Source organism: Catellatospora coxensis, from assembly GCF_016862635.1.
In the GTDB taxonomy this organism is placed as follows: domain Bacteria; phylum Actinomycetota; class Actinomycetes; order Mycobacteriales; family Micromonosporaceae; genus Catellatospora; species Catellatospora coxensis.
The window spans coordinates 56,206-102,767 of record NZ_BONI01000028.1; the positions used below are offsets into that span (position 1 = coordinate 56,206).

The 46,562-nt window shown below is 72.6% G+C and carries 37 protein-coding genes (1 of these 37 running past the window's edge); 18 read left to right on the forward strand and 19 right to left on the reverse strand.

Annotation, left to right across the window (positions count from 1 at the left end; all coding sequences use genetic code 11):
• The 4 genes from Cco03nite_RS17900 to Cco03nite_RS17915 all read right to left on the reverse strand — a co-directional run.
• On the reverse strand, positions 1-177 hold the start of the coding sequence (locus Cco03nite_RS17900) for an MFS transporter (RefSeq protein WP_203693251.1). Its footprint begins 1,092 nt before the window's first position; only the first 177 of its 1,269 coding nucleotides appear in the window; it begins with the start codon at positions 175-177; the stop codon falls past the left edge of the window.
• Between the two features lie 59 nt (positions 178-236).
• Positions 237-998 carry an ABC transporter permease gene (locus Cco03nite_RS17905; RefSeq protein WP_203693252.1) on the reverse strand — a complete coding sequence of 254 codons (762 nt, stop codon included), beginning with the start codon at positions 996-998 and terminating at the stop codon, positions 237-239.
• A gap of 3 nt (positions 999-1,001) precedes the next feature.
• Positions 1,002-1,952, reverse strand: a complete 951-nt coding sequence (locus Cco03nite_RS17910) for an ATP-binding cassette domain-containing protein (protein WP_203693290.1) — start codon at positions 1,950-1,952, stop codon at positions 1,002-1,004.
• Between the two features lie 67 nt (positions 1,953-2,019).
• Positions 2,020-2,628: a PadR family transcriptional regulator gene (locus Cco03nite_RS17915; RefSeq protein ID WP_239167460.1), complete on the reverse strand. Its 609-nt coding sequence runs from the start codon at positions 2,626-2,628 to the stop codon at positions 2,020-2,022.
• Positions 2,629-2,797: 169 nt separating this feature from the next.
• On the opposite strand from Cco03nite_RS17915, the gene Cco03nite_RS17920 reads away from it, so the two are divergent.
• Positions 2,798-4,546 carry an acetyl/propionyl/methylcrotonyl-CoA carboxylase subunit alpha gene (locus Cco03nite_RS17920; protein WP_203693292.1) on the forward strand — a complete coding sequence of 583 codons (1,749 nt, stop codon included), beginning with the start codon at positions 2,798-2,800 and terminating at the stop codon, positions 4,544-4,546.
• A gap of 86 nt (positions 4,547-4,632) precedes the next feature.
• Here the strand turns inward: Cco03nite_RS17920 and Cco03nite_RS17925 are convergent, their stop codons facing one another.
• The 7 genes from Cco03nite_RS17925 to Cco03nite_RS17955 all read right to left on the reverse strand — a co-directional run bounded on the left by Cco03nite_RS17925 (position 4,633) and on the right by Cco03nite_RS17955 (position 13,765).
• Positions 4,633-6,072, reverse strand: a complete 1,440-nt coding sequence (locus Cco03nite_RS17925; RefSeq protein WP_203693253.1) for a GuaB1 family IMP dehydrogenase-related protein — start codon at positions 6,070-6,072, stop codon at positions 4,633-4,635.
• A gap of 57 nt (positions 6,073-6,129) precedes the next feature.
• Complete coding sequence (locus Cco03nite_RS17930; RefSeq protein ID WP_203693254.1) at positions 6,130-7,176, reverse strand: Fic family protein; 1,047 nt, start codon at positions 7,174-7,176, stop codon at positions 6,130-6,132.
• Positions 7,177-7,254: 78 nt separating this feature from the next.
• Entirely contained in the window at positions 7,255-8,103 is an 849-nt protein-coding gene (locus Cco03nite_RS17935; RefSeq protein WP_203693255.1) for a transglutaminase family protein, read from the reverse strand.
• Between the two features lie 130 nt (positions 8,104-8,233).
• The gene (locus tag Cco03nite_RS17940; protein ID WP_203693256.1) at positions 8,234-9,190 is read right to left on the reverse strand and encodes an alpha-E domain-containing protein; all 957 of its coding nucleotides are present in this window, start codon (positions 9,188-9,190) and stop codon (positions 8,234-8,236) included.
• Complete coding sequence (locus Cco03nite_RS17945; protein WP_203693257.1) at positions 9,184-10,770, reverse strand: circularly permuted type 2 ATP-grasp protein; 1,587 nt, start codon at positions 10,768-10,770, stop codon at positions 9,184-9,186. The genes Cco03nite_RS17940 and Cco03nite_RS17945 overlap by 7 nt, the downstream gene beginning before the upstream one ends.
• A gap of 64 nt (positions 10,771-10,834) precedes the next feature.
• Positions 10,835-12,304 carry an AAA family ATPase gene (locus tag Cco03nite_RS17950; RefSeq protein WP_239167461.1) on the reverse strand — a complete coding sequence of 490 codons (1,470 nt, stop codon included), beginning with the start codon at positions 12,302-12,304 and terminating at the stop codon, positions 10,835-10,837.
• 57 nt (positions 12,305-12,361) lie between these two features.
• Complete coding sequence (locus tag Cco03nite_RS17955) at positions 12,362-13,765, reverse strand: NAD(P)H-quinone dehydrogenase (protein WP_203693258.1); 1,404 nt, start codon at positions 13,763-13,765, stop codon at positions 12,362-12,364.
• A 146-nt stretch (positions 13,766-13,911) separates the two neighbouring features.
• Between Cco03nite_RS17955 and Cco03nite_RS17960 the strand changes: the two genes are divergently transcribed.
• Complete coding sequence (locus Cco03nite_RS17960; protein ID WP_203693259.1) at positions 13,912-14,367, forward strand: gamma-glutamylcyclotransferase family protein; 456 nt, start codon at positions 13,912-13,914, stop codon at positions 14,365-14,367.
• Here the strand turns inward: Cco03nite_RS17960 and Cco03nite_RS17965 are convergent.
• Both Cco03nite_RS17965 and Cco03nite_RS17970 read right to left on the reverse strand, forming a co-directional pair.
• A complete protein-coding gene (locus tag Cco03nite_RS17965; RefSeq protein ID WP_239167462.1) occupies positions 14,364-15,293 on the reverse strand; it encodes a GNAT family N-acetyltransferase in 930 nt (309 codons plus the stop codon). The genes Cco03nite_RS17960 and Cco03nite_RS17965 overlap by 4 nt on opposite strands.
• A 40-nt stretch (positions 15,294-15,333) precedes the next feature.
• Positions 15,334-16,056, reverse strand: coding sequence for an SCO6745 family protein (locus Cco03nite_RS17970; RefSeq protein ID WP_203693295.1), 723 nt, complete (start codon positions 16,054-16,056; stop codon positions 15,334-15,336).
• Positions 16,057-16,218: 162 nt separating this feature from the next.
• On the opposite strand from Cco03nite_RS17970, the gene Cco03nite_RS17975 reads away from it, so the two are divergent.
• Positions 16,219-16,794, forward strand: a complete 576-nt coding sequence (locus tag Cco03nite_RS17975; RefSeq protein ID WP_203693260.1) for a 3'-5' exonuclease family protein — start codon at positions 16,219-16,221, stop codon at positions 16,792-16,794.
• Here the strand turns inward: Cco03nite_RS17975 and Cco03nite_RS17980 are convergent.
• Entirely contained in the window at positions 16,791-17,429 is a 639-nt protein-coding gene (locus Cco03nite_RS17980) for an MBL fold metallo-hydrolase (RefSeq protein WP_203693261.1), read from the reverse strand. The two genes, Cco03nite_RS17975 and Cco03nite_RS17980, sit on opposite strands and share 4 nt — an antisense overlap.
• 82 nt (positions 17,430-17,511) lie before the next feature.
• On the opposite strand from Cco03nite_RS17980, the gene Cco03nite_RS17985 reads away from it, so the two are divergent.
• Positions 17,512-18,480: a DUF4349 domain-containing protein gene (locus Cco03nite_RS17985; protein WP_203693262.1), complete on the forward strand. Its 969-nt coding sequence runs from the start codon at positions 17,512-17,514 to the stop codon at positions 18,478-18,480.
• 145 nt (positions 18,481-18,625) lie between these two features.
• Here Cco03nite_RS17985 and Cco03nite_RS17990 read toward each other — a convergent pair whose 3' ends face one another.
• Positions 18,626-19,888 carry an amidohydrolase gene (locus Cco03nite_RS17990; protein ID WP_203693263.1) on the reverse strand — a complete coding sequence of 421 codons (1,263 nt, stop codon included), beginning with the start codon at positions 19,886-19,888 and terminating at the stop codon, positions 18,626-18,628.
• 409 nt (positions 19,889-20,297) lie between these two features.
• Positions 20,298-21,863 carry an acyl-CoA mutase large subunit family protein gene (locus Cco03nite_RS17995; protein ID WP_203693264.1) on the reverse strand — a complete coding sequence of 522 codons (1,566 nt, stop codon included), beginning with the start codon at positions 21,861-21,863 and terminating at the stop codon, positions 20,298-20,300.
• Between the two features lie 207 nt (positions 21,864-22,070).
• Here Cco03nite_RS17995 and Cco03nite_RS18000 point away from each other — a divergent pair, with 207 nt between their 5' ends.
• Complete coding sequence (locus Cco03nite_RS18000) at positions 22,071-23,861, forward strand: serine/threonine-protein kinase (protein ID WP_203693265.1); 1,791 nt, start codon at positions 22,071-22,073, stop codon at positions 23,859-23,861.
• Between the two features lie 116 nt (positions 23,862-23,977).
• Entirely contained in the window at positions 23,978-25,651 is a 1,674-nt protein-coding gene (locus Cco03nite_RS18005) for a phospho-sugar mutase (RefSeq protein WP_203693266.1), read from the forward strand.
• Positions 25,652-25,794: 143 nt separating this feature from the next.
• Here Cco03nite_RS18005 and Cco03nite_RS18010 read toward each other — a convergent pair whose 3' ends face one another.
• A complete protein-coding gene (locus Cco03nite_RS18010; RefSeq protein ID WP_203693267.1) occupies positions 25,795-27,624 on the reverse strand; it encodes a DUF6311 domain-containing protein in 1,830 nt (609 codons plus the stop codon).
• 105 nt (positions 27,625-27,729) lie between these two features.
• On the opposite strand from Cco03nite_RS18010, the gene Cco03nite_RS18015 reads away from it, so the two are divergent.
• On the forward strand, positions 27,730-28,458 hold the full coding sequence (locus Cco03nite_RS18015) for a class I SAM-dependent methyltransferase (RefSeq protein WP_203693268.1): 729 nt from the start codon (positions 27,730-27,732) through the stop codon (positions 28,456-28,458).
• A gap of 204 nt (positions 28,459-28,662) precedes the next feature.
• On the opposite strand, the gene upp is transcribed toward Cco03nite_RS18015, so the two are convergent.
• Both upp and Cco03nite_RS18025 read right to left on the reverse strand, forming a co-directional pair.
• Positions 28,663-29,295, reverse strand: a complete 633-nt coding sequence (gene upp, locus Cco03nite_RS18020) for a uracil phosphoribosyltransferase (protein WP_203693269.1) — start codon at positions 29,293-29,295, stop codon at positions 28,663-28,665.
• Between the two features lie 9 nt (positions 29,296-29,304).
• The gene (locus Cco03nite_RS18025) at positions 29,305-30,597 is read right to left on the reverse strand and encodes a glycosyltransferase (RefSeq protein ID WP_239167465.1); all 1,293 of its coding nucleotides are present in this window, start codon (positions 30,595-30,597) and stop codon (positions 29,305-29,307) included.
• 146 nt (positions 30,598-30,743) lie between these two features.
• On the opposite strand from Cco03nite_RS18025, the gene deoC reads away from it, so the two are divergent.
• The 11 genes from deoC (at position 30,744) to Cco03nite_RS18080 (ending at position 46,502) form a co-directional block, all read left to right on the forward strand.
• On the forward strand, positions 30,744-31,691 hold the full coding sequence (gene deoC / locus Cco03nite_RS18030) for a deoxyribose-phosphate aldolase (RefSeq protein WP_203693271.1): 948 nt from the start codon (positions 30,744-30,746) through the stop codon (positions 31,689-31,691).
• A gap of 3 nt (positions 31,692-31,694) precedes the next feature.
• On the forward strand, positions 31,695-33,125 hold the full coding sequence (locus Cco03nite_RS18035; RefSeq protein ID WP_203693272.1) for an aldehyde dehydrogenase family protein: 1,431 nt from the start codon (positions 31,695-31,697) through the stop codon (positions 33,123-33,125).
• A 73-nt stretch (positions 33,126-33,198) separates the two neighbouring features.
• Positions 33,199-34,020: an aldehyde dehydrogenase family protein gene (locus Cco03nite_RS18040; protein ID WP_239167466.1), complete on the forward strand. Its 822-nt coding sequence runs from the start codon at positions 33,199-33,201 to the stop codon at positions 34,018-34,020.
• 164 nt (positions 34,021-34,184) lie between these two features.
• Positions 34,185-35,303 (forward strand): hypothetical protein, encoded by a 1,119-nt coding sequence (locus tag Cco03nite_RS18045; RefSeq protein ID WP_203693274.1) that lies wholly within the window; start codon positions 34,185-34,187, stop codon positions 35,301-35,303.
• A gap of 107 nt (positions 35,304-35,410) precedes the next feature.
• Positions 35,411-36,412, forward strand: coding sequence for an acyl-CoA dehydrogenase family protein (locus Cco03nite_RS18050; protein WP_203693275.1), 1,002 nt, complete (start codon positions 35,411-35,413; stop codon positions 36,410-36,412).
• Positions 36,413-36,531: 119 nt separating this feature from the next.
• Positions 36,532-37,965 (forward strand): SigE family RNA polymerase sigma factor, encoded by a 1,434-nt coding sequence (locus Cco03nite_RS43075; protein WP_203693276.1) that lies wholly within the window; start codon positions 36,532-36,534, stop codon positions 37,963-37,965.
• A gap of 27 nt (positions 37,966-37,992) precedes the next feature.
• Entirely contained in the window at positions 37,993-39,642 is a 1,650-nt protein-coding gene (cydD, locus tag Cco03nite_RS18060; RefSeq protein ID WP_373314268.1) for a thiol reductant ABC exporter subunit CydD, read from the forward strand.
• Between the two features lie 127 nt (positions 39,643-39,769).
• Positions 39,770-41,452, forward strand: coding sequence for a thiol reductant ABC exporter subunit CydC (cydC, locus tag Cco03nite_RS18065; protein WP_239167464.1), 1,683 nt, complete (start codon positions 39,770-39,772; stop codon positions 41,450-41,452).
• Positions 41,453-41,523: 71 nt separating this feature from the next.
• Positions 41,524-42,354, forward strand: a complete 831-nt coding sequence (locus Cco03nite_RS18070) for a SatS C-terminal domain-containing protein (RefSeq protein ID WP_203693279.1) — start codon at positions 41,524-41,526, stop codon at positions 42,352-42,354.
• Between the two features lie 59 nt (positions 42,355-42,413).
• Positions 42,414-45,077: a transposase gene (locus Cco03nite_RS18075; protein WP_203693280.1), complete on the forward strand. Its 2,664-nt coding sequence runs from the start codon at positions 42,414-42,416 to the stop codon at positions 45,075-45,077.
• 222 nt (positions 45,078-45,299) lie between these two features.
• Positions 45,300-46,502, forward strand: a complete 1,203-nt coding sequence (locus Cco03nite_RS18080; RefSeq protein ID WP_203693281.1) for an ABC transporter substrate-binding protein — start codon at positions 45,300-45,302, stop codon at positions 46,500-46,502.
• Positions 46,503-46,562 lie beyond the last annotated feature (60 nt).

The following is a 46,562-nucleotide window of genomic DNA, read 5'->3' on the forward strand; positions in this document are numbered from 1 at the left end:
GCCGGCGACCGCGCCGACCGCGATGGCGGTGCTGTGCAGCCCGGCCACGGCGGCCGAGGTGCCCTGCTCGGCGCGCAGCAGCGGCACGATCGGGCCGAAGCCGTAGTTGAAGTAGCCCCAGAGCCCCAGCTGAAGGTAGATCAACCAGGTGGCGAGGTCACGCGAAAGCCGGGGCACCCACCGAAGCTACGCTCCTTACAGGTACCCCGGCCTCGGGTTGAGACGGAGCCAACACCTCAGCGCACGGACTTGGCGAACGTCCGCGACGAGATGATCAACGCGACCACGGTCAGCGGGGTGAGGATCGCCAGCGCCTGCCAGACCGCGTCGTCACCCGGGTTGCCCGCGAACAGCGCGCGCACCCCGTCGGTCGCCCACTTGAACGGGTTGGCCTTGGCGACGTTCTTCAGCCATTCCGGGGCGAAGGTGAGCGGCAGGAAGATGCCCGCCAGCAGCATGATCGGCTGGATGACCGTGTTCAGCATCGGCGCCATGGCGTCCTCGCTGCGCAGGGTCAGGCCCAGCGCGTAGCCGGTCGACGACAGCAGCAGCGTCATCAGGCCGATCAGCAGGTATGCCAGCAGCGCGTCGCCGACCGCCACCCGCAGCCCGAACGGCACCGCGAGCAGCGTCACCAGCACGGCCTGGAACAGCAGCTGCACGACGTCGCGCAGCGAGCGGCCGAGCAGCAGCGCGACCCGGCTGACCGGGGTGACCCGGTTGCGCTCGATCACGCCGGCCCGCAGCTCGGCGATGATGCCGAACCCGGAGAAGGCGCTGAACAGGGCGACCATGACCAGCATGCCGGGTACGAAGATCCGGTACGCCTGCTCGTCGGTCATCGGCCCGCCCTGGCTGAGCGCCTGCTTCATCAGCGGCGCGAACAGCAGCAGGTAGAACATCGGCTGGATGATGCCGACGGCGACCCAGACGGGGTTGCGCAGCAGCAGCTGCATCTGGCGCTGGAAGACCAGCCAGGTGTCACGAAGGAACTTCACTGCTCAGCTCTCCCTCAGGCTGCGGCCGGTCTTGGCCAGGAACACGTCGTCGAGGCTGGGGCGGTGCAGCTCGATGCCCTCGATGGCGACGCCCTCGGCGTCCAGGGTGCGCAGCACGTGCGGGATGGCGCTCGCGCCGTCCTCGACGTACAACCGCAGGGACTGCTCGGTGGTCTCGACCTTGCGCACGTACTCGGCGGTACCGAACAGGTCGGCGGCCCTGGCCACCTCGCGCGCGTTGACGGAGACGACGTCGCCGAGCACCTCCTGCTTGAGGTCGGCGGGCGTGCCCTCGGCGACGATCTGGCCGTGGTCCATGATCGCCAGCCGGTCGCAGAGCGCGTCGGCCTCGTCCAGGTAGTGCGTGGTGAGGAAGACGGTCATGCCCATCTCGCGCAGCTTGCGCACCTCGCCCCACATGTGGGCGCGGGACTGCGGGTCCAGGCCGGTGGTCGGCTCGTCGAGGAAGACGACCTTCGGGGAGTGGATGATGCCGAGCGCGATGTCGACGCGGCGGCGCTGGCCGCCGGAGTAGGTCTTGCAGCGGCGGTCGGCGTACTCGGACAGCTCGAAGGTGTCCAGGGCCTCGGCGGCGCGGCGCTGGGCGTCGGCCTTGCCGATGCCGTACATGCGCGCGTGCAGCACCAGCTCCTCGCGGCCGGTGGACTCGTCCCAGGTGCTGCCGCCCTGGGCGACGTAGCCGATGCGGCGACGCACCTCGCCCGGCTCCTTGCGCAGGTCGGCGCCCGCGATGACGGCGCTGCCGCCGTCGGGCTCCAGCAGGGTCGCGAGCATCCGCAGGGTGGTGGTCTTGCCGGCGCCGTTCGGGCCGAGGAAGCCGAAGATCTCGCCCTCGGCGACGCTCAGGTCGACGCCGCGTACCGCCTCCACGGTCTTCGTCTCGCGACCGGCACGGGAGCGGAAGGACTTCCGCAGCCCGGAGGTCTCGATGATCATTTTTACTCCAAGGTCAGGGGTGACCTGGAGCCTAGGACCGCGGTCCGACAGTAGTCAAGTTTGATTAATCGGTTGCGGAGTGACCGAACCCGCGCTTCCAGCGCTCCTGCAACTCATCCGACAGGTACGGCTCCCCCGCCTCGATGCGCTCGGCCACCCGCTCGCACCAGGCGATCTCGCCCTCGTTGCGAGCCACACCCAGTTCGAGCATCCAGCGCACGTGGGTCGGCTTGTTCTCCGGCACCGCCCAGCCCGAGGCGATCGCCGCCGCGGCGCCCTCGTTGTCGGCCCGCAGCCGCGTGGCCCGGTGCCGCAGCGCGGCGGCCACCTCGTCCCGGGGCAGCTCCGTCATCAGCGAGAACCCCGCCAGGAACGGGTCCTCCACCTCCCGCTGCTCCCACAGCGCCGCCGACAGCAGGTCACGGAACTGCTCATCCCCCTTCGGGGTCATCTCGTATCGCGTCCGCGCGGGCCGCCCGCCCACCTGCTCGCTGCCGACCTCCCGCAGCGCGCCCTCCTCGGCGAGCTTCTTCAGCGCGTGGTACACCGAACCGGGCTGCACGTTGGCCCACTTGTCGGCGTGCCAGCTCAGCAGCTCCCGGCGTACGTCGTAGCCGTGCACCGGCTGCGCCATGCGCACCACGCCGAGGATCATCATTCGGGTCGTCGACACGGTGAACAGTGTGCGGCCGGATCAGCGATCCGGGGTATGCCACCCCCACCAGCAGTGATCTGAACGAGCGTTCATGACACAGGTCACATGGCACCTGAGCGCTCGTTAATGATCAACTCCACCGATAGACTCCGCCCAGGCCCGTTCGGGGAGGACGATGATGACGATGCTGTCCAAAGTGTTGATCGCGAACCGTGGCGAGATCGCCGTACGCGTGGCACGCGCGTGCCGCGACGCGGGCCTGGCCAGCGTCGCCGTGTACGCCGACGGCGACCGCGACGCCCTGCACGTGACCATCGCCGACGAGGCGTACGCGCTAGGCGGCGAGACCAGCGCCGACACCTACCTGCGCATCGACAAGCTGATCGAGGTCGCGCAGCGCTCCGGTGCGGACGCGGTGCACCCCGGCTACGGCTTCCTCTCCGAGAACGCCGCGTTCGCCGAAGCCGTCATCGAAGCGGGCCTGACCTGGGTCGGCCCCACCCCGCAAGCCATCCGCGACCTCGGCGACAAGGTCACCGCCCGGCACATCGCCCAGCGTGCCGGCGCTCCCCTGGTCCCCGGCACGCCCGACCCGGTGAAGCACGCCGACGAGATCGTCGCCTTCGCCCAGCAGCACGGGCTGCCCGTCGCCATCAAGGCGGCGTTCGGCGGCGGCGGCCGCGGCCTCAAGGTCGCCCGCACCATCGAGGAGATCCCCGAGCTGTTCGACTCGGCCACCCGCGAGGCGGTCGCCGCGTTCGGCCGGGGCGAGTGCTTCGTCGAGCGATACCTCGACCGGCCCCGCCACGTCGAGGCGCAGGTGCTGGCCGACCAGCACGGCAACGTCATCGTGGTGGGCACCCGCGACTGCTCGCTGCAGCGCCGCCACCAGAAGCTGGTCGAGGAGGCCCCCGCGCCGTTCCTGACCGACACCCAGCGCGCCGCCATTCACGACTCGGCAAAGGCGATCTGCCGCGAGGCCGGATACCACGGCGCGGGCACCGTCGAATACCTCGTCGGCGTCGACGGCACCATCTCCTTCCTGGAGGTCAACACCCGGCTCCAGGTCGAGCACCCGGTCACCGAGGAGACCTCCGGCATCGACCTGGTCCGCGAGCAGTTCCGCATCGCCGCGGGCGAGAAGCTGCGCCTGCAGGCCGATCCGGCCCCGCGCGGCCACTCGATCGAGTTCCGGATCAACGGCGAGGACCCGGGCCGCAACTTCCTGCCCGCCCCCGGCGCGATCACCCGGATGCACCTGCCCGGCGGTCCCGGCGTACGCGTCGACACGGGCTTCGAGACCGGCAACGTGATCAGCGGCAACTTCGACTCGCTGCTCGCCAAGGTGATCATCACCGGCGAGAACCGCACCGAGGCCCTGGAGCGGGCCCGCCGCGCCCTGGACGAGATGGTCGTCGAGGGCATGGCCACCGCTCTGCCGTTCCACCGCGCCATCGTCCGCGACCCCGCGTTCGTCGAGTTCACCGTGCACACCCGGTGGATCGAGACGGAGTGGCACAACACCGTGCCGCCGTTCGCCGCCGCGGTCGCCACCGACGAGGAGGCCGGCGAGCGGCAGACCGTCGTGGTCGAGGTCGGCGGCAAGCGCCTGGAGGTCTCCCTTCCGGCCTCGTTCGGGGGTACGGCAGCAGCCGCGCCCGCCGCGGCCGGACGCCCCGCCAAGCGGGCCGGAGCCAGGCGCGGCGCGAAGGTCGCCGCGGGCGGCGACGCGCTGACCGCCCCCATGCAGGGCACCATCGTCAAGCTCGCGGTCGCCGACGGCGACACCGTGGCCGAGGGCGACACCGTCGTGGTCCTGGAGGCCATGAAGATGGAACAGCCCCTCACCGCCCACAAGGCGGGCGTCATCACCGGCCTGAGCGCGGCGGTCGGCGAGGTCGTCCAGTCCGGCACCACCCTCTGCGAGATCAAGTAACCCTCCGCCTGCCGCAACTCTTAAAGACTTGCGGCCTCAGAGACGCTCTGAGGCCGCAAGTCTTTAAAAGTTGAGGAGCTCTGCGGTCACCACGAGGTGGGCAGGGGCATGCCTTCGGTGTAGCCGGCGGTGGACTGGACGCCGATGAGGGCTCGGGCGTGGAACTCGTCGAGGGTCTTGGCGCCGGCGTAGGTGCAGGCGCTGCGGACGCCGGCCACGATCTCGTCGATGACGTCCTCGACGCCGGGGCGGGCCGGGTCCAGGTACATCTTCGCCGTGGAGATGCCCTCCTCGAAGACGGCCTTGCGGGCCCGGTCGAACGCCGAGTCGTCGGCGGTGCGCGCGCTGACCGCCCGCGCCGACGCCATGCCGAAGTTCTCCTTGTAGCGCCGCCCGTCCGGGTCGGTGTAGAGGTCGCCGGGCGACTCGTAGGTGCCCGCCAGCCACGACCCGATCATCACGTTCGCCGCGCCCGCCGCCAGGGCCAGGGCCACATCCCGGGGATGGCGTACGCCGCCGTCGGCCCACACGTGCCGGCCCAGCTCGCGGGCTGCCGCCGCGCACTCCAGCACCGCCGAGAACTGGGGACGACCCACCCCGGTCATCATGCGCGTGGTGCACATCGCGCCGGGGCCGACCCCGACCTTGATGATGTCGGCTCCCGCATCGACGAGGTCGCGTACCCCCTCGGCGGTCACCACGTTGCCCGCCACGACCGGCACCGTCGGATCCACCGAGCGCACCGCGCGCAGCGCATTGATCATGCGGGACTGGTGGCCGTGCGCGGTGTCCACGACCAGCACGTCCACCCCGCCCTCCAGCAGCTCGGCGGCCTTGCCGGCCACGTCGCCGTTGATGCCGATCGCGGCGGCGACCCGCAGCCGCCCCTTCTCGTCCAGCGCCGGGGTGTACAGCGTCGCCCGCAGCGCCCCCTGCCGGGTCGTGATGCCCGCCAGCCGCCCCTCGTGGTCGACCACCGGGGCGACCTTGCGCCGGCCCTGGTTGAGGATGTCGAACGCCTCGCGCGGGCTGGCCATCGCCGGCACCGTCAGCAGGTCGGTCGACATCACGTCGCGCACCTGCGAGAACCGGTCCACGCCCATGGTGTCGGACTCGGTGACCAGCCCCAGCGGGCGGCCCTGCTCGTCGATCACCACCACGGCCCCGTGCGCCCGCTTCGGCAGCAGGTGGATCGCGTCGCCGACGGTGTCATGCGGGCGCAGCGTGATAGCCGTGTCGTGCACCAGGTGGCGCTGCTTCACCCAGCCGATCACCTCGGTCACCACGGCGCTCGGGATGTCCTGCGGGATCACCGCGAGGCCGCCGCGCCGCGACACCGTCTCGGCCATCCGCCGCCCGGCGATCGCGGTCATGTTCGCCACCACGATCGGGATGGTGCACCCGGTCCCGTCGGCGGTGGACAGGTCGACCTCCATGCGCGAGCCGACCTCGGAGCGGCTCGGCGCCATGAACACGTCGTTGTAGGTCAGATCGTGCGCGGGCTGCGCACCGGACAGGAACCGCATGAGGCCATCTTCACCCATCAACCGGGCACGCCCCGCCCCGACCGCCATTTCACCGCCTCAGAGACGCCGCCAGGTCGCGGCACGGCCGACGCCGTCCACTGCCACGATGTCGTCTTTCCGGAGTTGGTCGAGGACGATGCGAATGGTCGGATCGCTGATCCCCGGAAGCGCCTGGCGGATATCGGCAAGCCGAAAGACACCGGGTGCCTGCCGCCGGACGTAGTCACGGACGCGGTCCTGTTTGTTCCCCGTGCTGCGGTCGGCGGCCGCGCGCCGGCCGAACAATCGGTAGGCCTCAGCCAGCGTCGCGACGAAGTAGCCGAGCCAGGGCCACGGATCGGCTCGGTGCTCATGCCAGCCGCGGGTGGAGTTCAGCAGTGCCTGGTAGTACTCGTCCGCCGAATCAGCGATCAGCTGTTCGAGGCTCACGTAGCGGACCACCTCGTATCCGGAGTCGGCCAGCAGGGCGTTGGTGATCACCCGGGCGACCCGTCCGTTGCCGTCCTCGAAGGGATGCACGATGGTCAGGTCCAGCACGAAAAGCCCGATGAGCAGCACCGGGTGGTGGGTACCGGCAGCCATCGCAGCCTGGAAGCGGTCGATCAGCTCCGCCATGTAGAACTCGGTCCGCGCGGCGGGCACGGGGCGGAACCTGACCGTGGTGCTGCCGTCGGCGGCACGATCGACCACCACGTTGTCGTGCGGCTTGAACTGCCCGCCGGGGCTGGCCGTCCGGCCGAAGAGCAACCGGTGGAGGTGCAGCACCAGACCAAGGTTCACGGGTTGCCACGACGACTGGAACAGATAGTCGAGCGCGTCCCGGTATCCGGCCAGTTCCTGCTCGCTGCGTGTACGCAGGACCATGGTCCGGCCCTCGATGATCTTCTCAGCCCGAAGCTGGTCCGGGACGACGATGCCTTCGATCTCGGACGACGCGGTGACACTGGCGACCCGCGCTCGCCTGGCCAGCGATGCGAGCACTCCGGGCAGCTGGTTGCGATAGAGCCCCTCGGAACCCTGGCCGATGTCGACCGTCCTGAGCAACGTGACGACACGTGCCGGAACGCTACCCAGCAGCGTGTCGAGTTCCGTGAACCCGTGCACGCGGAAACCTACCAATCAATGAGCTAAACATACTAAGAACGAGTCGGATTAGTTAGTTTAGCTCATTGCGCTAAGCGTTTAGCGGATCCGGGTCAGCGTGACCTCGACGGACTGGCCGGTGTTGGAGGGACCCGCGTAGACGCCCTTGAGTGGGGGTACGTCGCCGTAGTCGCGGCCGCGGCCGACGGTCACGTGGCGCTCGCCGACCGGGACACCGTTCGTCGGGTCGTACGCCTGCCACTGGCCCGACCACCACTCCACCCAGGCGTGGCTCTGCCCGGTGACGGGCTTGCCCAGCGGCGCGTCCGGGGTCGGGTGCAGGTAGCCGGAGACGTACCGGGCGGGCAGGCCCATGGCCCGCAGCAGCGCCACCGACAGGTGCGAGATGTCCTGGCAGACGCCCTGCTTCTGCCGCCACACGTGCACCGCGTCGGTCATCACCCCGGTGGCCCCCGGCGTGTACTCGACCTCCCGCCGGACCAGGTCGAACACGGCCGGTGCCGCCTCGTCCGGCCCGTACGCGGCACGCAGCTCGGCGGCGAGCGCGCCCAGTTCCTCGTCGAGCGCCGTGCGCGGCGTGGGCAGCAGCAGCTCCTGCCAGCGGTCGACCTCGTCCGGGTCGGCCAGCTCCGCCCAGGACAGGCCGCCGGTGGGCGGCGCGGCCGGGCCGGAGGTCTCCACGGTCGCGTCGGCGATCACCTCCAGCACCTCGTGCGGCACCTGGACGTCGAACGAGGTCACCGTCGTGCCCCAGTAGTCCTGGTAGCGATAGGTGCGCGCGGTGGGCCACACGCTGACCCGGGCGTCGAGCACCGTCTGCCGCGCCTCCGAACCGGGCGACATCCGCGCCTCGTTGTACGACGAGGCCACCGGCCCCCCGTACTGAAACCCCGTCCGATGCCGAATCTGCAACCGCCACCCCGTCATGCCCGCTCCTCCCTGGCGCAACTCTGAAAGACATGCGCCTTCGGCGCGATCTGGAGGCCGCGACTCTTCAAGAGTCGCGGCAGGGGCGGGGGCGGCGGCCGCAGGCCGCGCGGCGGCACAGGTGGGGCGGTCATGCGACGGCTCCGGCTTGCCAGTGGACGGCGGCGGTCTGGCGGAAGTAGCGGGCCGAGACCGCGTCGTTGACCTGGGAGCAGGTGCGTTCCAGGCCGGACAGGACCGGGCCGAGGTCGGCGAGCAGCTCGTCGGGCGAGCGGTAGGCCAGGTCGGTGCGGGCGCGGCCGAGGATGCGCTGCGCGTCGGTGCCCATGCCGACCCGGCCGGTGCGGGTGGTGCCCGCGACGGGTTCCAGCTCGGCCAGGCAGGACTCGGCGGTGACCAGCGCGGCCAGGATCGACCGCGGGAACAGCCGGTCGAGCAGCAGGAACTCGGCGGCATGCCGGTCGCTCAGCGAGCCGCGGTACGTGCGCAGGTAGGTCTCCCACGCCCCGCACGAGCGCAGCAGAGTCAGCCAGTTCGGGATGCTGCCGCCCGCGCGGGTGTGCGTGGACAGCAGCCGGGCGGTCATGTCCACGCGTTCGACGCTGCGGCCCAGCACCAGGAACAGCCAGCCCTCGTCGCGGCTCATGGTGGCGTCGGCGAGCCCGGCCAGCACCGAGCAGCGCTCGCGTACCCAGGTGAAGAACTGGTGCACGCCGCCCTCCTCGATGCGGCGGCGCGAGCCGGCCAGGCCGAGCCAGGTGGTGTTCAGGCACTCCCACATCTCGGCGCTGACGGTCTCCCGGGCGCCGCGGGCGTTCTCCCGGGCCGCGGCCAGCGCGCCGAGCACCGAGCTGGTGCTGGTCAGGTCGAGGCCGAGGCGCTCGACGACGCCGGGCAGGCTGGCGCTCTCGTGCTCGCCGATCGGCAGGCCCATGACCGCGAGCAGCGATCGGCAGGCCTGCTCCTCGTCGGTCCACGGGTCCTGCAGCATGCGGTGCAGGTGCACGTCGAGGATGCGGGCGGTGTCCTCGGCCCGTTCGACGTAGCGGCCGATCCAGTACAGCGATTCGGCGATCCGGCTCAGCATCGATCCCTCCCGTCGGCGCGTGCCTGCTGCTGCTGTTGCTGCTGCTGGTTGTTGCCGGACTGGCCGGGCCCGGGATCGGGGCGGCGCGGCGCCGGGATGACCGTGATCTCGCCGGGGAAGGGGTCCTGCCAGTCCTCGGCCGGGGCACCCGGTTCGGGCAGCACCCAGGTGTCCTTCGAGCCGCCGCCCTGGCTGGAGTTGACGACCAGCGCGCCTTCCGGCAGCGCGACCCGGGTCAGCCCGCCGGGCAGCACCCGCACCTGGTTGCCGTCGTTGACCGCGAACGGCCGCAGGTCCACGTGCCGGGGCCGGAGCCGGTCCTCGATCAGCGTCGGCACCATGGACAGCTTCACCTCGCGCTGGGCGATCCAGCCGCGCGGGTCGAGCCGGATGCGCTGGCGTACGTGTTCCAGCTGCTCCTCGGTGGCCTGCGAGCCGATCACGATGCCCGCGCCGCCGGACCCGTCGACCGGTTTGAGCACCAGCTCGTCGAGCCGGCTCAGCACGTGGGTGCGCACGTCCGGGTCGTCGAGCCGGTACGTCTCCACGTTGGACAGCAGCGGCTCCTCGCCGAGGTAGTAGCGGATCAGGTCCGGCACGTACGTGTAGAGCAGCTTGTCGTCGGCGACGCCGTTGCCGACCGCGTTGGCGATGGTGACGTTGCCCGCCCGCGCGGCGTTGAGCAGGCCCGCGCAGCCGAGCATCGAGTCGGCCCGGAAGTGCACCGGGTCGAGGAACTCGTCGTCGATGCGCCGGTAGATGACGTCGACCCGCTGCTCGCCCGCCGTGGTGCGCATGGCGACCTCGTTGCCGCCGCAGACCAGGTCACGCCCCTCGACCAGCTCGACGCCCATCTCCCGGGCCAGCAGCGCGTGCTCGAAGTAGGCCGAGTTGTGCACGCCCGGGGTGAGCACGACCACGGTCGGATCGTCCACTCCGGCCGGCGCCGAGGCGCGCAGCGCCTGCAGGAGCATGCCGGGGTACGACTCGACGGGCCGCACCCGGGTCTGCGCGAAAACCTCGGGCAGCACGTGCGCCATGGCGCGCCGGTTCTCCATCACGTAGCTCACCCCGGACGGGGTGCGCACGTTGTCCTCCAGCACCCGGAACTCGCCGGCCTCGTCGCGGATCAGGTCGACCCCGGCGACGTGCACGCGCACCCCGTTCGGCGGCACGATGCCGGCCGCCTCGCGGTGGAAGTGGGCGCTGGTCACGATGAGCCGCCGGGGCACGATGCCGTCCTTGAGGACGTCGCCCTCGCCGTACACGTCGGCCAGGAACGCCTCCAGCGTGCGCACCCGCTGGGCGACCCCGGCCTCGACGTGCCGCCACTGCGCGGCGGCGATGATGCGGGGCACGATGTCCAGCGGGAACGGTCGCTCGACACCCTTGAGGGCGAACGTGATGCCCTGGTCGAGGAAGGCTCTGGCCAGCACCTCGGCCCGGATGCGCAGCTCGCCGCCGGCCAGCGGGCGCAGGGTCGCGTGCAGCGCCTCGTAGGTGGGCCGGGGCTCGCCGGGAATCCCGAACATCTCGTCCCAGCCGGGACCGAGCGGGTAGTCCTCGAAAAGGTCCGCCATGTCCCGACGCTACGCGCGAAGCGTTGCGATTGCGTAAACGATGTGAGATGTGGGACGCGGCAGCTCAACTCCCGGCGTACAGCCGTCCGATGTCGACGAGTTCGACGTCGTCCCGGCCCGCCGCCTGCTTGAGGAGTTCCGGGGTGAAACCGCTGCGGCCGAACAGCAGCAGCCGCACCGGATCGCCGACCTTGGCGGCGGGCAGCAGGTCGCGCAGGTGGACCAGGCGTTCCAGCTCGGCGGGGCCGACGGGCTTCACCCCGGCCTTCGCCTCGCCGATCGCCCGGACCACGGTCGGCTCGTACGAGTTCTCGCTGAGCGCGACGACGTCGATCTCATGTCCCTGCCGGTGCTCCCGGCAGGCGACGGTCGCCGAACGCACCTGGTTGACGAAGCCGCCGCGGCCGGCATCCGCCGCGTAGACCAGGGTCCACTCGCGACAGAGCTGCTCGAAGTGCGGCCCGTAGATCTTCGCGTCGACGGTGTCCTGGACGGCCGGCCAGACGCGGTCGCCGCCGAGGCCCGCGATGGCCGCCTCCCGCGGACGGATCACCAGCTGGTGGAACCGGATCACCGGCTCGGCGATCCGGTAGACCGGCCGCTTGGCGACCAGCGCGTCCTCGACCCGCTCGATCAGCCGCACCTCCTCCAGCACGGCCAGCGGGTGGCTGAGCGAGCTGTCGGGCCGGCCCAACCGGCTCGCGATCTCGCTGCGGCGGCAGGCACCGCCCGCGATCGCGTTGAGCACCGAGAAGTACAGGGTCTCGTCGACGAGTTCGGGCTGCTCGTAGAGCAGCACGTTGCCCTCGCGGAACATCGCGGACAGCGGGTTTAGCAGGCCCCGCTCGACCCACCCGTCGACGCCGTCCTCAGCCAGGGGGCCCGCGCTCATGCCCAGGTAGGCGGGGGTGCCGCCGACCAGCGCGTGCACCCGGAAGGCGGCGTCGAGGTCGTCGCCGAGGCCCCAGAGCTGGGCGGTGGCCCGGTAGTCGAGGGTGGCGAGGTTCATCTCCAGCACCGCCCGGCCGCGCAGCGGGGCGGTGCCGACGAGCAGCTTGCGCATCGTCGTCATGGCGCTGCCGCAGAGGATCAGCCGGGTGCGGCTCTGCTTCAGGGCGCGGCTCATCGGGCTCAGCGCGGCCTGGATCAGCGAGGGCAGCGCGGGCTCGTCGTCAAGCAGGTACGGGAACTCGTCGAGCACGACCAGGGTCGGGCCGTCCCCGCGCTCGCCCAGCCGCAGCAGCGCGTCGATCGCCTCGCGCCAGTCGGCGAAGCGCACCGGGTCCTCGATGCCCGCGTACGCCCGGTAGGCCTCGCTCAGGGCGCGCAGGTTCTCCGGGCCGTAGAGCTGGGAGGCGGTGAACATGAAGCCGTTCGCGGCGAGGCTCAGCAGCTCCAGCATGAAGGTCTTGCCCTGCCGCCGGCGGCCGTAGACCAGGCCCAGCGACGCGCCGAGGGCGGGATTGGCCGCGAACCGCGCCAGCGCCTGCCACTCGCGGTCACGTTCGAGCAGCTCGGTGGGCTTGTCCAGCATCCGGCCTCACTTCATCGCAACTCCAGTTACCATAACTGGAGTTGCGATGAAGTGCACCTACTCGACGTCGTGCTGCATGAGCTGGCGGGCGGCCTCGGCGAGGCTGCCGCTCAGCGACGGGTAGATGGTGATGGTGTGGGCCAGCTGATCCACCGTCATGTGGTTCTCGACGGCCATGGTCAGCGGCATGATCAGCTCGCTGGCGCGCGGGGCGACGACGACGCCGCCGACCACGATGCCGCTGGCCGGGCGGCAGAACAGCTTGATGAAACCGTCGTCGAGGCCGGCCATCTTGGCGCGGGCGTTGCCGGCCAGCGGCAGCATGACCTGCCGGGCCGGAACCTTGCCGCTGTCCACGTCGGCCTGCGAGACGCCCACGGTGGCCAGCTCCGGATCGGTGAACACGTTCGCGGCGACGGTGCGCAGCCGCAGCGGGGCCACCGCCTCGCCCAGCGCGTGCCACATCGCGATCCGGCCCTGCATGGCCGCGACGCTGGCCAGCGGGAGCACGCCGGTGCAGTCGCCCGCGGCGTACACCCCCGGCACGTTGGTGCGCGACACCCGGTCGACCGTGACGTAACCGCCGGGGCCCACGTTGACGCCGTATTCGGTCAGGCCCAGGTCGGTGGTGTTGGGGATGGAACCGACCGCCATCAGCGCGTGCGAGCCGGTGACCACCCGGCCGTCGGCGAGGGTGACCTCGACGCCGTCGCCGACCCGCTTGACCGCGTCGGCCCGCGAGTTGTTCAGGATGGTCATGCCTCGGGCCCGGAACACCCGCTCGATCGCCATGGCCGCGTCGGCGTCCTCGTGCGGCATGACCCGGTCGCGGGACGACACCAGGGTCACCGGCACGCCCATGGCCAGGTACGACGAGGCGAACTCGGCGCCGGTGACACCCGAGCCGATGACGATCAGGTGCTCGGGCAGCGCGGGCAGGTCGTACACCTGGCGCCAGGTCAGGATGCGCTCGCCGTCGGGCAGCGCGCTGGCCAGCCGGCGCGGCGTCGCGCCGGTCGCGATGAGCACGGTGCTCGCGTCGATGGCGTACTCGGCGTCGCCGTCGGCCGGGCGCACCCGCACCCGGTGGGTGTGGCCGAGGGTGTCGTCGCCCATCTTCGCGGTGCCCCTGACCAGGGTGACCCCGGCCTTGATCAGCTTCGCGTGGATGTCGCCGGACTGGGCCAGGGCCAGCCGCTTGACCCGGCCGTGGACTGCGGCGGCGTCGACGGTGACGGTCCCCGGCCCCTCGGAGCGGACGCCGAACTGCTCGTTGTCGCGGTAGCTCGTCACGACCTCGGAGCTGGCGATGAAGGTCTTGGACGGGACGCAGTCGTGCAGCACGCAGGCGCCGCCGGCGCCGTCCGCCTCCACGACCGTGACGTCCGCGTCGAGCTGTGCGGCGACGAGCGCCGCCTCGTATCCGGCGGGGCCGCCACCGATGATCACAATCCGACTCACGATGTCATTCTTCCCTACCCGGCAAGTCGGCCAGGCGCGGATGCGACCGGGCTCACGCTCACCCAGCGTGCCGGAAAAGACACCGAGTGGTCCGACACGCACGGGCGTATTCTCAGCAAGGCGTTCGGGCGGCTATCGTCATCGCCGTGCGTCATTACGCAGCGTACGGCTCGAACCTGGACCCAGCCCGCATGCGGGCCTACTGTCCGCACTCGCCCATGGTCGGGACCGGCTGGCTCGAAGATTGGCGGCTGACCTTCGCAGGCGAGGACGAGGTCGGCTGGGAAGGCGCGGTCACCACGATCGTGGAGTCGCCCGGAGACCGGATCTTCGTGGCGCTGTACGACGTGCACCCGTGGGACGAGGCGGCGCTCGACGAGGTCGAGGGCGCGAACGCGGGCACCTACACCAAGCTGCAGCTGCGGGTCGCGACCCTGGACGGCAGCGCGCTCGCCTACGTCTACGTCTTCAACGGGTACGAGGGCGGCCTGCCGACCGCCTGGTACCTGTCCGAGATCGCGAACGCGGCGGAGAAGGCGGGCGCGCCCGACGACTACGTCGCCGCCCTGCGTGCCCGGCCCACCCGCACCGTCCGGCCCTAACCGGGCAGGGCCGGCCGCTCGTAGATGTTGGCCTGGTAGGCCGCCCGCATGCCCACGCCGGTGTAGAGCCGGATGGCCTCGGTCGGGTTCGCCAGGTCCACGCCCAGCCCCGCGGAGACCCGGCCGTTGGCCAGGTAACGCGCGAACGCCGCGGCCAGCAGTGCCCGGCCGACGCCGCGCTTGCGGAACTCGGCGCGCACCGCGAGGTGCTTCACCCAGCCCTCGTTGACGGCTTCGCTCTGCTCGGAGGACTGCAGGATGCCTGCCATCACGCCGTCCACCTCGGCGACGAACCACTCGTCCAGCCGCACCCGGTGGCCGTCCAGGAAGCGCTCGCGCCAGCGGTCGTAGCCGGTCGGCTGGTAGTCGGGGGTGTCCCGGAACGCCGTGTCGAGCACCTCGAAGAACTCGGGCAGGTCGGCCTCGGCCACCGGGCGCACGGTCACGCCGGGCACCGGATCGAGGGCCGGTGCGGGCAGGTCGAGCTGCATGCGGGCGTACTGCTTCACGAACTCGAAGCCCGCCCCGGTCAGCGACTCGATCCAGTAGGTCTCGACCGGGATGGCCCCCGCCCGCACGGTGCCCTCGCCCCCGCGCTCACGGGCCCGGCGCTCCGTCTCGGCCAGCATCCGCGCCAGCAGCGGGCGCATCGCGGGGCGGCCGCCCTCGGGATGGACGTACACCTCCAGGAAGTCGCGCGGGGCCTCGCCCGGGTTCTCCAGGTAGCCCCAGCCGGCGATGGCGCCGGCGGCGGTCACCGCGACCGTGCTGTACGGCCCCGCCAGCGCCTCGGCGACGTCCTCCGGGGCGAAGTCGGCGAAGCCGACCGCGGTCATGTCACTGGCGTGCACGAGCGCCAGCAGGTCACCGGCATCCTCGTCACGTGTCGTCCGGAAGGACCAGCCCTCGGGAAGTTCAGTCGTCACGCCGCCATCCTGGCAACCCGCCCCGATGACCACCAGCGGATTAGCGGCGGCGGGAGAAGACGGTGCGGGTGGTGTCCCGGAGGATGGTGATCCACTCGCCGCGCTCGGCGGGGGTGAAGTTCTGGACGGCCTGGCCGCTGATGCGGTCGGCCACCGCGTCGGCCCAGGCGCGGCGGCGCAGCAGCGGAGCCACCGGCGGGTACGGCGGCTGCCAGCCGAACGCGACCGCGGCCGCCTCACCCTCGGGGCCGGCGATCAGCGCCTGCACCGGGCTCAGGCCGCTGGCCCGCACCCCGAGCAGCAGCGCCCCGGCCCGGTGCTCGCGCAGCAGGTGCAGCGCCACGGCGGCGCGCGCACCCGGACCGTCGTCCGGCACCGGCATCGCCCGCCACGCGGCGAACAGCGGCAGGCCGGAGCCGTCCGCGGCGAGCACCGCCTTCTCGGTCAGCTCGACCAGCCGGTCCACCTTGGCCGCGTCGTCGAGGTGCTCGCTGCCCCAGCGGCAGCACTCGGCGAGCAGGTGGGCGGCGACCTCGCGGGGCGACAGGGCGCGGCGGGCCGCGTCCCAGCCGTCGCGCACGGCCTCCGGCGTGATCAGGCCCAGCGCCGCGGCGACGGTGTCGGGGCGGACGTCCCCCAGCGCCCCGCCCCGCCCGGCGACGTAGCAGGCCCAGCCGGTGAGGCCGAGTTCGCGGGCGCGGCGCAGGGTGCGGGGGCATTCCAGGAACGCGCCGCCGAGCCGGTTCACCGCATCGGCCGCCATCGCCGCGGTCTGATTCGGCGTGGCCGTCAAGGGGGGTGTCACATGTGGATTGTGCCGCGCCGGACGCGCCGGGTCAGCCCCCCGGAAAGCGGGTGCGACGTGGACCGGGCCGCGCCTAGGCTGGCCGCGTTGCATACACCCTCGTCGAAAGCGTGGTGCGCGGTGCGCGCGGACATGTACTTCTCCGTCGATGTCGAAGCCGACGGCCCGATCCCGGGGCCGTACTCGATGCTGAGCTTCGGCGCGGCGGTGGCCGGGACGAGGGGCGAGGCGTTCACGCGGGCCGAGCCGACCGCGGCGACGTTCTACCGCGAGTTGAAGCCGATCAGCGACGAGTTCGTGCCGGCCGCGCTGGAGGTGTCCGGGCTGGACCGGGCGGCGCTGCAGCGCGAGGGCACGGACCCGGCGGTGGCGATGCGGGAGTTCAGCCGCTGGGTGACCGCGACCGCGGGCGAGTTCCGGCCGGTGTTCGTCGCTTACCCGGCCAGTTTCGACTGGATGTTCGTGTACTGGTACCTGATCCGGTTCACCGGGGCGAGCGTGTTCGGGCACTCGGGCTGCCTGGACGTGAAGACGGCGTACGCGATCCGGGCGGACGTGCCGTTCGGCGGCGCCCACAAGCGGGCGATGCCGAAGCGGCTGCTGTCCACCCGGCGGCACACCCACCACGCCCTCGACGACGCGGTCGAGCAGGCCGACCTGTTCGCGAACCTGATGTCCTGGGACGGCGCCGCCTAGACCTCCACCGTGGACCCGGCCGCCAGCCGCGCGTACTCGGCTCCGGAACGCGCGGTCATGTGCGCGTCGGTCAGCGCCAGACCCTGCTCGTTGAACAGGCAGTCGTGCATGGCGTACGCCCGCCGCGGCTTGACCGCCCGCACGAAGTCGATCGACTCGGCCAGTTTCAGCCAGGGGCCGGAGATCGGCACGAACAGCGTCTCCACGTTCGCGCCGTCGGGCACGTCGAACGAGTCCCCGGGATGGTACAGCGACTCGTTGATCAGGAAGCCCAGGTTCGCCACCTGCGGGATCTCCGGGTGGATCACGGCGTGCAGCCCGCCGTACGCGCGTACCAGCAGGTTGGCCGCGGTGAACGCGTGCCCGGAGGTGACCGGCACGGCCGCGCCCGCCCACTGCGCGGAGAACTTGTCCACCACGTCCGGGTGGGCGTGGATCGTGATCGAGGGCCGCTTGGCCAGCGCGTCGGCCAGCCGGTCGGCGTCCACGTGGTCGGCGTGCTCGTGGGTGAGCAGCACCGCGTCGGCCCCGTCGAGGGCGCGCTCCGACTCGCTCCATACCCCCGGATCGATCACCACGACCGCGTCGTCGTGCTCGATACGCAGGCAGGAGTGCGAGAACTTCGTCACCCGCATCGGTGGCCGCCTTTCCGTGTCTCGTGAATTCGTGGCCCGAATGTCGTCCTTCCGTGACCAGTCTGCCGGAACCTGAGGGGTCATGAGTGACGTCCGCAAAGGCATGAAGAAGACGTTCGCAGTAGCGGCACTGAGCGCTCTGCTGTTGCTCACGGGTTGTTCGGCGGCCGACCGGACGTCGTCCGACGCGGGCCTGCCGGGGGCCGCCGCGCCCGAGGCGCCCGCGAACGGCGGCGCCGACCTCGGATACCAGCAGAACAGCAAGACCGGCGAGGGCGCGGCGGTCGCGCCCGAGGGCGTCAACGCCACCGGCGGCCCGGTCGTCGGCCGATCGCTGATCTACCGCGGTGACATCTCCGTACGCGTCGACGACGTCGCCGCGTCCGCCGACCGGCTGACCTCGCTGGTCACCACGGCGGGCGGGCACATCGGGGCGGAGAAGCGGGTCAACGACGGCACCGAGTCCCAGGCCTCGGTCACGGTCCGGGTGCCCGCGAAGCAGTTCCACGGCGTGGTGGAGCAGATCGCGAAGCTGGGCACCGAGCTCAGCCGGAGCTCGAACACCGAGGACGTCACCGAAGCCGTCGTCGACCTGGACACCCGCATCGCCGCCCAGAAGGCCAGCGTCGAGTCGGTGCGCCGGATGTTCGCGCAGGCCAAGCAGCTCAGCGAGGTGGTGATGCTGGAGCGTGAGCTGAACCAGCGCCAGGCCGAGCTGGCCTCCCTGGAGCGCAAGAAGGCGGGGCTGGACGACCTGGTCACCCTGTCGACGATCACCGTGACGCTGGTCGGCCCGCACACCCCGCTGCCTGAGCCCGAAGAGGAGCCCCTACCGGGCTTCTTGGGGGGCCTGGAAGCCGGCTGGGACGCCTTCGTCGCCTCGGTGCAGGTGGCGCTGGCGATCCTGGGCTTCCTGCTGCCGTTCCTGATCGCCCTGGCGATCCCGGTCGGCCTGGTGATCGCCCTGCGCCGCCGGCGTCGCGCGGTGCCGGTCGCGCCCGCCCCCGCCCCGGTGGCGGCGGCTCCGCCGACGGCTCCCGACGCGGACTGAGCTGCGACGGCGCATCGCCGCGCAGTCTGGGGTTTTGATAGACGTTGGCCTATCACATCGAATCCGAGTCACGGAAACTCGATGTGATAGGCCAACGTCTATGGCAAGCGAGGTCAGGCGCGCGGCGCGCCGGGCGGTTGCCCGGTCAGAAGGAGGGGGAGGCGAGGGCGGCCAGGGCGGTGTGGACCATGGTGCGTACGCCGTAGCCGATGGCGCGCTCGTCGACGTCGAAGGCGGACTGGTGGATGTCCAGCGGGGCCGCGCCGGGGATGCCGGTGCCCAGGCGGATCATCGCGCCGGGCACGTGCTCGAGGTAGAACGCGAAGTCCTCGCCGCCCATGCTGATCTCGGCCTCGACGACCCGCTCCGCGCCCAGCGCCGCGCCGGCCGCGCCCGCGATCACCGCGGAGGCCATCCGGTCATTGATCACCGGGGGCACGCCGCGGGTGTAGCGCACGTCGGCCTTCGCGCCCGTACCGGCGACCACGTCCTTGATGAGCTGGGTGACCAGGTCGGGGGCCTCACGCCAGGCGTCGCGGTTGAGCACCCGGATGGTGCCCTTGGCGCTGCCCTCGTTCGGGATGGCGTTGGAGGCCTCGCCGGCGTGGATCGAGCCGAAGACCATGGACAGCCCGGCCCGCGGGTCGACCCGGCGGCCCAGCAGCGCGGGCACCTCCGTCACCACCCGGCCCAGCGCGTACACCAGGTCGGCGGTGAGGTGCGGGCGGGCGGTGTGGCCGCCCTTGCCGCTCAGCCGCACCTCGACCGCGTCGCAGGCGGCGGTGATGGCGCCGGAGCGCACACCCACGATGCCCACCGGCAGCTGTGGCGCGCAGTGCAGCGCGTAGATCGCCGCGACGTCCTTCAGCGCGCCCGCGGAGATCATCTCGGGCGCGCCCGAATTGATCGACTCCTCGGCGGGCTGGAAGATCAACCGCACCCGGCCGCCGATGCCGCCCTGCTGCTCCAGCTGAGCCAGCGCCAGGCCGACCCCGAGCAGCACCGTGGTGTGCACGTCATGGCCGCAGGCGTGGGCCGCGTTGGCGACCGTCGAGCGGTACGGCACGTCCTTGGTGTCCGGCAGCGGCAGCGCGTCGAGGTCGGCGCGCAGCGCGATGACGCGGTCGCCCTCGCCGATGTCGCACATCACGCCGTTGCCGCGGGGCAGGAACTTCGGCTGCAGGCCGGCGGCCGCGAGCTCGCGGGCGACCAGTGCGGCGGTCTCGAACTCCTGGTGCGAGAGTTCCGGGTGCGCGTGAAGGTGACGTCGTACCGCTACCAGGTCCGCGCCGTGCGCGGCGAGCCAGCGGTCGAGCCGGCCAGGTAGCGGATCGGTGTCCGACATGATCTCGGACACCATGGACGACGTCAGCAAGCTGCTCTTGGGCAGCGCCAGCGCACTCGTCACGGCAGATTCTCGATCTCGGTCGATGGGATAAACAGCGTCCAGCCTAGCCCTGCACCGGTGACTCTGCGCAACTACATCTTTGTAGTAGTTGGGTTGCTCAGAGTCACATTCGAGCAGGTCGGAGCCTTAGCAAGCGTGCAGGACCCTCGATGGCAAGTGTCCTCACCTCCTACAACGGGTGACGACGTGCCGGGTCACGCAACACGGGAGACTGACATCACGGTCCATATTTCCGTCGCACATTCGGTGCGCGCCGATTCCGTTGCCCCGCAAGGGGGACCGCACGGCCGAGTCGATCAGGAACCTGTGGACAGGAAACACCGCCGAACCGTGCCATAAGTTCATGATCAACCAGGAAAACGGCACCACCCCGGCGGGGGTCGGCCGTCGGGGTGGGTGAGGGGGTGGGTCAGAAGGTTTCGCGGGGGGTGTGGGTGCCCCAGACGGTGCGGAGGGCGTGGCAGACCTCACCGACGGTGGCGCGCAGGCGCAGGGCCTCGCGCATGGGGTACAGGACGTTCTCGGTGCCATGGGCGGCGGCGCGGAGTTTGTCCAGGGCGGCGTCGACGGCGTCGCTGTCGCGCTCGGCGCGCAGGCGGGCCAGGCGGGCGGCCTGGTCGGCCTCGATCGCCGGGTCGACGCGCAGCGGCTCGTACGGCTCCTCGACGTCGATGGTGAACCGGTTCAGGCCCACCACCACGCGCTCGCGGGAGTCGATCTCCAGCGCGGTCCGGTACGCCGAGGACTCGATCTCGCGCTTCTGGAAGCCGGCCTCGATGGCGTCGACGGCCGAGCCGTACTCGAACACCCGGTCGATCAGCGCCCGCGCCTCGGCCTCGATCTCGTCGGTCATCGCCTCGACCACGTACGAGCCCGCGAACGGGTCCACGGTGGCGGTCAGGTCGGTCTCGTACGCCAGCACCTGCTGGGTGCGCAGGGCCAGCCGGGCCGCCTTCTCGGTGGGCAGCGCGATGGCCTCGTCGTAGGAGTTGGTGTGCAGCGACTGGGTGCCGCCCATGATCGCGCCAAGCGCCTGCGCGGTGACCCGGACCAGGTTGACCTCGGGCTGCTGGGCGGTGAGCTGCACACCCGCGGTCTGGGTGTGGAAGCGCAGCATCCACGACTTGGGGTCCTTGGCCCCGAACTCCTCGCGCATCACCTTCGCCCAGATCCGGCGGGCGGCGCGGAACTTCGCGACCTCCTCCAGCAGCGTGGTGCGGGCGACGAAGAAGAACGACAGGCGCGGGGCGAACGCGTCCACGTCCAGGCCCGCGGCGACGGCGGCGCGCACGTACTCGATGCCGTCGGCCAGCGTGAACGCGATCTCCTGCACCGGCGTCGCGCCCGCCTCGGCCATGTGGTAGCCGGAGATCGAGATGGTGTTCCACTTGGGGATCTCGGTCCGGCAGTAGGCGAACGTGTCGGCGACCAGGCGCAGCGACGGCTTGGGCGGGAAGATGTACGTCCCGCGCGCGATGTACTCCTTGAGGATGTCGTTCTGGATGGTGCCGTTGAGTTTGTCGCCCGGCACCCCCTGCTCCTCGGCGACCAGCTGGTAGAGCAGCAGCAGCACGCTGCCCGGCGCGTTGATCGTCATCGAGGTGGACACCTTGTCCAGCGGGATGTCCTTGAACAGCAGCCGCATGTCCTCGATCGAGTCGATCGCGACGCCCACCTTGCCGACCTCGCCGTGCGCGATCGGCTCGTCGGAGTCGTAGCCCATCTGGGTGGGCAGGTCGAACGCCACGGACAGGCCCATGGTGCCCGCGTTGAGCAGCTGGTGGTAGCGAGCGTTGGACTCCACCGCCGTGCCGAAGCCGGCGTACTGGCGCATGGTCCACGGGCGCGAGGTGTACATGGTCGGGTACACACCCCGGGTGAAGGGGTACTGACCGGGCTTCTCGCCGTCGGCCGGGCCGTAGACGGGCTCGATCGGGAAGCCGGACTCGCTACGCCGCGGTGAACGCTCGTTCATACCCGGGATGTTAGGCGTCCCGGCCGTCTCCCGGGGTGAGGGATAACGCACATCACGTACACCGAGGGTGATGGCAAGGGGACGGAACCGTGAAATTCGGTCCCAGAACCCGCCCACGGCTTTCCCTGCGGCGCGGTGTCGTACAGGATAGGGGAGACTGACCCATTCCCCTTTGCCATCGTCCCCTCTCCTTTGGCGGCATCAGCAGTGACCACCCATGCATCCACCTGGAGCGGCAATCCCTCTTCGGGCCGCGCGGCTCCGGGCACCGTCATCGGCGGACGCTATTCACTCCGCACCGCGATCGGGCACGGCGGTATGGGCACCGTCTGGCGTGCCGCCGACACCGTGCTGCGCCGCGAGGTCGCCGTCAAGGAGGTCGTGCTGCCGCCGGGCCTGGCCGCCAGCGACGCCGCCTCGATGTACGAGCGCACCCTGCGTGAGGCCCGCGCCGCGGCCAGCCTGTCGCACCCGAGCGTCGTCCAGGTCTTCGACGTGGTCACCGAGGGCGGCCGGCCCTGGATCGTGATGGAGCTGCTCGACGCGCGCGGCCTGGCCGACATGGTGATCGAGGACGGCCCGCTGGCCCCCCGCGCGGTCGCGAAGATCGGCATCGCGCTGCTGGGCGCACTGGAGGTGGCGCACGCCGCGGGCGTGCTGCACCGCGACGTCAAGCCGGCCAACGTCCTGATCACCAAGGACGGCCGCTGCGTGCTCACCGACTTCGGCGTGGCCAAGCTGCCGACCGACGTGCAGCTGACCACGCCGGGCATGGTGCTGGGCTCGCCCCACTTCATCTCCCCCGAGCGCGCGCTGGGCCACCGCTTCGGCCCGCCCAGCGACCTGTTCTCGCTCGGCGTGACCATGTACACCGCCGTCGAGGGCCGCCCGCCGTTCGACAAGGGCGACCCGCTGGCCACCATGCACGCCGTGGTCGAGGAGGAGCCGGTCCCGCCGCAGCGCTGCGGCCCGCTGCGCGAGGTGCTGTACGGCCTCATGGAGAAGGACCCGGACCGGCGCTGGGACGTCGCCACCGCCCGCGCCACGCTGCGCGAGCTGCTGGCCGGCCCGCTGGCCCAGAACGCCGTGCCGCAGCACGTCACCGACCCGTGGGCGGTCGTCGCGCCGCAGCCCGCCACCACCGCGTGGGTCACCCCGGCGCAGCCCGAGCGCCCCGCCAAGGAGATCGGTGGCCGGGCGCTGCTGCACACCGGCGAGATGCCCTCCTCCCGGGCGGGCGGCCGCACCCGGCCGAACGCTCCCGACCCGCTGGACATGCCCACCGGGGCGCACCCCGCGCCGACCGGCGCCCTGCAGACCCTCCCGCCCAAGACCGCCAAGGCCGGCCCGTCCGCGCTGGACGGCGTGGTCGGCCAGGTCAAGGCCCTGCCGAAGAAGCTGCGCCTGGCCGTCGGCGCGGGTCTCGCGGGCGTGCTCGTGGTCACCGGCGTGGCCTGGGCCGTGATGGGCGGCGACGGCGAGAAAACGCCCGACGCCGCGATCGGCGCCTCGCCGAGCGCCCCCGCGGCCTCGTCCGCCTCCGCGCAGGTGCCCGAGGGCATGCAGCGGGTGACCTTCAAGAACGTCACGGTGCTGGTCCCCGAGGGCTGGACCCCGGCCAAGTCGGGCAGCTACATCGACTACCGCGACCCCAACGACAAGGAACGCTGGCTGCGCATCAACGTCTACAAGTCGGGCGGCAACCCGACCCGGGAGCTGGAAGGCGCGGAGAAGAACTTCAAGAAGGAAGACCGCTGCCAGAAGGACACCTACCAGCGGGTCGAGCTCAGCGACCAGAAGCTCGGCACGCTGGAGACCGCCGCGCAGCTGGAATACCAGTGCACCCCGCCCAACAAGAACCCGCGGCACGCGATCTGGCGGATCGGGGTCGAGGGCGGCACGGCGTTCCACATCTACCTGTCGACCTGGGAGGACTCGTTCGCCCAGGACAAGGCGTTCTTCGACCAGGCGATCGACTCGTTCACGATCACTACCTGAGAGGTTCGCCGAGCAAGCGGTCGGTGCGCGTGTTATGAAACACCGATGAGCGAGCGAAGCGAGCGACCCAGCCAGGTGACGAGACATGCCGGAAGCACGCGAAGCGGGGTTTCGGCATGACCGACATGTTCGCCGATCGTGTACGCCACTGGATCGCTCAGGACCCTGACCCCGACTCCCGTCAGGAGCTCCAGCAGCTGCTGGACGCCCTGCCGGGCACGGAGGCGGAGCTCGCCGACCGGTTCAGCGGACCGCTGACGTTCGGCACCGCCGGCCTGCGCGGGCCGCTGCGGGCCGGGCCGAACGGCATGAACCTGGCCGTGGTGCGCCAGGCCGCCGCCGGTCTGGTCACCTGGCTCACCCGCCACGAACCCGGCGGCCTGCTGGTCATCGGCTACGACGCGCGCCGCGGCTCGCACGAGTTCGCGCTGGAGACCGCCCGGGTCGCGACCGGCTCCGGGATGCGCGCCGCCCTGATGCCGCGCCCGCTGCCCACGCCGGTGCTCGCGTACGCGGTGCGGGCCATGGACGCGGTCGCGGGCGTGATGGTCACCGCCTCGCACAACCCGCCCCAGGACAACGGCTACAAGGTCTACCTGGGTGAGCACCTGGGCGGCCCGCTCGGCGCGGGGGCGCAGATCGTGCCCCCGGCCGACCAGGAGATCGAGGCGGAGATCCGCGCGGTCAAGCTGCTGTCCGAGGTGCCGCTCGGCCACCCGGGCACCGTGCTCGGTGACGACATCGTGGACTCGTACCTGACGGCGGCCGCCGCGGTGGTGCAGGACGACCAGCCCAAGGATCTGGCGGTGGCGTACACGCCGCTGCACGGCGTCGGCGGCAAGGTGCTCGGCGACGCGTTCCTGCGCGCCGGGTTCGCGCTGCCCGCGATCGTGCCCGCGCAGGCCGAGCCGGACGGCGCGTTCCCGACCGTGGCGTTCCCGAACCCGGAGGAGCCGGGCGCGATGGACCTGGTCCTCGCGCTGGCGGCCGAGCGTCGCGCCGACATCGTCATCGCCAACGACCCCGACGCGGACCGCTGCGCCGTCGCGGTGCCGGTCGGCGACGGCAACGGCTGGCGCGCGCTGCGCGGCGACGAGGTCGGCGTGCTGCTCGCCGACCACCTGATGCGGCTGGGCCGCACCGGCACGTACGCCACCACGATCGTCTCGTCGTCGCTGCTGCGGGCCATGGCCGCCAAGCGCGGCGTCGGTTACGCCGAGACCCTCACCGGGTTCAAGTGGCTCGCCCGCGCCGCGCCCGACCTCGCCTACGGCTACGAGGAGGCACTGGGCATCTGCGTCGCGCCGGGCATGGTCCGCGACAAGGACGGCATCACGGCGGCGCTGCTCGTCGCCGAGCTGGCCGCCGGCCTGAAGGCGGAACTGCGCACCCTCACCGACCGGCTGGACGAGCTGGCCGCCGAGTTCGGTCTGTACGTCACCGACCAGCTCTCGGTGCGGGTGGACGACCTGGCCGAGATCGGCGCGATGATGGCCCACCTGCGCGCCAAGCTGCCGACCTCGCTGCTCGACGAGCCGGTCACCTCCACCGAGGACCTGCTCGACCGCCCCGCCGAGTCGGCCGCCGACGTGGTCATCCTGCGCACCGAGACCGCCCGGGTGGTGGTCCGCCCGTCCGGCACCGAGCCGAAGCTCAAGGCGTACCTGGAGGTGGTCGAGCCGGTCGCCGAGGGCGACGTCGCCTCGGCCCGCGGCCGCGCCGCCGCCACCATCCGCGCCCTGCGCACCGAGGTGGCCGCTGCTCTCGGCATCTGGTCCGTCAGCCCGTAGCGAGACCCCGGACGAAGGAAGGGCACCTTCTTGACGCTCCGCGTTAAGAAGGTGCCCTTATTAACATCTCAGACCGCTGACCTGGGCTTATGGATGCGATCCGAGCGCGCTGGCGGGCGGCGGCGGCGCGGCCGGACGCGGCCTCAGGCCGACGGGGCGATCAGTGGACCGACGTCCCAGACGGTGACGCCGCCGGTGCGTACGCCATCGGTGTCCATCAGGTCGTTGACCAGCTTGCGCAGCACCTCGGCGCGTGGCTCGCGATCGGACAGCACCAGCGCGCCGGCCCGCCAGAACCGCAGGTCGGCGATCAGCCCGTTGCGCATCCGCGCGGTGACCCGGGGCGCTCTCGCACCTTCGGCGACCGCGGCCAGCAGCAGATCGGTGGGGCGCGGTGGCGGCCCGAACACGGCGGTCCCCGGCTCGCGGCCCGGCCCGATGAAGTAGCCGCCCGCGAACGCGTAGTCCGCCCCCGACTGCGCCCACCAGTGCATGCCGTCGCTGTGCTTGTTGCTGGTCACCGGCACCGTGACCAGGGTGCGGCCGGCCGGGACGTACGCCCGCCAGGTCCCTTCGGTGATGAACCGCGGCACCGGCAACCCGCGGTGCGTCAGCAGCGGCAATGGCAGCAGCGGCACCAGCGCGAGCACGACCAGGGCGTACGCCAGCCGCCGCACCGGCAGTTCACCGGCCGACCGGTGCGGCAGCCGTCCGACGGCCTCGATCGCCAGCGCGAGCAGCGCCCCGGCCACCGGCAGCAGCACCAGCCCGAACCGCACCGGCACCACCGACTCCAGCAGCGGCAGCTGACCCAGCGGCCGCCACAGGCCGGGTAGCGCGGTGCGCTCGCCGCCCGCGAACACCTGCTTGCCCATGGCGAAGAGCGCGAACACGGCGCCGGTCGCCAGCAGCGCCCGGACCAGCGCGCGCTGCCACAGCCAGCCCGCCACGGCCAGGGCCAGCACCGCCAGCAGCGGCCAGCCGAGGAACGTGTTCTCCTCGGCGGCGTTCGGCGCGAGCAGCCGGACCGCGTCGACGTTGCCGCCCAGCGACAGCCGCGGAAAGGCGGCGAAACTGGCCAGGTCCGCGCCGTAGGCCGAGGCGCCGGTCGGCAGGCCGCGGAAGCTCTGCGGGCCGAAGAACTGCGACCACAGGGGGTACGCCAGCAGCGCGCCCCCCACCAGCCCGGCGACCCCGGCCGTGGCCAGCACGGGGCGGATCGCCGCCCGCTGCGCGGGCCAGGTCGCCACGGCGTACGCGGCGAGGAAGACCCCGCAGGCCAGTGCCGTGTAGAGCAGGACCTCCTCGTTGACGAACGCCTGGACGGTCACCAGCAGCCCCAGCACGACGCCGTTGCGCAGCCAGCGGCCCGGCTCGCCCATGCGCAGTGCCTGGTGCACCAGGAACGGCACCAGGAACTGGGCGGTCCAGTTCGGGTGCGCGTTCGCCTGGCTGATCATGCCGGGTCCGAAGCCGCACAGCGCCGCACCCACCGCGGCGGCCGCCGCCGAGGTGGTGACGTGCCGCAGCAGGAACCAGTACCAGGCGGCGGCGGTGCCGGCCAGGCCCAGCACCAGCAGCACCGCGAGGCTGATCTGCGGACCCCAGATCGCGGTGACCGGTGCGAGCGGGATGCCCAGGCCGAGGACCACCGTGTTCGCCATCAGGTTGACCCCGTGCGGGGCGTTCATCTGCGTGGTGAAGAACGGAGCGGCGTCGCCGGTCAGCACGTCGAGGCCGTGGCGCAGCACGAACTGGAAGAAGACCTGGTCGGCGATGTTCGCCGAGAGCAGTGCGCGCGATCCGTCCTTCCACAGCCCGGACGTCACGAACACGGCCGCGACCAGGAACCCCACCCCGGCCACGACGTTCACGTTGAAGCGTTTTGGCTGCTCAGTGTGCGTTTTGCCGCGGCGGGGGCGGTCGGCGGGGGTGGGCCGTGCCCGGTGCCACTCCTGAATTTCGGTCTTCACGAGCGTCGAATCTACGGCATTTAGGTAATCTGTCCGGATTAGCCCTGAATGACAGGGAAAAACAGGAATTAATTTCTCGTTGCAGCTATCGGACGGATGCAATCGATGACGACGTACGCCACGGAGCCGAGCCTGCTCACCGGGGACCAGAAGATCCAGGCCGCGGTGCTGGAGAGCCTCGCCGAGGCAGCGAACCACCGCACCTGGTTCGCGGGCATGGCCACCCCGTATCTCGGCGCGCACCCGATCGAGATCGGCAGCGGGCTCGGGGACTACCTGCTGGAGTGGCTGCCGTACGTGGACCGCTTCACCGCCACCGAGGCCGACCCGGAGCGGCTGGTCGAACTCAAGCAGCGCTTCGCCGACGACCGCCGGGTGGAGGCGCGCGAGATGCTGCTGCCCACCGACTCCTCCGGCGACCACACGGCCCTGGTCAGCTACAACGTCCTGGAGCACATCGAGGACGACGTCGCGGCGCTGCGCAGCATGGCCCGGCTGATCCAGCCCGGCGCCCCGATGGTGCTGGTGGTGCCCGCGTTCCCGATCGCGATGAGCAAGGTCGACGTCGCCACCGGCCACTGGCGGCGCTACACCCGCCGCTCCCTCACCGACGCCGCCGTCGCGGCCGGCCTGACCGTCGAGCGCATGGAGTACGTCAACTCGCTCGGCTTCATCTGCTACTTCATCACCGCGCGCCTGCTCGGCATGTCCCCCAAGGGCGGCCTCATGATGCGCGTGTACGACTCCGTCGTCACCCCGATCACCCGCCGCCTCGAATCCCGCCTCCGCCCACCCTTCGGCCAATCCATCCTGGCCGTCCTCCGCCGCCCCTGACCCCACCCCACCGGGTTGATCATGAACTTATGGCACGGCTCAGCGGCGCGTCATGGCCACAACTTCATGATCGAGTAGCGGCTCGCCGCAGACGCGCGGATCCGGGCACACGGGGGATCATGAACTTGTGGCGGTGACACACCGTCGAACCGTGCCATAAGTTCATGATCAACCCGCAGGGGGCGGCAGGCCGGCGGGGGTGGGTCAGAAGCGGGGCATGCCGCCGAATTGGCGGTCGCCGGCGTCGCCGAGGCCGGGGACGATGAACATGTTGTCGTTGAGGTGGTCGTCGATGGAGGCGGTGACCAGGCGCAACGGGAGGCCGGAGTTGCGAAGGCGGTCGATGCCGGCGGGGGCGGCCAGGACGCAGAGCACCACGATGTCGGTGCAGCCGCGGTCGGCGAGCAGGCGGCAGCAGTGCTCCAGCGAGCCGCCGGTGGCCAGCATCGGGTCGAGGACCAGGACCGGCTTGCCGGTGAGGTCGCCGGGCAGGGACTCCATGTAGGCCCGCGGCTCGAAGGTGTGCTCGTCGCGGGCCAGGCCCACGAAGCCCATCGAGGACTCGGGCAGCAGGCTCAGCGCGGCGTCGGCCATGCCGAGCCCGGCGCGCAGCACCGGCACCAGCAGCGGCGGGTTCGCCAGGCGGGTGCCGACGGCGGTCGCGACCGGGGTCTCGACCGGGAACGTGTCGGCCTTGAAGGTACGGGTGGCCTCGTACGCCAGCATGGTGGTGAGCTCGTGCAACGCGGCCCGGAAGCTGGCCGAGTCGGTGCGGGAGTCGCGCATGGCGGTGAGGCGGGCCTGGGCCAACGGATGATCAACGACGAGTACGTCCACGACGTGAAACTACCCGCCCGTAGCCGCCCGCGTCGTGCCAACCGGTGTCGCGGGGTTCCAGCGCCGTGGTGTAGGCGCCACTTGCGGGCATTCGTCCAGCGCCTGGGCGGCGGCGTAGACCGCGTGCATCGCTTCGGCGTACCGCTGGGGGGTGTGCCCGGCGGCGCAGGCCCGCGCGGCCGCGCCGAGGCGGCGGGCGGCGCGGCGGTCGGTGAGCAGTTTCAGCACCGCGTCGCCGAACGAGACCGGGTCCGGGTCGGCCAGCAGGGCGTTGCCGTCGAGGGTGCCGTAGCGGTGCAGGGACGGGTCGGCCAGCACCGCGGGCAGCCCGGCGAGCGCGGCCTCCTGCAGCACCAGGGCCTGCGTGTCGGTACGCGACGGGAAGGCGAACACGTCCGCGGCCGCGTACGCGGCGGCGACCACGTGCGGGGGCTGCTGCCCGGTCAGCACCACCCGGTCGGCGACCCCGGGTCCGGCCGCGCGCAGCAGCCGGGCCAGCCAGCGGCGCTCGTAGACCGCGCCGACCAGCACCAGCCGGGCTTTCGGCGACGCCGCGAGCACCCGGGCGAACGCCGGGACCAGCAGGTCGACGCCCTTCTCCCGGTTGACCCGGCCGACGAACAGCACCACCGGGTCCTTCGGCCCGATGCCATGCCCGGTCCGGAACGCGCCGGCCTCGGCCCGGGACGCCGGGCGCTCCCCCACCCCGGTGGGGATCAGCGCCATCCGCGCCGGGGACACCGGCAGCGCGACCCGGTCGAGCACGGCCCGGGTCGGCACGACGACCGCGCGGGCCTCACCGAGCAGCAGCCGGTTGCCTTCGCTGAGCACCGCGGCGCGCCCGCCGGCGAGCGCCGCGGGCACCCCGAGCCGCCCCGCGTACAGGCGCAGCAGCAGCCGCAGCGCCCAGCCGGGCACCCGGTACGCGTCGGCGTAGGCGTGCAGGTCGGTGTGGTACGTCTGCACCAGCGGCACGCCGAGCCGGGCGGCCAGCAGCACGCCGAGCAGCCCGGCCGGGCCGGGTGTGTGCACGTGGACCACGTCGGGCCGATATCCGGCGAGGTCGGCGACGAGCTGCTCACGGGTGCCCCGGGCGCACAGCGCCCAGCGGGCGAGCCGCAGGTCGGCGACACCGCAGGCGAGCGCCGGCAGCCGCAGCAGGCCAGGCTCGTCCTCCTGGTCCCCGTGGGCCGGGACGACGCAGTGCACGTCGTGTCCGGCGGCGGCCTGAGCCGCGCGCAGCGTGCGCAGCGACGTGACTACTCCGTCGCGGCGCGGCAGGTACGTGTCGGTGAAGTGCATGATGCGCACACCAAGACGGTCGGTGACCAGCGTTGATGTGGCGTTAACGCGGCATGGCGGGCGGATGTGGTGACGGCGGCCACCGATCCGCCGATCCCACGACGTGGACAAGATCGATATTCATGAGACCGCGTAGACTTCGCGGCATGACGGCCACCATCTCACCGTTGTCCGAGGTCACGCGCTCTGACGCGGCGCTGCGGACGTTCCTGCACGGCCTGCCCGGCGTCGACCGGGTCGGCGCGGACGCGCGCGCCGCGGGCCTGGGCACCCGCTCGATCAAGACGACCGCCAAGGCCTGGGCGATCGACCTCGCCATCCGGATGGTGGACCTGACCACGCTGGAGGGCGCGGACACCCCGGGCAAGGTCCGGGCGCTGTGCGCGAAGGCCCGGCAGCCCGACCCGGGCGACCCGACCTGCCCGCCGGTGGCGGCGATCTGCGTGTACCCGTCGATGGTGCCGACCGCCGCCGCGGCCCTGCGCGGCTCCGGCATCCACCTGGCCAGCGTGGCGACGGCCTTCCCGTCGGGTCAGGCCCCGCTGAAGGTGAAGCTGGACGACACCCGGGCCGCCGTCGCCGCGGGCGCTGACGAGATCGACATGGTGATCAGCCGGGGCGCGTTCCTGGCCGGGCGTTACCTGGAGGTCTTCGAGGAGATCGTGGCGATCAAGGAAGCCTGCGGCAGCGCCCACCTCAAGGTGATCCTGGAGACCGGCGAGCTGGTCACGTACGACAACGTGCGGCGCGCGTCCTGGCTGGCCATGCTGGCGGGCGGCGACTTCATCAAGACCTCCACCGGCAAGGTCGCCCCGGCGGCCACCCTGCCCGTCACGCTGATCATGCTGGAGGCGGTGCGCGACTTCCTCGACACCACCGGCCGCAAGGTCGGCGTGAAGCCCGCGGGCGGCATCCGCACCACCAAGGACGCCATCAAGTACCTGGTCATGGTCAACGAGATCGCCGGCGACGGCTGGCTCGACCCGGACTGGTTCCGGTTCGGCGCGTCCACGCTGCTCAACGACCTGCTGATGCAGCGCACGAAGCTCGCCACCGGCCACTACAGCGGCCCCGACTACTTCACTCTGGACTAAGACATGAGCAGATTCGAATACGCTCCGGCACCGGAGTCGCGCTCGATCGTGAAGTTGCAGCCCTCGTACGGGCTGTTCATCAACGGCGAGTTCGTCGACGGCGCGGGCAGCTTCAAGACCATCTCCCCCGCCTCCGAGGAGGTGCTGGCCGAGGTCGCCGAGGCGTCGACCGCCGACGTGGACCGGGCTGTCAAGGCCGCCCGCCGCGCGTACGAGGACGTGTGGGGCTCGATGCCCGGCCGGGAGCGGGCCAAGTACCTGTTCCGGATCGCGCGCATCATCGCCGAGCGCAGCCGCGAGCTGGCCGTGCTGGAGTCGCTGAACAACGGCAAGCCGATCAAGGAGTCCCGCGACGTGGACGTGCCGCTGGCCGCGGCGCACTTCTTCTACTACGCGGGCTGGGCCGACAAGCTGCCGTACGCCGGCTTCGGTGCGGACCCGCGCCCGCTGGGCGTGGCCGGGCAGGTCATCCCGTGGAACTTCCCGCTGCTCATGCTGGCGTGGAAGATCGCCCCGGCGCTGGCCGCGGGCAACACGGTGGTGCTCAAGCCCGCCGAGACGACCCCGCTGACGGCGCTGCTGTTCGCGGAGATCTGCCAGCAGGCCGAGCTGCCGCCGGGTGTGGTCAACATCGTCACCGGCGCGGGCGAGACCGGCGCGGCCGTGGTCAACCACCCGGACGTGGACAAGGTCGCCTTCACCGGCTCGACCGAGGTCGGCCGGATCATCGCGCGGGCCGTCGCCGGCACGAACAAGAAGATCACCCTGGAGCTGGGCGGCAAGGCGGCCAACATCGTCTTCGACGACGCGGCGATCGACCAGGCCGTCGAGGGCATCGTCAACGGCATCTTCTTCAACCAGGGCCACGTCTGCTGCGCGGGCTCCCGGCTGCTGGTCCAGGAGTCCGTCGCCGACCAGCTGCTGGAGTCGCTCAAGCGGCGCATGGCCACCCTGCGCGTCGGCGACCCGCTGGACAAGAACACCGACGTCGGCGCGATCAACTCGGCCGAGCAGCTGACCCGGATCAAGGCGCTGGCCGAGATCGGCTCGGCGGAGGGCGCGGAGCGCTGGTCGCCCGCGTGCGAGCTGCCCGACCGCGGCTTCTGGTTCGCGCCGACCATCTTCACCGGCGTGTCCCAGGCGCACCGCATCGCCCGCGAGGAGATCTTCGGGCCGGTGCTGTCGGTGCTGACCTTCCGCACCCCGGGCGAGGCGGTCGAGAAGGCCAACAACACGCCGTACGGGCTGTCGGCCGGGATCTGGAGCGAGAAGGGCTCCCGCATCCTCGCCATCGCCGACCAGCTGCGGGCCGGTGTCGTCTGGGCGAACACGTTCAACAAGTTCGACCCGACCTCGCCGTTCGGCGGTTACAAGGAATCGGGTTACGGCCGCGAGGGCGGCCGCCACGGGCTGGAGGCCTACCTTGCCGGCTAAGAAGAAGGAGTCCGCGGACTCCGTCGCCTCCGCCACCCGGGTCACCGCGGGCGGGGTCGCCACCGCGCCGCGGCTGGCCGTACGCAAGACGTACAAGCTCTTCATCGGTGGTGCGTTCCCGCGCAGCGAGTCGGGCCGCACCTACGTCGTCGCCGACAGCAAGGGGCAGTTCGTGGCCAACGCCGCCCAGGCCTCCCGCAAGGACGCCCGCGACGCCGTGCTCGCCGCGCGGGCCGCGTTCGGCAAGTGGTCCGGCGCGACGGCGTACAACAAGGGCCAGGTCATCTACCGGATCGCGGAGATGCTGGAGGGCCGCCGCGACGAGTTCACCGCGCTGGAGGTGCCCGCCGCCGAGGTGGACGAGGCCATCGACCGGCTCGTCTGGTACGCGGGCTGGACCGACAAGCTGGCGCAGGTCGTCGGCGGGGCCAACCCGGTCGCCGGGCCGTACTTCAACCTCTCCTCGCCCGAGCCCAGCGGCGTCGTCGCGGTCGTCGCCCCGTCCGCGCCGACCCTGCTCGGCCTGGTCAGCGTCGTCGCCCCGGCGATCGCCACCGGCAACACGGTCATCGTGATCACCGACGCCCCGCGGGTCGCGATCACCCTGGCCGAGGTGCTGGCCACCTCCGACGTGCCCGGCGGTGTGGTCAACATCCTCACCGGCTCGGCCGCCGAGGTCGCCCCGTGGCTGGCCTCGCACAGCGACGTCAACGGCCTCGACCTGACCGGCCTGGCCGACGCCAAGCTGGCCCTCGAACTGGAGCAGGCCGCCGCCGAGACCCTCAAGCGGGTACGCCGCCCGGCCGCCGCCCCGGACTGGTCCGCCGACCCCGGCCTCGCCCCCATGACCGCCTACCTCGAAACCAAGACGGTCTGGCACCCCAAGGGCCTCTGATCGAAGGAAGGGCACCTTCCCATCGCTATGCGTTGTGGAAGGTGCCCTTCCTATCGTTGCACCCAGCTGAGCTGGTCCTTCGCGGGCCGATCGCCGCTGTGGGCGAGCCGTCGGCCGCCCGGCCGGCGCGGCGGGCGTGCGCGGGTTCGTTAGGGTGGCCGACCATGAGCAGCCCCCTTCCCGAATCCGGCCCCGTCGAGCACGTCGGACGCAAAGCCCGGCGGCGGGCCGCGGCCATCGAGGCCGTCGAAGCGAGCCGCAAGGGCTCCGGCCCGCGATTCGCCGGGTTGCGAAGCCTGCTCGTGGTCCTCGGCGTCGCCGCCGCGTTCGTCACGTACATCGCCCTCGGTGGCCACGTCCGCTCCACCGTGCTCGGCTTCGCCTGCTACCTGTCGGGCTGCTCGGCCGCGGGCATGACCACGACGGGCTGGCTGATCGTCGCCGCCCCGGCCGCCGTGATGCTCGTGACGGCGCTGTTCTGGCGCAAGCTCGGCAGGGCCGGCCGGATCGCCCTCGGCAGCACCGCGGCCGTGGTCTACCTGGTCGTCATCACCTTCGTCCCGGGCCGCCGGCGCGACCTGTCGGACCTGATCAAGGGACCGGGCAGTGACGCGGTCGCCGACGGCATCATGTGGGCGCTGGGCGGGGCTGGCGTGGCCCTGCTGTTCATGCTGGTCCTGGTATTCGTCGCCAAGGCCGTCCCGGCGGTCGAGCGCCGCTACGACACCGTCGCGCTGGCCGGCGCGGTGGCGCTGATGGTCGCCGCGCTACCGGTCGCGATCACCAAGAGCGACCCCACGTGGGTACGCGCCGCCGAGGTCTTCCCCACCGAGCTGACCATGAACGGCGACCGGCTCGTGCGCGCCTCCGTCGGCGAGACGACCGGGTGCGACGGGGTGCTGCCCGACGACGCGCTGCTCAACAAGCGCCTGTGCTACCTGACCGTGCGCGCTTCGTACACCACCGACGACAGCGACGCGGTCGCCACGCTCCGCGCGGTGCTGTACGCCGACGACGAGGCCGCCGACGAGGTCCGCGCCGGCCTGCCCCGCGGGACGACCCCGGTCGGTGTCACCGGCGAGGTCCGCACCGTGCTGTCCACCACGTACTCCTGGGTCCTGGTCGGCACGGCCGGGCACGCCGACGGTCGCTCTGTCGCCGTGGACGAGCGGCCCTGGGTCCTCTGGCCGCTGCGGCAGGTCAGCTACCACTTCATCGGCGTACAGGGCGGCCTGTTCATCGATCCCGACCCGGACGACGAGATCCGCCCCCGGACGCCCTGATCGCGCCGGACCTTGTGCAGTTCGTGTCGCTGGGGCAGCACGAACTGCACAAGATCCGAACGCGGCGAGCGGGCTCTGCGATCCTGGTCCGGTGGAGGAGGTGCGGCGTGGGTGAGGCGAGCAGGCTGCGGGCGCGGGCCGCGGAGATCGCCGACGAGGTGCTGTTCCCGGCCGCCCTCGCGGTGGACGCCGCCGACCGCGTCCCGGCGTCCCAGCTGGACCTGCTGGCCGCCGAGGGCTTCTACGGCGTCGCCGCGCGCGCCGACGGGTCCGGCATGGACTTCCCGCTGGCGGCGGCGCTGGTCGAGACCTTCGCGAGCGGCTGCCTGACCACCGCGTTCGTCTGGCTGCAGCACCACGGCCCGGTGCTGGCCGCGGCGGACAGCGAGCGGCCCGGCATCCGCGAGACCTGGCTGGAGCCCCTGGCCAAAGGGGTACGCCGGGCCGGTATCGCGCTGGCCGGACTGCGCAGCCCCACCGCGCCGATGCGGGTGCGCGCCGTCGACGGCGGTTACCTGCTCGACGGGGCGGTGCCCTGGGTCACCGGCTGGAACATGATCGACACGTTGTACACCGCCGCCCGCGACTCCCACGACGACGTGCACTTCCTGTTCGTCGACGCGGCCGACGCGCCGACCCTGTCCACCACACCGCTGGAGCTGGTCGCGGTGCAGGCGAGCCGGACCGTGGACGTGCGCTTCGACGGCCACTTCGTGCCCGCGGACCGGCTCGCCGACGTGCGGGCGTACGAGAAATGGTCGTCTTCGGACGCCTCCGGCTCGGCGCTGAACGGCTTCCTCGCCCTCGGTGTGGTGAGCCGGTGCTGCCGCCTGCTCGGCCCGAGCGCGCTCGACGCCGAGCTGGCCGCGGCCCGCGCCGCGCTGCTCGCCGCGGACGCGGCCGCGGTGCCCGCCGCCCGGGCCACCGCCTCCGACCTGGTGCTGCGGGCCACCGCGCAGCTGACGGTGCGCACCGGGGCGCGGGCGGTGCTGCGCGACGCCCACGCCCAGCGGCTGCTCCGCGAGGCCGCGTTTCTGCTCGTGTTCGGCAACCGCCCGGCCATCCGCGACGCCCTGCTCGCCCGCCTCGGGCCCGCCGCGCCGCGGTGATCCGCGATCCGGCCGCCCGCATCGGTGCGCGCGGATTTCCGCACGGCGCGGGTAAACAAGGCGCGCCCGTCATGACGTCTTAGCCGCGAGACCACCGCGTACCGGCTGAGGAGACCCCCGTGCACCCGGAGTTCGAGGATTACGTCCGCGCCCGTTCCGGGCCGCTGGTCGGCTTCGCCTACCTGCTCTGCCGTGACCGGCACCTCGCCGAGGACCTGGTGCAGGAGGTGCTGGCCAAGGCGTACCACCGCTGGGACCGCATCGAGGCGGACAACCCGGACGCCTACCTGCGCAAGGCCGTGGTGTGGGCGCACTCGTCCTGGTGGCGACGGCTGTCGCACCGGGAGCGTCCACTGGAGACGACCCCCGACGCCGCGGGCGACGACGACTTCGTGCAGCGGCACGCGGTGCGCGACGAGCTGTGGGCGCTGCTGGGGGCGCTGCCCCGCCGCCAGCGCACGGTGCTGGTGCTGCGCTTCTTCGAGGACCTCGACGACGAGCGCATCGCCGAGCTGATGGACTGCTCGCCCGCCACGGTGCGGGTGCACGCCCACCGCGGGCTGGCCGCGCTGCGGACCCGGCTGGCCAACCCGGCGCCGGTGCCGGCCGGCGAGCGGGCCTTCCCTGCGGTGCCCGTCGAGTCGGTGCGGCGGCGGGCGGTCGGCGGGCAGCGGCGGCGGCAGGCCGGGCTGGCCGCGGCGGCCGCCGCCGTGATCGTCGCGCTGATCATGCTGGTGCCCGGCTGGCGGGGAGCGTCGCCGCCGCCGGTGACCACGCCGACCCCGTCGGCGACCGCCTCCCCGTCCGCCGCCCCGTCGGTGCTGGTGCCGGTGGGGTCGGGCGGCGCGCTGCCGTCGTTCCCGTACGAGCCGGGCTGGCTGCCGGCCGAGGTCGGCCCGCTGACGGTGACCTTCGCGCTGGACCTGACCGGGCTGGAGAGCGCCGGCCGCCCCGGGTACGTGCTCCTCTACGCCGGGCCGTCCCCGTACGACTGGGACTGGGAGGCCGCGCGGACGCGCACGGTGCAGGTGAACGGGGTGAACGGAACCCTGCGCACGGGGACGTTCGAGGGTGCGCAGGCGGTCGGCCTGACCTGGCGGCGGGACGGCCGCTGGGTGACGGTGCAGAGCTTCGGCGGCCTGCTGACCGAGGACGAGGTGCAGCGGGTCGCCCGCGAGCTGCGGATCGGCAAGGTCACCGCCACCCCGCGGTTCACGTACTCGCTGGTGCCCGCCGGGTTCGAGGTGAGCAGCCTGGGCGTGGACCACCTGTGCCTGAGCCGGGAGCCCCGGCTGCGCCCGACGGACCCGGTGGGCGTCTGCGTGGGCGTCGGCACGGACACCAGCCAGGTCGGCCCGTGGAGCTCGCTGCTGGTCGGCGGGCTTCCGGCGCGGGTGGAGCGGGCCGATCCGGCCGGGCCGCCGACGACGCTGTGGATCCGGCTGGACGAGCGGCGGGTGCTGTCGATCTCGCAGTACGAGGGCGAGTTGAGCGAGGCCGACCTGATCCGGTTCGCCGAGAGCGTCACGCTGGCCGGGCCTGCGGGGCAGTGACCCACGCCATCGGGCACGATGGACAGCGTGGCGCGCCCGTTCGATCCCCGTCTGCTCCGGCAGGTCCCGTCCACCCGGCGTGACGTGGTCCTGCTGGCGGTGCTCGGGGCGGCCGTCGCCGTCGCCGTCGTGACCGCGGCGGCCGCGCTCGCCCGGGCGCTGGCCGCCGCGGTGGACCTGCGCCTCGATCCCGGCGCGATCACCGTCTTCCTGCTCGCGCTGACCGCCCGCGCCGCGCTCACCAGCGGCCTGGGCGTGGTCGCCGCGCGTATGGCGGCCACCGCCAAGGCGACCCTGCGGGCCGACCTGCTGTCCGCGGTCGGGCGGCGCGGACCCGGCTGGCTGGCCGGGCAGCGGGCCGGCGAGCTGGCCACACTCACCGGCCGGGGCCTGGACGCGCTGGACGGCTACTTCACCGGCTACCTGCCGCAGCTCGTGCTGGGCGTGACCGTGCCGATCGGGGTGCTGGCCACCCTCGCCTTCACCGACCTCGCGTCGGCGGTGATCGTGCTGGTCACCCTGCCGCTCATCCCGATCTTCGGCATCCTGGTCGGCTGGCAGACCCGCAACGCCACCGAACGCCAGTGGCGGCGGCTGCGGATGCTCGGCGGGCACTTCCTGGACATGCTGTCCGGGCTGCCCACGCTGAAGGCGTTCGGCCGGGCCCGCGCGCAGGTCGCCGCGGTGCGCGAGATGGCCGACCGGCACCGGGTCGCGACCATGCGCACGCTGCGCATCGCCTTCCTGTCGGCGCTGGTGCTGGAGCTGGTCGGCACGATCTCGGTCGCGCTGGTGGCGGTGCCGGTGGGCCTGCGGCTGCTGGGCGGCGGCATGACGCTGGCCGCCGCGTTCACCGTGCTGCTGCTGACCCCGGAGGCGTACGCCCCGCTGCGCGCCGCCGGCACCAGGTTCCACGCCAGCATGGAGGGCCTGACCGCGCTGGACCAGGCGTTCACCCTGCTCGCGGCCGCCGACGGCGGAGCAGCCGGGGGTACGCGTACCGCACCGCGCCCCGGCGTGATCGAGCTGCAGAAGGTGACCGTCGCGTACGAGCGCACCACCGCGCTCCGCGACGTCGACCTCACCATCCGCCCCGGCGAGCGCATCGCCCTGGTCGGACCGAGCGGCGGCGGCAAGAGCACCCTGCTCAACCTGCTGCTCGGCTTCACCGTGCCGACCTCGGGCCGGGTCCTGGTCGACGGCGCCGACCTGGCCGAACTCGACCTCGACGGCTGGCGGCGGCAGCTCGGCTGGGTGCCGCAGCGGGCCCACCTGTTCGCCGACACGCTGGCCGCCAACATCGCCCTCGGCGCGCCGGACGCCCCGCGGGAGCGCATCGCGGGGGCGGCCCGCGCCGCGGCGCTCGGCCCGGTGGTCGACGCCCTGCCGCAGGGCCTGGACACCGTGCTCGGCGAGCGCGGCCACGGCCTGTCCAGCGGCGAACGCCAGCGGCTCGCGCTGGCCCGCGCCTTCCTGCGGGACGCTCCCCTGCTGCTGCTCGACGAGCCGACCGCCCGCCTCGACGCCGCCAGCGAGCAGGCCGTGGTCGAATCCACCCTGTCCCTGGTCGAGGGCCGCACCGCCCTGCTCGTCGCGCACCGCCCCGCCCTGCTCGCCGCCGCCACCCGTGTGATCCGGATCGACCAGGGCACCCTCCACGAACTGGTGACCGCATGACCACCCCGCTCCTGCCCGCGTCCACGCCGCCCGGTGCCGCGCTTTCGGGGAAACCGCCGGTATCGGCCTGCCCGCGATCGCGATTTCCCCGAAACCGCCGCCGGACCGGATGCGCCGGTGTGACGTGGTGAGCCGGGGCGGGGTGGTGCGGCGGGTGCTGGCGTTCGCGTACCCGCTGCGGTGGCGGTTCGTCGGGGCCGGGTTGCTGGCGGCCGGGACCGAGGCGGCGGGCCTGGGGTTGATGGCCGCCGCGACGTGGCTGCTGGCGACGGCGGCCGGGCAGCCGCCCCTGATCGCCCTGTCGATCGCGATCGTGCTGGTCCGGGCGCTGGCCATCGGCCGCGGCGTGCTGCGGTACGTGGAGCGGCTGGCGAGCCACGACGCCGTGCTGCGCATGGTCACCGAGGTGCGCGCCCGGATCTTCGCGACGCTGGTCGACCGGCCCCCGGCCCGCCGCGCGGACGCGCTCAGCCGCATGGTCTCCGACGTCGACGCCGTGCAGGACCTGGTGATCCGGGTGCTGCTGCCGATGGCGGCGGCGGGCCTGGTCGCCGACGCCGCGGTCGGCACGGCCCTGCTCGCCGATCCCGCCGTCGCCCTGGTGCTGCTGGCCGGCCTGCTGGTCACCGGGGTGGCGCTGCCGCTGCTGGCCGCCCGCCTGGCCCGGCACGGGGCGGCCCGGCTGGCCCCGCTGCGCGCCGCGTACGCGGCCGACACCGTGGACCTGGTGCACGGCGCGGCCGACCTCGCCGCCTTCGGCGCCCGCCCCGGGTACGAGGCCCGCGGCGCGGCGCACGCCGAGGAGCTGGCCCGGGTGGAGCGCGCCCTGGCCCGGCGCTCGTTCGCGGTGGACGCCGCGGCGACCGCGCTCGGCGGGGTGACCGCGATGGCGGTGCTGGTCACCGCCCTGTCCCGCGGCCTGCCGGGGGTGTGGATCGCGGTGCTCGCCGTCGCCACCCTGGCGGCCGGGGAACTGGCGCTGTCGCTGCTGGCCGCCGCGCGCAAGGGGGCCGAGATCCAGGGCAGCCTGCACCGCGTCGCCGAGCTGCTGGACGAGCCCGGGGACCCCGCCGCAGGGCTGCCGATCCCGGACGGTTCCGTACACCTGCGGCTGCGCGGTGCCGGGGTGCGCTACCGCCACGACGCCGCACCGGCGCTGCACGACATCGACCTCGACCTGCCACCCGGCCACCGGGTCGCGATCGTCGGCCCGTCCGGCGCGGGCAAGAGCACGCTGCTCGCCCTGCTCACCGGGGCGATCCCGCCGGACACCGGCACCGCGACCGCCGAACCGCCGGGGCCGGCCGGGGGCGGCGGCACACCGATCACGGCGTACGACCGCGAGCGGTGGCCGGTTGCCGTGACCGGGCTGCTGGCCGACGCGCACCTGTTCCACGCCTCGGTGCGCGACAACCTGCTGCTCGCCCGTCCCGGCGCGACCGACGAGGAGCTGCTCGCCGCCTGCCGGACCGCCGGGCTGGCGGACTGGGTGGCCGAGCACGGGCTGGACGTACGCGTCGGCGAGGACGGCGCGGAGCTGTCCGGCGGCCAGCGGCAGCGGCTCGCGCTGGCCCGCGCGGTGCTGGCCGACCCGCACGTGCTGCTGCTCGACGAGCCGACCGAGGGCCTCGACCCCGCGCAGGCCGACGCGGTCCTCGCGGCCGTGCTGGCCGACCGCGGCGGCCGCTCGGTGGTGCTGGTGACCCACCGGCTGACCGGTCTGGACGCGTTCGACGAGGTCGTGGTGCTGGACGGCGGCCGCGTGAAGGAGCGCGGAACGCAGGGTTGGGTGCGGGCGCACGGGGGCTGACCCGAACCACTAGGGTGTGCGGAGAGTCACCGACCCGGCAGAGGTCGGCAGCTGAACGGCGGAGGTCAGCAGTGGCAAGCACGCTCTGGGACGAGTACCAGGTCTCGCCGGTCGAGGTGGCCCTGCCGGGCGGCAAGGTCGGACTGACGCTGCGGGCGTACCGGCCCGCGAGCGAGCTGACCCCGACCGACATCGCCGACCGCGAGGACGACGACGCGATCTTCTCCGGCCGCACCGGCCGCCCCATGGGCGTCGCCGACGACGAGGAGCTGCCCGAGTTCGAGTGGACCAAGGAGGCCCTCGACGAGGTCGCCGCCGGTCCCGCCGAGGACGAGGTCGCCGAGCGCGCCGTGGAGGCCGACGAGGCCGAGGAAGCGGACGAGGACGAGGACGAGGAGGCCGAGGCAGTCTCCGACGAGGAAGTCCCCATGTTCCTCTCGCACAAGGGCCGCCTGCTGCTGTTCCTGTCGGCCAAGGGCCTGGCCGACTTCGTCCGCTCCGGCGCCCCGCACGACCTCAAGCAGCTCGAAGGCTGGTCGAAGCTGGCCAAGTCGGTCAAGGCCACCGACGTGGTCGCGGGCGAGGACGACGCGTACGAGCTGGACCTGGTCGTGGAGAACCTGCGCGGCGGTCCGGACGCCTGGGACGCCGAGCTGGTGCTGCGCGCCGGGGAGTTTGCCAGGGACGTGAGCTACGCTCTTCGCCTCAAGCCCGTCATGGTGGCGCTCTCCCCCGGCTCCCCGCTCGACGACCTCGACGAGGCGCTGCGCGCCTCCGAAGAGGGCGGACTCGGTGCTTTCTTCGCGAAGCGCAAGCTGAAGAAAATCGGGGCAGAGCAGGCATCCATCGGCTGGCGCTCGATTATTGGCAAGATCTCTGGCGCTGTGGACTGGCGCGACTGACCCCTAACCAGGGAACATCAGTCTTTGGCACACGAGGGGTCCGGGAGGAGGACGAGTCCGTGGCGCTCGTGCGGGTGTACTGCGGTATCGCGTCGACAGCTCCGGAGGTCGACGCGGGGGACAACCTTGCGGCGGCCGTGAACCGGCTGACCGTCGCCGTTGTCGACGACTCCGGCAGGCTGCTGGAGTTCTGCGTCATCAACGACGATCCGACCGGCTACGCGCTGGTGACGTCGCTGCTGGCGGAGAGGTTCGGCGCGTCGACGATGGTCATGGTGGCCGCGGACAGCGACGACCAGCAGGTCATCTCGCTGCTCGCCGCGTCCGGCCGGGCGATCGCGTACACCGACGACGAGTCCGCCGACGACTTCGCCGACCGGTTCGCCGACGACGAGTCCCTCGACGAGGTCAACTCCTCCCCTGACGAGCGCCGCGCCGTCGGGCTCGCCCGCGCCCTGCAGGCCGGTGTGCTGTCCGCGGTGGTCGGTCCCGCCCCGCGCGAGTTCGTCGCCTTCAAGCCGGTGCTCGCCGCGCACGCGGCGCTGGCCGTCGGCCGGCACGCCGCCGCGGTGGCCCTGCGCGAGGTGCTGCGCGAGCTCTACCCGGCCGCCCTGCGCGCCTACCCCGATCCCGCCGCCCCGGTCGCCCTGGCCGTGCTGGAGGCGCTGCCCGAGCCGGGCATGCTCGCCGGCCAGTCCGGCTCCCGCAACCGCGACAACGGCGCGACCGCCGAGACCGTCGCCGCCCGGCTCGTCGCCGACGGCGTCTGCGACAGCGGCACCGCGCTGGAGGCGGTCACCGCCCTGCGCGTCGCCATCGCCGAGACCCGCCGCACCGGCGTCGGCAAGCAGCTGACCGCCGCCGTGGCCGAGTCCGTGCGGCACAGCGTGGCCGCCGTGCGCGCGTCCGACGCCGCCGGCCTCGCCCTCATCGACACGCTCGCCGACCGCATGGCCCCGCTGCCGGCCGCCGCGCCCGCCCAGCCCGTCCGCCGGACCGGGGTCACCGTCACCTCCGCGCCGCCCGCGATGGCCGCCGCCACCGGCGCCCGCCGCCGCGTGCAGCCGACCGCCGTGACCCCCGCCCCGGCCCAGCCGCGCCCGGTGCAGGCGCCGCCGACCGCGCCCGAGCCGGTGTCCGCCACGCCGCTGGCCCCGCCGCCCGTGGAGCGACCCGCATGGGCGCCCGCCATGCCGCCCGTGCCGCCCGGTTTCGAGCCGACCCCGATCACGGGTACCCCGATCGTCGCCACGCCCGCTGCGGCGCGCCAGGAGGCCCCTGCCGCGCCCACCCGGCAGGCGCCGACCCCGATCCCGCCGCGGCAGGCACCGATCCCGGCGCAGCGCGCCTCCCGGCCGCCGGCCGACGCGGGCAAGCCGTTCGTGCCGACCCTGACCAACGCCGCGATCAGCAGCGAGCGGGCCGCGCGCGGGTTCAACCAGGCCCCGTCGGCCGACCTGCCCGACGAGACCCTCGAGCAGGGACACCTCGGCTACCAGCAGCCCGCCGCCGACCTGGCGGACCCCGCGCCGCGCGGCTACCAGCAACACGCCGAGCCGCCGACCGAGGCGCCGCGTGGCTACCAGCAGCACCCGGCGGAGCCGGCGGACCCCGCGCCGCGCGGCTACCAGCAACACGCCGACCAGCCGAACGACACACCTCGCGGCTACCAGCAGCCCGCTGCCGACCTGCCGGCCGACCGGGCCCGCCGGGGCGGTTACCAGCAGCCTGCCGAGCCGGTGAACGAGCGCGCCCCGCGCGGCGGATACCAGCCGCCGTCCCGCGACCGTGACGACGACCGTGCCCCGCGTGGATACCAGCCATCGGCCGCCGAGCGGCTCGCCAACGAGCTCGCCGAGCGGGCCCGCAGCGGGTTCCAGCAGGACAACCTGCGCGACACCGGGGAGCAGCCGCGCTACAACGGGCCGTCGGCGACCGACGTGCCGAGCGACATCACCCGGATGCCGGCCGACCCGCTGGGCATGCCGCCGCAGCCGCCCGCCGCCCCGGCCGGTTCGCGCGCCAACTGGCCGCTGAACCCCGAGCCGGAGGAGCCAGCGCGCCCCGCCGACGGACGGATCACGCCGCCGTGGCTCGACGACGACCTGGTGCTGCCCGAATCCCCGGCGCTGCGCCTGGTCGACGAGCCGGCCCGGCGCAACGGTCGCGGCGGGCGCGACGAGCCCCCGCTGCGCCTGGTCGACGACAGCGCGCTGACCGGGGCCCGGCCCAAGCCGCGCCGCACCGAGCGGGCCTCCAGCCCGGCCGCCGGCGAGGACGACGATCTGCTGATCTTCGCGTCGGTCTCCTCGGCCTGGTTCAGCGGGCCGAGCAACGACACCGAGACCACCTGGAACTCGACGATGGACAGCGGCTGGCGCGCCGCCGAGCAGGCCGCCCGGCCGCAGGTCGGCAACGACACCACGGCCGGCCTGCCGCGCCGCGTCCCGCAGGCCAACCTGGTGCCCGGCTCCACGCCGGAGCGCGAGGAGCGCCCGCTGCGCATAGTCCGCGACGCCGCCGGCATCGCCGCGCACACCAGCAACTACTTCCGTGGCTGGCGGCGCGGCAACCAGGAACTCGGCGGCGGCCCCGGCCAGGGCGGCTTCGCCGTCGGCGGCCGTCCGGGCCGGGAGTCGGCCAACGGCTGGGACTTCACCCGCGAGCAGGACTCCCGCGACGACCGCGACGACTACAACTACCGCGCGGCCAACTACCGCTGATCGACCACTCGCCCCCGGCAACCGCGAAGATCGCGGTGGCCGGGGGCTTGCTGTCTGCCGCCGCGACGACAGCGGTTCGGGCGGCGATGGTCACGCAGCGTCATGATGTGTTTCTGGCCATAGCCCCTGAGCTTGACCTTCACACGGGGGGCCAGCACGATACGTGTGCGGCAGTGGCTCACACCACTGCCCACGCACCCCTGCACGGCGGAAAGGCATGTCATGAACAGCGCCAAAGGTGGACTGACCCGACGCAGCGCCCTCACCGGCGGACTCGGACTGGCCGCCGGAGCGCTGCTGGCCGCCTGCTCCGAGCCCGACGCGACCGCGGCCGGCGCCACCGGGGAACTCGTGCTCGGTGTCAACCTGGAGCTCACCGGCACCGGTTCGACCTTCGGCAAACTGCAGGAGCAGGCCCTGAAGGTCGGCGCCGACGAGATCAACTCTGTCGGCATCCCGTACGGCGAGGGCCGCCTCTACATCCGGCTGGTCATCAAGGACAACGGCGGCACCGCGGCGACCGCGATGCAGCACGCCAAGGACCTCATCGAGCAGGACCGGGTCAGCGCGATCATCGGCGGCGCGACCGTCGAGACGGCCCGCGCCATCATCTCGGTCGCCGAGCCGGGCAAGGTGCCGTTCCTCTGCCTCAACAGCGGCGACGACATGACGGTGCCGCTGCCCAACCGCAAGTTCGTCTACCAGCTCGGCCCGAACGCCTCGGACGTCGCCGCCGTCATGGGCCGCGAGATCCGCAAACTCGGCCTGGAGAAGGTCGCCGTGCTGGCGACCACGGACGGGCACGGCGACGCCGGTGTACGCGCGCTCCCCCGGGCCATGCTCGCCAGCGGTCACGAGATCGTCGACATGGTGCGCCTGCCCCGGTCCGGCCGGGCCTACGGCAGCGCCGCCGCGCGGATCGCCGACGCGGAGACCGAAGCGGTCATCGTCTGGGCGCAGGCTCCGGTGAGCGCCGCCGCGGTCGCCGCGCTGCGCAACGCCGGTTACACGGGCAAGGTGTTCCTCGACGCCGGCGCGGGCGCGGACGAGACGCTCAACGGCCCCAACAGGCGCGCGATGGAAGGCGCCTACGTCATCCACCCGGCCGTGCTCGCCGGGGCCCCCACGGTGGCCACCACGCCCTCCGGACGGGCCCAGCGCACCTTCATCTACCGCTACATCCAGCAGTACGGGTCGTTCACCGGCTTCGCCCCGTACGGCGCGGACGCGCTGACGCTGATGGCCACCGCCGCGCGCCGTGCCGTCAGCACCGACCCGCAGCGCCTGCGCGGCCGGCTCGAAGGCGGCCCGATCGAGGGCATCACCGGCGCCTACGCCTTCCAGCCCATCTCCCACGGCGGCCTCGAAGCCGACGCCCTGGCCCCCTTCCTCATCCGCCAAAACGCCTGGGTCCGCCTCAGCTGACCCGCCCACCGGCCCCCTCCTCCGGACCAACTCTTAAAGAGTCGCGCCCTCAGACAGTGT

What these genes read in the sequence shown, in the direction of transcription:
- Cco03nite_RS17985 (WP_203693262.1), top strand. Translation starts at nt 17,512, where the DNA reads ATGAGTGACGTCCGCAAAGGCATGAAGAAGACGTTCGCAGTAGCGGCA.
- Cco03nite_RS17945 (WP_203693257.1), bottom strand. Translation starts at nt 10,770, where the DNA reads ATGGCGGACCTTTTCGAGGACTACCCGCTCGGTCCCGGCTGGGACGAG.
- Cco03nite_RS18025 (WP_239167465.1), bottom strand. Translation starts at nt 30,597, where the DNA reads ATGCACTTCACCGACACGTACCTGCCGCGCCGCGACGGAGTAGTCACG.
- Cco03nite_RS17925 (WP_203693253.1), bottom strand. Translation starts at nt 6,072, where the DNA reads ATGCGGTTCCTGTCCGGTGCGCAGCCCGCGCACGATCTGACCTACAAC.
- Cco03nite_RS18015 (WP_203693268.1), top strand. Translation starts at nt 27,730, where the DNA reads ATGACGACGTACGCCACGGAGCCGAGCCTGCTCACCGGGGACCAGAAG.
- Cco03nite_RS17970 (WP_203693295.1), bottom strand. Translation starts at nt 16,056, where the DNA reads ATGGCGGCCGATGCGGTGAACCGGCTCGGCGGCGCGTTCCTGGAATGC.
- Cco03nite_RS18080 (WP_203693281.1), top strand. Translation starts at nt 45,300, where the DNA reads ATGAACAGCGCCAAAGGTGGACTGACCCGACGCAGCGCCCTCACCGGC.
- Cco03nite_RS18045 (WP_203693274.1), top strand. Translation starts at nt 34,185, where the DNA reads ATGAGCAGCCCCCTTCCCGAATCCGGCCCCGTCGAGCACGTCGGACGC.
- deoC (WP_203693271.1), top strand. Translation starts at nt 30,744, where the DNA reads ATGACGGCCACCATCTCACCGTTGTCCGAGGTCACGCGCTCTGACGCG.
- Cco03nite_RS18005 (WP_203693266.1), top strand. Translation starts at nt 23,978, where the DNA reads ATGACCGACATGTTCGCCGATCGTGTACGCCACTGGATCGCTCAGGAC.
- Cco03nite_RS17950 (WP_239167461.1), bottom strand. Translation starts at nt 12,304, where the DNA reads ATGCTGGACAAGCCCACCGAGCTGCTCGAACGTGACCGCGAGTGGCAG.
- Cco03nite_RS17980 (WP_203693261.1), bottom strand. Translation starts at nt 17,429, where the DNA reads ATGCGGGTGACGAAGTTCTCGCACTCCTGCCTGCGTATCGAGCACGAC.
- Cco03nite_RS17940 (WP_203693256.1), bottom strand. Translation starts at nt 9,190, where the DNA reads ATGCTGAGCCGGATCGCCGAATCGCTGTACTGGATCGGCCGCTACGTC.
- Cco03nite_RS17935 (WP_203693255.1), bottom strand. Translation starts at nt 8,103, where the DNA reads ATGACGGGGTGGCGGTTGCAGATTCGGCATCGGACGGGGTTTCAGTAC.
- Cco03nite_RS18035 (WP_203693272.1), top strand. Translation starts at nt 31,695, where the DNA reads ATGAGCAGATTCGAATACGCTCCGGCACCGGAGTCGCGCTCGATCGTG.
- Cco03nite_RS17995 (WP_203693264.1), bottom strand. Translation starts at nt 21,863, where the DNA reads ATGAACGAGCGTTCACCGCGGCGTAGCGAGTCCGGCTTCCCGATCGAG.